This is a genomic window from Novosphingobium sp. NBM11 (assembly GCF_015390225.1).
GTDB lineage: Bacteria > Pseudomonadota > Alphaproteobacteria > Sphingomonadales > Sphingomonadaceae > Novosphingobium.
In genome coordinates this window covers 686,815-744,485 of sequence record NZ_VUOG01000003.1, presented here as the reverse complement: position 1 = coordinate 744,485, position 57,671 = coordinate 686,815, and the positions used below count along the sequence as shown (strand labels likewise).

The following is a 57,671-nucleotide window of genomic DNA, read 5'->3' as shown; positions in this document are numbered from 1 at the left end:
GCCAGCAGGACGGCGATCACCGCCGGCACGATCCGACGAACAAGACGCTTCATTGAACGGGCCTCCGGGGCGGCGAAACGACGGGAAATACGGACGGAACCATGTCAGGCCATCAGATGCTGGCCGCTGTCGACCGGAATGACGGTGCCGGTAATCCGTCGCGCCGCGTCGCTGGCAAGGAACGCCGCCAGCGCGCCCACGTCGGCTATGTCGACAAGCTGGCCTTCAGGCACTTCGGACGCGGCGCGGTCGAGCAGTTCGTCGAACCGGTCGATCCCGCTGGCGGCGCGCGTCGCGATCGGCCCCGGCGAGATGGCGTGCGCGCGAATGCCCTTCGGCCCCAGTTCGGCCGCGACATAGCGCGTGGCGCTTTCCAGCGCGGCCTTGACCGGCCCCATCAGGTTGTAATGCCGCACCACGCGCTCCGAACCGTAGAACGTCACGCACAGCAGGCAGCCGCCCTGCGGCATCAGCGGTTCGGCGAGCCGCGCCATCCGCAGGAAGCTGTGGCAGGAAACATCCATCGCCACCTCGAAGCCCTCGGCCGAACTGTCGATGACGCGCCCGTGCAGATCCTCCTTGGGCGCGAAGGCGATCGAATGGAGCAGGAAATCAAGCCCGCCCCATTCGGCCGCCACACGCGCGAACAGCGCTTCCAGTTCGCCCGGCACGCGCACGTCGCACGGCGCCAGCCATTCCACGCCCAGCGCATCCGCAACCGGCTGGACGAAAGGCTTTGCCTTCTCGTTGAGATAGGTTGCCGCCAGACGTGCCCCGCAATCGCGAAACGCCTGTGCGCAGCCAGCCGCGATGCTGTGTTCGTTGGCGATTCCCACCACCAGCCCGCGCTTACCGGAAAGATCGACCAGCGGCGCCATCATGCCTCCTTTGCCGAAGCCAGCAGTTCGAGCGTGTGGAGCGCGATCATGCGCTCCTCATCCGTCGGGATCACGCGGACCTTCACCGCGCTGTCGGCCGTGCTGATAAGCGGCGCATGGGCCGTGTTAGCCTGCGGATCGATCGTCACGCCGAGCCAGCCCAGCCGCGCACAGACCATCGCGCGTACATCCGCCGCGTTCTCTCCGATTCCGGCGGTGAACACGATCCCGTCCAGCCCTTCGAGCGAGCACGCCAGCGCCCCCGCCTCACGCGCCGCACGATAGGCGAACAGTGCGACCGCCTCCGCCGCGCGCGGATCATCGCTGGCGGCAAGGTCGCGCATATCGCTCGAAAGGCCGGAAACGCCGAGCAGCCCTGACTCGCTGTAGAGCAGGTGCTCCACCGCCTTCGCGTCGAGGCCCTTCTGCTGGAACAGATAGAGCACCACGCCCGGATCGATCGTGCCGCAGCGCGTGCCCATGACCAGTCCGTCAAGCGCGGTGAAGCCCATCGTCGTATCGATGCTGACCCCACCCTTCATCGCGCACAGGCTCGCCCCGTTGCCGAGATGCGCCGCGATCACGCGGCCCCCGGCCATCACCGGATCGATCTCGCGCAGGCGGCGCGCGATATATTCGTAGGAGATGCCGTGGAAGCCATAGCGGCGCACGCCTTCCCCGGTCAGCGCGCGCGGCAGCGCCAGCCACGTGGCGACGGACGGCTGGGTCTGGTGGAAGCCGGTATCGAAGCAGGCCACTTGCGGAAGCCGGGGCCGGGCCGCCTTCACCGCGCGGATCGCCGCAAGGTTGTGCGGCTGGTGCAGCGGCGCCAGCGGACACAGCGCGTCGAGCTTCTCCAGCAAGGCATCCGTTATTCGCGCCGGCTCCGCGAAATCGGCGCCGCCATGAACCACGCGATGCCCCACCGCCACCAGTTCCCGCCCGACATGCGCTTCGACGCTGTCGAGAAGGTCCGCAAGCAGCGTTTCATGCGTCGCGCCGTCCTCATGCGACCAGCGCCGTTCTGCGAGCGTGACGCCGGCGGCATCCCGCGCGATCAGGTGCGGCGCAAGACCGATGGCTTCGATCTTGCCATGGGCAAGCAACCGCACGTCCGTTCCTTCACGGGCATAGAGCGCGAACTTGAGGCTCGAAGACCCGGCGTTGAGGCACAGGAGGGTTGCGCTCATGCGCGCGCATCCCCTGCTCCCGGAGCGGCCTTGGTGCCAGCGCGCGCCAGCAGCACCGCCAGCGCACACGAGGCGATCCGCGTCCGCCGGCTGTCCGCGCGGCTGGTCAGGATGATCGGCACGCGCGCGCCCAGCACGACACCGGCGGCATCCGCCCCGGCCAGGAACGTGAGCTGCTTGGCCGCGATATTGCCGGCCTCCAGATCGGGCACGAGCAGCACGTCCGCCTGCCCCGCCACCGGCGAAACGATCCCCTTTTCCCGCGCCGCCGCCTCGCTGATGGCGTTGTCGAGCGCCAGCGGCCCGTCCAGCACGCCACCGGCGATCTGGCCCCGGTCCGCCATCTTGCACAGCGCGGCGGCATCCAGTGTCGCCTGCATCTTCGGGTTGACCGTCTCCACCGCCGCGATGATCGCCACGTTCGGTCGCTCGATCCCGATCACATGGGCCAGATCGATGGCGTTGCGCGCGATATCGGCCTTGTCCTCCAGCGTCGGGGTGATGTTGATCGCGGCATCGGTGATGACCAGCGGACGCGGATGGCCGGGCACGTCCATCACATAGGCATGGCTGATGCGCCGTTCGGTGCGCAGGCCCGTATCGGCATGGACCACTTCGGCCATCAGTTCGTCAGTATGGAGCGAGCCTTTCATCAGCAAGGCCGCCTCTCCCGCGCGCACCAGTTCCACCGCGCGGGCGGCGGCGGCATGGCTGTGCGGCGCATCGATCAGGCGGAAGGCCGAAATGTCGAAGCCCGCCGCTTCCGCAGCCGCCTGGATCTTCATCGCCGGACCAACCAGCACCGGCCGGATCAGCCCCGCCTCCGCCGCTTCGGCGACCGCTGCCACGGCATCGGCGCTGCACGGGTGCGCGACGGCGGTGACCGCAGGTTCGCCGGAAGCGGCGCCCTGAACCAGCGCATGGAAGCGGTCATGACGCGCGATGCGCACGTCGGGCACGGGCACGCGCGCGCGGCTGACCTTCTCCGTCGGCGCCTTGACCTCGGCCTCCCCCGAAATCACCGTTTCACCGATCTGGTTTATACAAGCGCAAGCGAGCGTGACAATATGGTGTTCAGGCTTCTTGGCGGTGACAGTGACCGTCGCGGTAACCGTGTCGCCTACCCCCACCGGACGGCTGAACCGCAGCGACTGGCCCAGATAGATCGCGCCGGGCCCCGGAAGTTCGGTCCCCAGCACCGCCGAAATCAGCCCCGCGCCCCACATGCCATGCGCGATCACGCGATGGAACATATCGGTCTCGGCATAGGCCGGGTCCATATGGGCCGGGTTCACGTCACCCGATACGGCCGCGAAAAGCTGGATGTCGTCGGCGGTAAGCTGGCGCGTCAGGCTGGCGCTGTCGCCGATGGCGATCTCGTCGAAGGTCCGGTTCTCGATAAGGGCGGGATCGGTCATAGTCATCGCTCCAGCACGTAGCGGCCCGGCGCGGGTTCCAGCGGCGGATAACCGGCGTCGGCCCGCCCCAGCGGCGGCGGTTCCGCCGGATCACCCGAATGCGCGGCCAGCCAGACGCCCCATTCCGGCCACCACGATCCTTCGTGCCGCTCCGCCGTGGCCAGCCAGTCGTCGGGCGCCGGCGCGGCCCCGTCGAGCGGGCGCGTCGCCACGCTGTAGTGCCGGTGGCGATGGCCGGGTTCGGACACGATCCCGGCGTTGTGCCCTCCACTGGTCAGCACGAAGCGCAGCTCCGCGCCGGTGAACATGTGCAGCTTATGCACGGAGCGCCAGGGCGCGACATGATCCTGCTCGGTGCCGACCATGAATAGCGGCATCCTGAGTCCCGACAAGGTGACCGGGCGGCCGCCCACACGATAGCGCCCCTCTGCCAGGTCGTTATCAAGGAACAGGTGGCGCAGGTATTCGGAATGCATCGCATAGGGCATCCGCGTGCCATCCGCGTTCCATGCCATCAGGTCGGTCATCGGCTCCCGCTCGCCCATCAGGTAGGTGGTCAGCAGGCGCGACCAGACGAGGTCGTTGGAACGCAGCATCTGGAACGCACCGCCCATCTGGCTGCTGTCGAGATAGCCCTTCGCCCACATCATGCTGTCGATCAGATCAAGCTGCGCCTCGTCGATGAACAGGCCCAGTTCCCCCGGCTCGGAGAATTCGGTCTGCGCGGCGAAGAACGTCGTGGTGGCCAGTCGTTCGTCCCCGTCGCGCGCCATGGTAGCGGCAGCGATCGCCAGGAGCGTTCCGCCCAGGCAGTATCCCGCCGCGTGAACCTTCTGCGCGCCGGTGATCGCGCCGATCGCATCCAGCGCCGCCATCGGCCCCAGCCTGCGATAATCGTCGAGATTGAGGTCGCGATCGGCGCTGACCGGATTGTGCCATGAGACCATGAATACCGTGAAGCCCTGATCGCGCAGCCAGCGCACCAGCGAATTTTCGGGCGACAGGTCGAGGATGTAGTATTTCATGATCCAGGCCGGGACGATCAGCACCGGTTCGGGGCGCACCGTCGCGGTCGTCGGCGCATACTGGATCAGTTCCATCAGTTCGTTGCGGAACACGACTTCGCCCGGCGTGACCGCGACCTTATCCCCCACCGGAAAGGCATCGACTCCGGCAGGCGGTTCGCCGCGCAACTGGCGCCGCATGTCGTCGATCAGGTAGTTCATGCCATCGGCCAGACAGTGCCCGCCGGTTTCGAGGATGCGCTGTTGCAGAACCGGATTGAGCGCGGCGAAATTGGTGGGCGCCACCATGTCCAGTATCTGCCGCACCGCGAATTCGACAACCGCCTCGTGATGCCGGGTGACGCCACCGACCCCCGTGGTGGCGGCGTGCCACCATTGCTGCTGCAGAAGGAAGCCCTGAGCCACGATGTCGAACGGCGGCTTGCGCCATGCCGGATCGGCGAAACGCCGGTCCTGCGGCAACGGTTCGATCGCCGGCTCCGGCTCCGTTCCGGCAGGCACTTGCTGCATGGCATAGTCGGCAAGGCGCAACGCCTTGCGCCCCGCCTTGGCCGCCAATTGCATCTGTTTGCCGGGCGAAGCCGCCAGATGCATCCACCAGTCCGTGAAGGACTGGGCGATGGAAACTGGCGACAATCCCCCGGAAACCTTCGCAACGATCGCCCTGGCGGCGCTATCGACGGTCGCAGCCACGCCATCGAGCGGATCGGGACCGGAATTTTCGCCTGCTATCACCTTGGTTGCTCCGTAGCGTCGCCATCACCGACCCATGCAAGGATCACGGCCGCGATACCTTGCATTCGGTCAATTCGACAGCCTCGCCCGGACCGGCAGCACTGAAAGCGGCTCATTTTTACGTTCTGCACGAATAACTTACATTTGTGTCAATTTCTTCTCAACCCCCTTTCATGCGCCCTAGCAGATCAATCAGGGGTTGCCGCGCCCATATGGCCATCACCGCGCCACCCGCGCTTCGTCAAGCCCGCTAAACGTCTTTGTTTTTGCTGATAAAAACATATGTTGCATTTATTCGAGAATCATGAAACGTTTGTTTCAATAAAGGAAGAGCGGAGACAGGTCGCAGCCAGCGAGGTTGCCGGCCTGCGGCATCAGGCGTCCCGGCACCGGACGCGATCGAACAGGGGGTATCGGGATGAAATCATTCAGTCTTTCAATGGCGTCGCTGCTGCTCGGCAGCACCATGCTGGCCACGCCCGTGCTGGCCCAGGATGCGGTGCCAGCCGCAGACGAGGCGGATAGCACCGCCATCGTCGTGACAGGTTCGCGCATTTCCCGGTCGGACCTCAAGACCTCAAGCCCGCTGAGCGTGATCAGTTCGGCCGAAATCGCCCTGCGGCAACCCAATTCGGCCGAAGAACTCATCCGCAACCTTCCGTCGGTGCGCCCTTCGCTGGGTTCCGGCGTCAACAACGGCGGCAACGGTTCTGCCACGATCGACCTGCGCGGCCTTGGCGACAATCGCACGCTTGTCATCCTCGACGGCCGGCGGATAACGCCGTTCGGCCTCGACGGCATCGTCAACCTCAACGTGATTCCCGTCGGGCTGGTCGAACGTGTGGATGTCGTGACCGGCGGCGCTTCATCGGTCTATGGCGCGGACGCCGTCGCCGGGGTCGTGAACTTCATCACCAAGCGCGATTTCTCGGGCGTCAAGCTGACGAGCAACTACCGCATATCCGAACGCGGCGACGCGCGTCGCCTGCGCACGGACCTGCTGGTCGGCGCCAACCTCGATGGCGGGCGCGGCAACGTGGTGCTCGGCATTTCCTACAGCAAGCGCGATGCCCTCAAGGCGGTCGATCGCGATTTCTCCGCCGTTCCGGTCAGTTCGGTGACCGGCCAGGCCAGCACCTCATCGCTGTCCGTCCCCGCCATCTTCCAGTCCTCGCTGGCATCCGCCACAAGGCCCGGCGGGCTGCCCACCATCGGATATGGCGCGATCATCGATCCGACGACCGGGGCATTCCGCGCCGCCACGCTGGAGGACGCCGCGACCAGCAATATCGGCAACTATCTCCAGACTCCGCTGGAAAGCATCAATGCCTATGCCGCCGCACGCTACGAGGTAACCAGCGGAATCGAACTCTATGCGACAGCGATGTTCTCGAAGAACCGCACGCAACTTGCGCTCAATTCGACGGGCACGTTCAGCAACGCCTATGCGCTGCCGCTCAACAACCCCTATCTCCCGGCGGCGGCCCGGGCGCAGTTGTGTGCCGCCAACAACATCAGCGTCTCGGCCTGCAACGCCGCGGCAAGCGTGATCGGCGGACCGGAGGCGGCGGGATACCGCACGGTCACCGTCACGCCCTCGCGCCGGTTCAGCGAATACGGCTTCCGCTACAATACCAACGATTCCACGATGTTCCAGCTTCAGGCCGGGCTGCGTGGCAACATCACCAGCACGCTGAAATTCGATGTCTCCGGCCAGTACGGCGAAACCACCCAGAACCAGTTGCGCGAAAACTGGGGATCGAACAGCCGGGTCACGCAAGCGCTGCTCGCCTATCGTGACGCGTCGGGCAATCCCGTGTGCCAGAACACCGCCAACGGCTGCGTGCCGCTGAACATCTTTGGCGGCCTTGGTTCGATCACGCCCGACATGCTGACCTTTGTCGGGCTGGATTCCATGGTCCGCCGGCTGGTCAAGCTGAGCGTCGTCACCGGCTCGGTGTCCGGCGATCTCTTCGGCGTGACCAGCCCGTTCGCGACCAACCCGATCGCCTTCGCGATCGGCGCGGAATATCGCAAGACATCGGCGCGGGCGACGCCCGATGCTTCCGCCCAGATCCAGGGCGAAGTGCTGGGATCGGGCGCGCGCACGCCGCCAGACTATGGCAGCTACAACGTGAAGGAAGCATTCGGCGAACTGATCGTACCGCTGATCGAGGATGGTTTCGTCAAGTCGGCCACGCTGGAAGCCGGCATCCGCCTGTCCGACTATTCGACCACCGGATCGAGCACCACCTGGAAGGCAGGCGGATCGGTGGAACCGGTGGGCGGCATCAAGCTGCGCGCCATGTACCAGATGGCGGTGCGCTCGCCCAACATCCAGGAACTCTATCAGTCGCCGGTGCGCGCGCTGGGCAACCTCACGGTCGATCCCTGCGCCGGGGCGAGCCCCAGCGTCCCGGAAAGCCTGTGCCTTGCCACCGGCGCGCCCGCAGGCAGCTACGGCAGCATCCCGCAGCCCGCGTCGGGGCAGATCAACATCAGCACCCAGGGCAATCCGAACCTCGACGTGGAGCGCGCCCGCACATGGACCGTGGGCGCGGTGTTCGCACCGTCCTTCCTCCCCGGCTTCAGCGCGACGGTGGACTGGTTCCGCATCCGCATCAGCGATCTGATTTCGGCGCCCTCGCAAAGCGACATCCTCAACGGCTGTTATTCCTCGTCACTCAACCCGTCGCTCACCCCGAACGCGTTTTGCGCGCTGATCGAGCGCAACCCGGTGACCGGCACGCTGAACACGGGCGTCGAAGCCGCCGGCGTCATCCTTTCAAGCTCCAACCTCGGACGGATGGGCACGGGCGGGATCGACTGGACGGTACAGTACAGGTTCGATCTGGCGCGCGTGTTCGGCGGAAACCCCGGCCAGTTCGATCTCGCCATGAACGGCACCTGGCTCGACTACTTCTGGACCCAGTCCACGCCGAACACGATCACGCGCGAATGTTCGGGCCGCTATTCCACGGGCTGCACCAACGCTCGGCCCAAATGGAAGTGGAACGTGCGCGGCACCTATTCGTCCGGCCCCTTCTCCGCGTCGTTGCTGTGGACCCATCTGAGCGGCGTGGAGTTTGAACCGATCGGGCCGGCCGCCGGCACCGTGCCGCTGACGACGCCGCAGGCCGGCAGTTCGTCAAGCGCCTACAACGGCGTGCTGGCGGCATTCCGCAACATTCCGGCCTACGATTACTTCGACCTCAATCTCGGCGTCGATGTCACCAAGGAGCTCAGCCTCTCCCTGCTTGTCGAGAACCTGTTCGACAAACAACCGCCCCAGCTCGGCTCGGGCGTCGCCGGGACGGCGTTCAACAACGGCAATACCATGCCCACCACCTACGATCCGATCGGTCGGTCGTTCACGGTGAGCGCAAGGGTGAAGTTCTGAAATCGCGGCAGCAGCGCAGCAGGCAGGACCGGCCGGCAAGGCCGGACCGAACGGCATTGAAGGCAAATGGCAGCGTGATAAAACATTTGTTTCGTTGGGCAGGATCATGCGATGCGGGTGTAGCGTCGGGCCGGAAGGCACGAACTGCAACGTTTCGTCCGGCATTCATGGTTCGCCATGGTGCCGGCCGTGCGGGAATGCGGGATAACGGTCGGCAATTCCGCATGTCGCACGGCTATGGGCCGGCCGGACGAATATCCGCTGTCCTGCCCGACCGCACGGTGCCGTTCACTCCTATGACCAAGCCAATCGCCAGCCGGCTGCGCGAAGCCGCCCTTCAATTGCCGCCGAAGCTCGCCTCGGCCGCGCGCTATGTGGCCGATCACCCCTTCGATGCCGCAAGCATGCCGATGCGCGCGCTGGCCCGGCAGACCGGCGAGCCGCCGACGACGTTCACGCGCCTTGCCCGCGCGCTGGGCTTTCAGGGGTGGGAAGCCCTGCGCACCGAACTCATCGACGATGCCCGCATCGATCTCGAAGCCGCGCGCGAGGCTCCGTTCTCGTCACGCCCGCTGCTCCCCTCGGGCGAAGGAACGCTGGCCGGCCGGATGTTCTCCACCGACATTCACAATCTGGCCGAGCTGGACGCCACGGTGCTCGATGCCGCGGCGGCGGTGATCGAACAGGCGGGCCGCGTGTTCGTTTCGGGATACCGCTCGTGCTACGCGCCGGCGGTCCACTTCCACTACCTTTACCGCCTGTTCCGCAACGAGGTTGCGCTTGTCGGCGCGGCCGGGGGGATGCTCGACCTCGAACTCGGCGCGATCGGCAAGGGCGACGTGGTCGTGCTGTTCGGCTTCGCGCCCTATTCACGCGACGGCTTCCTGACAGCGCAGACGGCGACGGCAGCGGGCGCCGCGCTGATCGCCATCGTCGACCGCGCGGATTCCCCGCTGGCACAGGGGGCGGCGGTCACGCTCATCTTCAATCCCGATTCTCCGGGCTATTTCCCATCCCTCTCCGCCTGCACCGCGCTGATCCAGGCGCTGGCCGTCACGCTCTACCTGCGCTCGGGCGCGGAAGGACGGGATCGCCTGCGCGCATCCGAAACGCGCATCGCCGCGCATACCGCCTATCTCGACACGGACACTTCGCGTTGACCAGCCACGTTCTTCACCGGCGCCTGACCGGTGCAGCCTTGCCCCGAGCGGTGTCCGCCACAGGCATGGTCATCACCGACCATGCCGGCCGGCAGTACATCGACGCATCGGGCGGCGCGGCGGTATCCTGCCTGGGGCATGGCCACCCGCGCGTGGTGGAAGCGATCCGGCAACAGGCCGAAACGCTGGCCTATGCGCACAACGGCTTCTTCACCTCGCAGGCGGCCGAGGAACTGGCGGACGTTCTGGTTGGCCATGCCCCCGGCGGGCTGGCTTCGGCCTGCTTCGTTTCGGGCGGCTCCGAAGCGACCGAAACGGCCCTGAAGCTGGCACGGCAATACTATCTCGAGATCGGCGAACCGGACCGCGTGCATTTCATCGCGCGAAGGCAGAGCTACCACGGCAATACCTTCGGCGCGCTGGCGCTCTCCGGCAATCCGGGACGGCGCGCGCCTTATGCGCCGATGCTGCCCACCGGCTTTTCCCATGTCTCCGCGGCAGACCCGGTGCATGGCCGGCTGGCCGGGGAAACCGACGACGGCATGGCCACAAGGCTTGCCGCCGAACTGGAAGCCGAGCTCGAACGCATCGGCCCCGACCGCGTCGCCGCGTTCTGCGCCGAGACGCTGGTCGGCGCGACGGCGGGCGCGCTCGCGCCACCGGCCGGATACTTCCGGGAAATCCGCAAAGTCTGCGATCGCCACGGCGTCCTGCTCCTTCTGGACGAGGTGATGTGCGGCATGGGCCGCACCGGCACGACCCATGCCTGGGAACAGGAAGGGGTATCGCCGGACATCCAGGTCGTGGCCAAGGGCCTTGGCGGGGGTTATCAGCCGATCGGCGCCGTGCTGGCCTCGGCGCGTGTCACGCAGGCACTGGCGCGGGGGTCCGGCGGCCTGCGGCACGGCTTCACCTACATGGGGCATCCGCTCGCCTGCGCCGCCGCGCTGGCGGTGCAGCGTGTAATCGCCGAGGACTGTCTGCTGGACAACGTGGCGGCGATGGGAAGCCTGTTGCTGTCCCGCCTGCGGGATCGGTTCGCGGACCATCGCCATGTGTTCGACATTCGCGGTCGCGGCCTGCTGGTGGCAATCGAATTGTCGGCCGACGGCAACACCGGCACGCCATTTCCAGAAGCCGCGCGGGTAGCCGATCGGATCAGGACGCAGGCGATGGACCTGGGCCTGGCCTGCTATCCCGGATCAGGCACGGTGGACGGCACGCTGGGGGATCATGTCCTGCTGGCCCCGCCCTATATCGCGACCGCGGAAGACATCGCGATGATCATCAGCAGGCTGGGCGATGCCGTCGACCGGGTCTGCCAGGACGTGATGCGCGCGGTGCCGTGATGCTGACGCGGCGTGCAGCCATGGCCGGCGGGGCCGCATCGCTGGGCGTCATGGCCATTCCAGGCTGCGCGCCGCCCGGCGATCGCCAAGTGCTGCGGTTCGTGCCGCAGGCCGATCTTGCCTCGCTCGACCCCGTGTGGACGACCGCCGCGGCCACGCGCGCGCATGGCTATCTCGTCTATGATACGCTGTTCGGGCTTGACCGGCATTTCCGGCCGCAACCGCAGATGGTCGATGCCTGCGAGCAGGCCGACGAAGGCCGTCGCTGGACGCTGCGATTGCGCGAGGGACTGCATTTCCACGATGGCGAGCCGGTCCGCGCGCGCGACTGCATCGCCAGCCTCCTGCGCTGGAGCCATCGCGACGCCATGGGGCAGGCCCTTTTCGCGGCGACCGACGAGGTTTCGGCCCCGGACGATCGCCACATCATCTTCCGCCTGCGCCATCCTTTTCCGTTGCTGCCCGATGCGCTGGGCAAGATCGGCGTGAACGTGCCTTTCATCATGCCCGAGCGCCATGCCCGGACCAGCCCGTTCGAGCAGGTGACCGACCCCGTGGGCAGCGGCCCCTACCGCTTCCTTGCCGATGAACGCATCGTCGGCGCGCGGGCGGCCTATGCGCGGTTCGATGGCTACCGCCCCCGCGCCGGCGGCCGGACCGAATGGACATCAGGCCCCAAGCACGCCCGGTTCAAACGTGTGGAATGGACGATCGTGCCCGATCCGGCCACCGCGTCGATCGCGCTGCGCAACGGCGAGATCGACTGGCTCGAAGCGCCTTCGATCGACCTTCTCCCGCTTCTCCGGACCGACAGCACGGTCGCCCTGCCCGATATCGATCCGACCGGCGCGGTCGCGGTCATGCGTCCCAACCACCTGTGGCCCCCGTTCGATAACGCCGAGATCCGCCGCGCCGTCCTGCGCGTGGTCCGGCAGGATACCTTCATGCAGGCCGCCGGCTTCACACCGGACGCACGGCGCGCCGGGGTCGGCATCTTTCCGCCGGGAACGCCCCTCGCCACCGATGCCGGGCTGGATATCTGGAATGGTCCACCCGATTACGACCGTGCCCGGCGCGAAATCCGGGCCGCAGGGTACGATGGCGCACCGGTCGTGGTCATGGGGACGACCGACCCGCCCATCCTGCGCGCACTGGCCGAAGTGGGTGCCGACCTGCTCACCCGTTGCGGCTTCAACGTCGACTATCAGGTCATGGACTGGAACGCCGTGATCCAGCGGCGCGCGCGCAGGACGCGCCCCTCGGAAGGGGGCTGGAACGTGTTCTTCACCCACTGGACGGGCCTCGACCTGCTGACCCCCGCCGGCCACATGTCGCTGCGCGGCAACGGCGAAAAGGCCTGGTTCGGCTGGCCCACCGCACCCCGGCTCGAAACGCTGCGCGAAGCCTGGATGCGCGAGGCCGACCCGGAAGGACAACGGCGCATCGCACGGGAAATCCAGCTTCAGGCGCTGCACGACGTGCCCTACGTTCCGCTGGGCCAGTTCCACATGCCCACCGCCTGTCGCCGCACGCTGACCGGCATGTTGCAGGGGTTGCCGCTGTTCTGGAACGTGGAGGCGCTGCCCCATGCCTAGGCTCGCAATCGCCATGTTCCTGCACGAAGGCAACAGCTTTTCCCCGGTCACGACCGACCGGTCCGCGTTCAAGGCCGCCGTCTGGTGCCAGGGCAACGCAGCGGCCGCTGCCTTTCAGGGCACGGCCAGCGAAATGGGCGGCGCCTGCGATTTTCTGGCCGCGCGACCGGACTGGAGCGGGCAATTCCTGCGCCTGGCCCACGCGATGCCGGCCGGCCCGATCGACGCGGCGTTGTTCGATGAAACCTGCGACGAGATCGTCGCCGGGCTGATGCGGGAGCGGTTCGACGCGGTATATCTCGCCTTGCACGGCGCAATGGTGGTCGAAGGGCGTGATCTGGCGGACCTCGAGATCATTCGCCGCGTGCGCGCGGCTATCGGCCCCGACGCGCTGCTGGGCGTCTCTTTCGACATGCACGCCAACCTCGAACCCGAAATCGCAGGGCTGGTGGATTTCGCCAGCGGGTACAAGACGCATCCGCATGTCGACCAGCGTGAAACCGCGCTGCGCGTGCTGGAAGGGCTCGAACGAACCCTGAGGGGGGAAATCCGCCCGATCGGATGCATCGCGCGAACGGGCGCGATCCTGCCTTCCATCAATATGCGGACGGATGCCGGGCCGATGGCCGTGCTGGAAGACGAAGCGCGGTCGATGCTGGGCAATGGCGTGCTTGAAGCCGTGCCGTTCGGCGGCTTTTCCTACGCCGATACGATCGCCGCGGGCGCGTCGGCCATGGTCTTCGCGGACGGCGATCCCGCCCTTGCGGCGCTGACCGCCGCACGCCTGCGCGATCGCATGGATACCTTGCGGGACGACTTCTTCGTCCCCCTGCCCGACGCGCGCACCGCGATCGCGCAAGCGGTCATGGCGGCCGGGGCTGGAGCCGGCCCGGTCGCGGTCGTCGACGCCGGCGACAATCCGCTCTCCGGCGGCATTCTCGATACGCCGGCGATGCTGCGGGCACTGGTGGATGCGAACCCCGATCTGGCCAGCCTTGTCGTGCTCCATTGCGATCCCGGCGTGGTCGCCCGGGCCGTAGCGGCGGGTGTCGGGGGCACGATCGATGGTACACTGGGCGCAAGGCTGAGCGCAAGATTCGGGCCGCCTGTGCCATTTACCGCGAAAGTGCGCGCATTGGCCGCTGGCTCCTTCGCCGCGCGCCCGCCCCTGCTCTGCGGCCCCACCATGAATTTCGGGCAGCTTGCCCTGCTCGGGCTGGAGGATACGCGAATCGGGGTGATCGTTTCCAGCCTGCCGGCGTCCCCGCACGATCCCGGCTTGCTGGAGGCGCTGGGAATCGACCTTGCTGCCATCGACCTGTTCTGCGTGAAGGCCAAAAACCACTTCCGGGCCGCCTATGCGGAACGGTTCGGCACCATCATCCCCTGCGATGCCCCCGGCCCCGCCGCGCTGGATATCGCCGCGTTCCCGTTCGTTCGCGCGCCGGCGCACCTCTATCCGCTGTGCGAGCGGGACGCCTGATGGCCGGCTATGCGATACGCCGGCTGCTCGCCGCGCTCCCGGTGGCGTTCTGCGTCGCCATTCTGGTGTTCGGCCTGCTCTATCTGGCCCCTGGCGATCCCGCCGCGATCATGGCGGGCGACGCCGCATCGCCTGCCGACATCGAGAAGCTGCGGGCCACGCTCGGACTGGACCGGCCGTTCGTCAGCCGTTTCGCCGCCTGGCTGATGGCGATCGCGCATGGCGATCTGGGGACGTCCCTGTTTACCGGACTGCCCGTCGCCACCCTGATCGGGCAGCGGCTGGTGCCCACCGGCTGCCTGATGCTCGCCGCCATGACCATCGCTGTCTGCATCGGCGTTCCGCTGGGCGCGGGCGCCGCCCACAAACCGGGAGCCATAGCCGACCGGGTCGTGATGGCGGGAGGTGTCCTGGGTTTTTCGCTCCCGGTCTTCGTGGTCGGCTACCTTCTGTCCTACATCTTCGCCTACCGGCTCGGCTGGTTCGCGGTGCAAGGCTTCGTTTCCCCGCGCGAGAGCGTGCCCGGCTTCCTGCGCACGATCCTGCTGCCGGCAACGTCGCTTGCGCTGGGCCAGAGCGCGCTGATCGCGCGGGTCACGCGCGCCGCCATGCTGGAAGTGCTGGGGCAGGACTACATCCGGACGGCACGCGCCAAGGGGCTGGGTGAATTGCGCGTGATCGCCGTCCATGGCCTGCGCAACGCGGCGGGACCGGTCGTCACGGTCGCAGGATCGAGCATCGCGGCGCTGCTGGGCGGCGCGGTGGTGACCGAAACGGTATTCTCGCTGCCCGGCCTGGGGCGGCTGACCGTCGATGCCGTGCTCCGGCGCGATTATCCGGTAATCCAGGGCATCACGCTGGTCTGCGCGCTGACCTTCGTGATCGTCAACCTCGCCACCGACATGGTCTGCGCGGCGCTCGATCCCAGGGTGCGGCGATGATCGCGGGCATCAGAAAGCCAGCCGCACCGATGCTGACCGCAGGGCTGGCGCTGCTCATCCTGATCGCGATCATCGCCATCGCCGCGCCCGTTCTCAGCGGCGGTCGCGATCCCGCGCTGGTCCTGCCCCACGAACGCGCCCTCGCTCCCGGGCTGGCCCATCCGTTCGGCACCGACCAGCTCGGCCGCGACCTGCTCGCGCGGACTCTCTACGGCACGCGCATATCGCTTGCCGTGGGGCTGGGCGTGGCGTTTGCCGCCACCATCGCGGGAACGGCCATAGGCATGATCGCCGGCTATGCGCGCATTCTCGACGGTGTCCTGATGCGCGGGATCGATGGCCTGATGGCGATTCCGCCCGTGCTGCTGGCCGTCACGCTGATGACCGTCATGCGCGGATCGCTGATCAACGTCATCGCGGCGATCGCGCTGGCGGAACTGCCGCGCGTTGCCCGGCTGGTGCGCGCCAGCGTGCAAGCGGTCCGCGCCAATCTCTACGTTCAGGCCGCGATCGTGGCCGGCGCGCGGACGCCCGCGATCCTGCTGCGCCACATCCTGCCCAACATCGCGGCGGTGATCGTGGTCCAGGCGACTTTCATCGGCGCTTCGGCCATCCTGCTCGAAGCGGTCCTGTCGTTTATCGGAGCGGGCATCCCGCCGACGACGCCGAGCTGGGGCAACATCATGGCCGAGGGGCGCAGCCTCTGGCAGGTGAAGCCGCATATCCTGGTCTTCCCGGCGATCTTCCTGTCGCTGACCGTGCTGGGCGTGAACCTTGTCGGCGATGGCCTGCGCAATCGGCTCGACCCGCGCGGAAAGGCATTCTGATGCCGCTGCTGGAAGTATCGGGCCTGCGCGTGGCGTTTCCCTCGCCCACCGGGCCGCTCGTGGCACTCGAAGGCCTCGATCTAACCGTCGAAGCGGGGGAAACCGTTGCGCTGGTGGGGGAATCGGGCAGCGGCAAGTCGGTCGCCTCGCTGGCGATCATGGGCCTGCTCCCTGCCGGCACCATGGTCACCGGTCGGGTCAGGCTGAAAGGCGCTGACGTTCTGACGCTGCCGGCACGGGAACGGCGTGCCCGGCGTAGTGGCGGGATCGCCATGGTCTTCCAGGAGCCGATGACGAGCCTGAACCCCGTGCTCCCGATCGGACGCCAGATCATCGAAGCGTTGCCCGATGACGAGCGGAGATCGCGCACCGTGGCAAGCGCGCGCGCCGTCGATCTGCTGGCTTCCGTGGGCCTCACCGCGCCCGAACGGCGCCTGTCGGAATATCCCCACCAGATCTCCGGAGGAATGCGCCAGCGCGTGATGATCGCGATCGCCCTGGCCAGCCGGCCCGCGCTGATCATCGCCGACGAGCCGACCACTGCGCTCGACGTGACGGTGCAGGCGCAGATCGTGGCCCTGCTCCGCCAGATCCAGGACGAATCCGGCACCGCACTGCTGCTGGTCAGCCACGACCTTGCGCTGGTGCGGCAGATGGCCCGCCGGGTGGCGGTCATGTATGCGGGACGGATTGTCGAGCAGGCATCTGTCGAAGCCCTGTTCGCACGCCCGCGCCACCCTTATTCGGCCGGGCTGGTCGGCGCGATCCCGCGCCTTGGCGGCGGGCGGGCGGAACGGCTGGTCGAAATTCCCGGCCTTGCGCCCGGGCTTGCCGAACGCGGGCCGGGATGCGCTTTCGCGCCCCGTTGCCCGCAAGCCGCCGCCATCTGCGCCAGCCCCCCGCCCGCGCACGGAATCGCCTGCCATTTCGCGGAAGCCGCGCGATGACCGCGCTGCTGGAAATCAGCGGACTGGAGAAACGTTTCCGGCTGCGGGGCGGGCGCGTGCTGCAGGCAGTCGCCGGCGTGTCGCTGTCGATCGCGCCGGGCGAGGTGCTGGCGCTCGTCGGCGAATCGGGTTGCGGCAAATCCACGCTCGGCCGCTGCCTTCTGCGGCTGGAGGAAATCGACGGCGGCGAAATCCGCTTCGACGGCCAACGCATCGACGCGTTGCGAGCCCCGGCCTTCCGCCCCTTGCGGCAGCGCATCCAGATGGTCTTCCAGGACCCCTACGGCAGCCTCGACCCGCGCATGACGGTGGCCGAGATTCTCGCCGAGCCGCTGACCAGCCTCGGCCTCGTCCGGAACAGACATGACGCCGCGCCGCGCGTTCTCGAACTGCTCGATATGGTGAGGATGCCCCGGTCCTGCGTCACGAAGAAACCGCACGAGTTTTCCGGCGGGCAGCGGCAGCGGATCGGCATTGCCCGCGCACTCGCCACGCGGCCGGACCTGCTGGTCTGCGACGAAGCCGTTTCGGCGCTCGATGTCTCGGTCAAGGCGCAGATCGTCAACCTCCTCAGCGATCTGCGCGCGGAACTGGGGCTGGCGATGCTGTTCATCAGCCATGACCTCGCCATCGTCGAACGGATCGCGAACCGCGTGGCGGTGATGTACCTGGGGCGCATCGTCGAAACAGGCGATACGGAAGCGATCTTCTCGTCGCCCGGCCATCCTTATACGCGCGGCCTGCTCGCCGCCGCGCCCAGGATCGACGCTCCTTTCACCACCGACGGGCTGCTGTGTGGCGAACCGCCCGATCCGGCGGCTCCGCCGCAGGGTTGTCGTTTCCACACGCGCTGTCCGCAAGCCGTAGCACGCTGCGAGACCGACGACCCGTCGCCCGTTCCGCTGGCACCCGGCTGGAGCGTCGCCTGCCACTTTGCCGCCAATCCCGTTCCCGAGCCGATGGAGAACCCATGATGTCCCGTTTCCGACCGATCCTGCTCGCGCTGTCGATGGTGCCTGCATTGGCGGCACCGGTTCTCGCGCAGGAAGCGCAGCCGGCAACGCCCTCCGGAATGACGGCTCGCCTGCTGGTGTCGATGGATCGCCTCGGCGATGCCGCGATATCTCCCGACGGACGCTGGATCGCCTACGTGGTGCGGACGATGGCTCCCGATCTGTCGAAAAGCGCCACGCACATCCTGCTCGCCGATCAGGATCACCCGAAACAGCCGCATGCCGCGTTGCAGGGCGGGCCAGGACGACAGGACATGCCCACCTGGTCCGCCGACGGGCATACGCTTTATTTCCGCGGGCCGGATGCGAAGGGCGTGGCGCAAATCTGGCGGGCCGGCAGCGATGGCGCGGCGCCCGTTCAACTGACGCATGCGCCGCTCGATGTCGGTGCCTTTCAGATCGCGGCGGACGGCGGATTCGCGGTAGCTTCGTTCCGGGTCTTTCCCGATTGCCCCACGCTGGAATGCACCGTTGCGCGCGCGGCGCAGCCTTCGGTGGGGACGCTCTATACGAGCCTGAACGTGCGGTTCTTCGACAGCTATGGCGACGGGCGCTATAATGCACTGTTCCGGCTGGACCTTGGCGACGGGAAGGCGCCAGCCCCGCTGATGCCCGGCTTCGCCAGCGACGTTCCATCGCGGCCGGCGGGTTCCGCCAGCGCGTTCGCCCTGTCTCCGGACGGGAAGACGCTGGTGTTTTCGGCGCGCCCCTCCGGCGTTTCGGCCAACCTCAGCACGCTGCACCGGCTGTTCGAGGTATCGCTTGCCGCGCCCGCCGCCCCGCGCGAAATCGGCGCGGGAGACCCCGGATCGAAGCTCAACCCGGTGTTCTCGCCCGATGGCCGGCAGCTCGCCTACATGGACAAGGACGGCGTCGGTTCGGATGGCGACCGGGCGGCGGTGCGCGTGCGCGACCTTGCCAGCGGAACCGTCCGCGAAATCGGCGCCAGCATCGACCGCTGGCCCAATGCGATCGCTTGGGCGGCGGACGGGCGGACGATCTATGCGCGCAGCGACGATGACGGGCGCGAGCGGCTCTACGCCTATCGCCTTTCCGGAAAGGTCGAACGCCTGCCGGTGGACGGCGTTTCCGCGATCGATGTATCCCGACGCGGGCTGATGCTCGTGACCAGCAGCTTCTCCAGCCCGCCGCAGGTCTACACCGCCGACGCCGCCGGGCGTTCACTGCACCGGGTCAGCGACGTCGGAGCCGGCCAGATCGCCGGCATGGCCATGGCGCGGACGCATTCGCTGACGTTCAGCGGCTGGAACGGCGAACCGGTGCAGGCCTTCGTCACGGAACCGCTCAACCCCCAGCCCGGCCGCCGCTATCCCGTGCTGTTCGTGATCCATGGCGGGCCGCACGGCGTCTATCAGGACGAATGGAGCTTCGGCCGCAATCCGCAGGTCTGGGCGGCGCGCGGCTATGCCACGGTCATGGTCAATTTCCATGGCTCGACCGGGTTCGGCAAGGGCTTCGCGCAGGCGGTGCTGGAACATCGCGGCGATCGCGTGCTGGAAGACCTGCAAAAGGGATGGGCCGCCGTGCTCGCCGCCTACCCGTCTCTTGATGGCGACCGGGCCTGCGCCATGGGCAGTTCGTTCGGCGGCTACATGGTGGACTGGATCGCCGGCGTCTGGAACGAGCCGTGGCGCTGCTTCATCACCCATGCCGGCACGTTCGATACCCGCGCCTACAGCAGCGACCTGCAATGGCACGGCGACAGGCAGACCGGTGGCGCGCCCTGGGAAGTGCCCGAGGCGATCGAGCGGTTCAATCCGGTCCGCTATGCGGCGCAATGGAAAAAGCCGATCCTTGTCACCCATGGCGGTCGCGATTTCCGCGTGCCATTCGACCAGGGGCTTTCCGCCTTCACGCTGGCGCAGCGGCGCGGCATTCCCAGCGAACTCCTGTACCTGCCCGGCGAGAACCATATCGTCAGCGGCGCGGCCGCTTCGGTGCTGTGGTACGACACGGTCGACGCGTGGCTCGACCGCTGGACCGCGAAATGAGCCTGGCACTGCGGCGCTGGGCTGCTATCCCCCTGTGGCGACGTATTCTCGGCGCTTTGGTTGCCGGCGTCCTGCTCGGACAACTGGTCGGCGAGCACGTTTCCGCAGTCGCGTGGATTGGCGAACTCTGGATCCGGTTCATCCGCATGATGGTGCTGCCACTCGTCCTCGCGCTGGTGGTAAGCGGGGTGGCGGCGCTGGGCGACCCCGCACGTCTCGGACGGCTGGGCGCGCACACGATCCTGTTGCTCGTGGCCATGACCACTTTCGCGATCTGCATCGGCCTCGCGCTCGGCACGTGGCTGCAACCGGGCGCGGGCATGGCGGTGACGGTGGCCGCGGGCGCACCTGCCGCGCCCGTCGCCAGTCTTGGCGCGCAGCTCATGGCGATCGTTCCGGTCAACCCGTTCCAGGCACTCGCAGGGGGCGAGACGCTTTCGGTGATCGTCTTCGCGCTGATGCTGGGAACCGGGGTGCTGCTTGCCGGCGAGGCAGCGCAACCAGTTGCCGTTTTCGCCCACGCGGCAGGGCAGGCCATCCTGCGCGCGGTGCGGCTGGTGATGGAACTGGCGCCGCTCGGCGTGCTGGCATTGGTGGCCAATGCCGTCGGCCAGCACGGGCTGTCGGTGTTCGCCAATCTCTCGCTGCTGGCGATCGGGCTGTCCTGCGGCGTGCTCTTCCAGATCATCGTGGTGCAGGGCCTGCTCGTCCGGCTGGGCGGCCGCATGGCGCCAGCCTTCTACTTCCGCGCGATCGTGGAGGCGGTGCTTGTCGCGTTCTCGACCACGTCCAGCGCGGCGACGCTGCCGGTCAGCCTGCGCGTAGCCCACGAACGTCTGCGGCTGCCCCCGGCACTGTCGAATGCGGTGATCCCGCTGGGCGCCAGCATCGCCCGCGACGGGACCGGCATCTACGTCGGACTGCTCTGCACTTTCGCGGCGCAGGCCTTCGGCATCGCTCTCACGCCTGCCGACTACCTCGTCCTTGTCGTGGGAGCGGTGCTACTCTCGCTCGGCGCGGCAGGAGTGCCATCGGCGGCGCTGTTCATGCTCTCGGGCGTACTCTCGCTCATCGGCGTGACCGAACAGCAGACCGCCGCCATCGTCGCCCTGATCCTTCCGTTCGATCGCCTGCTGGACATGATCAGGACAGTGCCTAACGTAACCGCCAATCTCGCCGTAGCGACCGTCGTGACCCGCCACGACGCCCCCCATCAAGGAGACCCGCTGTGAAATCCGCACCGTTCAGCCCGTTCATGGCCGCCCTTTCACTGACGGGCCTTTCACTGACTGGGCTTTCGCTGGCTTCAACACCGGTCATGGCCCAGCAGGCCTCGCAGGATCATGCCGCCATCCTGACCGGGGTCGAGGAACAGACGCAGCAGATCACCCGCATGTCGCGTTCGATCTGGGACTATGCGGAAGTCGGCTACCGTGAAACGCGCAGCAGCGCGCTGCTGCAACAGGAACTGCGCAAGGCCGGCTTCACCATCGAGGCTGGCGTGGCGGGCATCCCGACCGCTTTTGTCGCGCGCTATCGCAAGGGTGCAGGACCGGTAATCGGCATTCTCGCCGAGTTCGACGCCCTGCCGGGGCTGGCGCAGGCCGCCAGCGCGGAACATGCGCCAATCGCCGGCAAGGCAGCCGGGCACGGCTGCGGTCATAACCTGTTCGGCGCGGCTTCGGTGGGCGCGGCGCTGGCGCTCAAGGCATGGATGGACAAGAGCGGCACGCAGGGCGAAATCCGGCTTTATGGCACGCCCGCGGAAGAAGGCGGCGGCGGCAAGGTCTACATGGTCCGCGCCGGGCTGTTCGACGGCGTCGATGCGGTCCTGCACTGGCACCCTGCCGATGCCAACAGCGCCGCGCAGGATCTCGCGATGGCGAACATCAGCGGCAAGTTCCGTTTCCGCGGCATTGCCGCCCACGCGGCGAGCAACCCCCATCTCGGCCGTTCCGCGGTTGATGGCGTGGAAGTGATGGACGTGGCCGTCAACGCGATGCGCGAACACGTGCCGGAAACGGTCCGCATCCACAATATCATCACGTCGGGCGGCAGCGCGCCCAATGTCGTGCCAGACTTCGCGGAAAGTTACTACTACGTGCGCGACTGGGACCCGGCGGTAGTGCGCCAGGTGCTGGGCCGGGTCCGCAAGGCCGCCGATGGTGCGGCCATGGCAACCGAGACGCAGGTCGAATTTGAACTCGTCAACGGCGTCTACGGACTGCTGCCCAACGATGCGCTGGGCCGCCTGCTGGATGCTGACCTGCGCGAAGTCGGCCCGCCGCGCTGGGACGCCGCCGACCGCGCCTTCGGCGAACGGCTGGCGACGCAGCTCGCCAAGCCGCGCCCGCTTGAGGAAGGACAGCGCATCCATCCCTATTCCGTGGGCGAGCGCGGCGCGGGTTCTACGGATGTCGGCGATGTAAGCTGGGTCGTGCCCACCGTCGGCCTGCGCGTCGCGACCTATCCACCGGGCACGTCGGCCCATAGCTGGCAGGCCGTGGCGGCGGCGGGATCGCCGTTCGGAGAAAAGGGCGCCATGGTCGCCGCCAAGACGCTGGCCCTGACCGCCGCCGACCTGATGCGCCAGCCCGAGCTGCTCAAGCAGGCGCGCGCGGAATTTGACCAGCGGCGCGGCGCCGGCTTCAAGTATGAATCGCTGGCCGGGGACCGCGCACCGCCACTCGATTACCGCAGCCGGCCGGGAGAATGACGCCCTCAGCCGGCGCCGCCGGATCGTTGCGCGCCCGGAACCCTGGCCCGATTCAGGCCAGACCCCGCACGCAACGATCGACACCGTTGCTGAGGTGCCGGGCCAGCATCTCCTCGTCCTGGAAGAAGATGTGGTTCTTCGCGCCGGACTTGAGCTGCGCGCAGATCAGTTCGTGCGTGAAGCAGTCTTCCATCATCGGATCGCGCAGGCCGATCTTGGAATATTCGCGGGCGAAGAGTTCCCCGGCGGTGCGCACCGGCGGATAGTATCCCTTGATCTCCCACACGCTGCGATCGACCGCGACGGGCCAGATGTTGAACGTGAAGAACAGGCCATTGAGCAGCCCGACGAAGAAGTTCGGGAAGATGTGCCAGAAATCGAACGAGCCCCGGAAGCGATAGCCTTCGCCCGCGTTTTCCACCTTGGTCCCGAAGGCCTGCACCGTGCCCGTGCCGAAACGGCTGGCGAGCAGCGCGGTGGGCGGGGGCGTGAAGGCATCGGGCGGCGGGGAACCGAGCACGCCGTGCAGGCCATGCAGTTCGATGGCGGTATGGCGATACTGGTTGCCATCGATCTTGACCGCGCGGGCCAGCGTCTTTTCGTGCAGGTACGGCAGATGCCAGCCTTCGAGCTGGGCTTCCTGCAAGGTCTTCCAGTTCACCTGCTCGTCGATGCGATAGGAGAATGCAGGCGTATAGCCGTCGAAGTCGAACCGGCCGATCTCGTCCGCCACCGGCCCCAGGTATTCGAGCAGCGTCTGTTCGGGCCGGTCCGCCAGATTGACGAAGATAAAGCCCTTCCAGATGGCGCAATGAACCGGCGTGAGGCCATTTTCCGCCGGGTTCACGCCGGGGAAATTCTCCGCATCGGTGATCTGCACCAGCTTGCCGGTGGTGTCATAGACCCAGCCATGGAAGCGGCACGCCAGATAGCCACGGCACGATCCTTCCGCATCCCACGCCACCGGCGCGCCACGGTGCGAACACATGTTGTGGAACGCACGATATTCGCCATCCTTGCCGCGGATCACCAGCAGCGAGGTGTCGAGAATCTTGAGGTCGGCGACGAAATAGTCCCCCGGATTGGGCGCCTGCTCCACCCGGCCCACGTTGAGCCACTTGCGGCGGAACACCCGCTCGCGCTCGAGGTCGAAGTATTCCTGCGAGGTATAGCGCTCGACCGGGATCGGGCCGCGGCCCTCTTCGGGATAGCGATCCATGAAACGGCACGGTGCGGTGCTCATGCGGCGGCTCCCTTGCCGGCCAGCGGCCAGGCATCATGCGTGGGGACGAAGCGGGAGATCGGGAAGACGTATTTCGGCGTGGGATCGCCGTACATCTCGATCGTGGCGGAACATTCCGCGAGGGCAAGGCACATGTCGAGGAGAGTGCGATCCGCCCCGTCGATTTCCGGCAGAGGCCGCTGCCCGAAATATTCAAACGCGGCCGGGCTGCGCTCCAGCATGATGTCGTAGAACGCCTGGCTCTCTTCGAGCGAGGACGACCAGCGCTTGTTGTTGCGTTCCAGTTCGCTCGGCCTGGCCCATTCCAGGAACGGCAGGAGATCTTCAAACCCGTCCGGCAATTCTCGTTCCACAAAGCCCTCCCTGTCGCACGCCACGGCATGAAAAGACTGCGGGAACGCCGCGCCGGAACGCTATCCCGCCCCTGCAACGGGTGACCGCTGAGTGCGGAATTGCGACGCGATCCGCACCGGCGACGGACAGGCGGCGTGACCCCGTCATTCCGATGGCATATAATACCTGCAAGGTATGGAGTTACGCAGATTCAGTATTGGACGCGGCAAACCGCAGGCATCACCCTTCTGCCGGAATCAGGGGAATTTTGCCGCCGGGCGCCACAGGGAGCGCTTGCGCAAGGCGATACCCGGAGAACCGTTCATGACCCATCGCATCAAGATGATCGTTCCCGTACCGGTGCCCCGGCAAGCCCTTGCCGCATTCGCCGGCCAGATCCCCGCCGGACTGGTCCGGCCGGACATCGCCGTCGAGTTCGCCTGCGCGGCGCGCGGCGGAGGAACGCTCGATTCCCTCTATGAAGGCACGATCGCCGATGCCTTCTGCCTGGAGGCGGGATGCCGCGCGGAAGAGGAGGGCTTCAGCGCGGTCTGCATCAATTCGATGAGCGATTCCGGTGTGGCGGCGCTGCGTTCGCGGCTGTCGATCCCCGTCGTCGGCACAGCACAGGCGACCTATCACCTCGCTTGCCAACTGGGCAAGAAATTCGCGATCCTTTCGATGTGGGACAACTGGCGCTGGCTCTACGACAAGGTCCTGACCGAACAGGGACTGCACCACCGCCTCGCCTCGATCCGGTCGATCGGGGTGCGCCCCGATACCGCCGAACTGCTGGCGGGCAAGGAAGACAGCGTCTTCCCGCTGCTGATGGACGCCGCGCACCGCGCGATAGAGGAAGACGGCGCCGATGTGCTGGTGCTGGGATCGACCACCATGCACCAGTCGCACGCCTATCTGGCGGCGCACCTGCCCGTGCCGGTGCTCAATCCGGGCCTTGTCGCGTTCAAGGCTTGCGAAACTTTGATCGACCTTGGCCTGTCTCATAGTAGAAAGGGCTTTGCGCCGCCGGAGAGGATAATCGACACCGTGTTTGAAGCAGCCTGAATCGGGAGTGGAATCGACCAGCTCAAGCGGAGGTCCAACGATAATGATCCCAGCCATGACTTCTGTCCGCTCGTGGGATGGCAGCGATCTTCCGCTGCCAAGCCTGACGCGTCTGGCCACACGCGACATCAACGAGGTCCACGACCACATGAGCCGCATGTTCTGCCCGCACGACCTGCGGGTGGAAGGCGGCAACCCGCCCATCGCCTTCCGGCACCATCAGGCCTCGCTCAAGTCGGTCACGTTCAACGCCACCGACTATGGCAACCCCTATGGCCGGGTGGTGGTGAACATCCCGCCGATGGACGCGCTCTATCTCGTCCAGTTCTCGCTGCGTGGCGTGGCACAGATCACGCAGGACAACGCGACCATAGAACTGCATCCCGGCCAGATGTGCGTGCTGGGCCCCGACGCCAAGGTCCGGCAGATGTTCGGAGACGGCTACAAGCACTTCACCGTCAAGATGGACAAGAACGGGCTGGAAGCCATTCTGGCGCAGGAACTGGGGTTTCGGCCGGGCGACCTCCATTTCTCGCCGCAACCGGTGCAACTCGAAGGCGCGGCCGCCGCGTTCGCGCAGCTTGTCCGGACCGTCTGCGACAATCTCGACACCGGGCTCGAAACGGGCCTGAGCGGCTTCAACCATGCGCGGGCGAGCGGTGCGGTAGAGGAGACGCTCCAGCGCCTGCTGCTGGCCGCCGTGCCCCACAACCATTCCGACCTGTTCGACGCGCCGGCTTCGTGCCCGGCCCCCTATTACGTGCGCCGGGTCGAGGAGTTCATCCACGAACACGCGCAATCGCCGATCACGCTGGAAGAAATGATCGTCGTTTCGAGCGTCAGCGCGCGGTCGCTCCATGCGGGCTTCCGGCGCTTCCGCAACACCACGCCGATGCTCTATCTCAAGAACCACCGGCTCGATCTGGCGCGGCGGCAATTGCGCGAAGGTGCCGATACCGGCGTTTCGGTGACCGAAGTCGCGCTGGCCTGCGGCTTCACCCACCTGTCGAAATTCGCGCGCGATTACCTCGAACGGTTCGGCGAGCGTCCGTCGATGACACTCAAGCGCATGTCCGGACGCTGATCGCGAAAGCGCCCCCTCAATCAAGCCCGAACTGGGCGGCAGTGAAGACGAAGCGCTCCTCCCCCGGAAAAGCCGCCAGAGCGAGCAGCCGGCCGCCTTCATGGCGCAAGTGCCATGTCCGGCGGATCACCGGTTGCTTGCGCTCAAAAGCAGTCGGATCGAACAGCACCAGATTGCAGCCGCCGCCCGGATCGCGCGCGGAACGGGTACGGATCAGCGCGATCCGGGCCTCGCGCGCCTGCGCGGCAAGGTCCTGGCAGGCCGCATAGTCCCGCGGATCGGTCCAGCGCGCCGTATCACTGTCGAAAGGCGGAAGTGTCAGATCCAGCGCCGCAGCCGTCGCCAGCGCGGCGGTGAAACTGGTATGTTCGCTTGTCGTCGAAGGCGGCGCGAAACCGGGCGACCGCTGGAAGAAACGCAGGCGCCAATAGGCCGTTTCGGCAATGGCCGTGGCCTCGCTCTCGGCCGCGTAGAAGATGCCGGGGCGCTCGTTCGCGCGACGAAAGCGGCTTTCGCTGCGATGGCCATAGCGGAAGGGCGAGGCCAGCAGGTAATGCAGCCCGCGCGTTTCCGGCGGCAGATCGGGCTTGACCGCGTCCGCCAACACTTCGAGCCGCGCCTGATCCGCCAGCCCATCGGCCAGCCGGTTGGTGGAGATGCGGTGCTGGGCTTCCACCACCCGCCAGGCGTCGCCCCGCCACAGGCGGGCTTCAGACGCGAGCGCGGTAGGCGTCCACATAGTCGCACACGGAAATCAGCCCCCGGAAACTGTCGATCAGGTCGAGCGGGCGGGCATTGAGATCGAGATTGGCGGTTTCCAGCCAGCGCCGCGCGGCGGCATCGTCACTGCCGAGCAAGGCATCGAGGCTGCGGAACAGCCGCAGCAGGAACTGGCCCGCCTCATAGGACTTGGAAGCCGGATCGAGCACCGACCGGCCGCTGCGCAGGCGCGAGACGGTGGCGGCGGACACGCCCAGCACGGTGCCCAGCTTGGTGTTGCTGAAATTCCAGAAATCGGCGATCCGCCCCAGTGCCGAGGTCAGGATTTCAGCGTCGCCGCGCGGCTGGCCATCGATCCGGGTCGCCATGACTTCTCCTTTCACATGGATGATATAGGAGAAATTCATTCATTTGAACAGATGCGTCCGCAAAAATTACCGTCAGGCATCGATCACCACGTCATCGCCCGCTACCGAGACGCAATAGGTCCTGACCGCGATCGAGCAGGGCGCACCAATCGCTTCCCCGGTGCGGATGTCGAAACTGCCCATGTGGAACGGGCAGAGGATCTTGCCGCCATCCACTTCGCCTTCGGCCAGCGAGGCATCGCCATGCGTGCACAGATCGTCGGTGGCGAAGAATTCGCCATCGAGGTTGTAAACGGCCAGCGCGCGTCCGTCGTCGAGATCGACGCGGATGACTTCGCCGGCGGGTATGTCACGGGTTGCGCAGAGTCTGATCGTCACAAGGTCACCGGTTTCTTGAATTGCCATGAAGGCACGGCCTCGCCCTGAAGGCGGACGTCGAGCTTCACTCTTGAAAAGCGCCAGCCTTCGGGTGTGAGCACAACGTCGCTGTCATACCAGCCGCCGAACCAGGTGTCGGTCGGGCTGGCGTGCGCCGGATCGCCGCCTGCGGGAGCCATCGTGCACAGCTCCCACAAGTACCAGTGGCAACGCCCGGAGCGCAGGTCCGCCGCCAGTTCGATCAGCGGCGAGACCATGTAGTGGATCGACCACAGCACCCTGTCGGCCGCCAGACCGGCCAGGCCCGCCGCGATTACATCGCGGCCGACGAGATCGGAGAACCCCTCGGCCGACCACACCGCATCGGCGGCGAAGAGCGGCCCGAGAATCGCGGGATCGTTCTTGCGGTCCGCCCCCAGCGCATAACGCGCCACGAGATCCCCGATCTCCGCGCGCGCCTCCAGCCGCGCCAGCCTGTGTTCTCCGGAAGCGCCGGGTTCCGGCATCTCAGGGATGCGCCATCGGCTGCAGACCCTGCCAGGTCGGTTGCGCGCCATGCACCGCCACGAAGCGCGCTTCCTCGAAGGCATAGGGCACGCCGACCGCACCGCCATAGAGTTCCAGGTGCGGCGCGACTTCGGCCAGCGACAGCGCGATGTTGTAGAGCGGCTGCAGCGCCTCGGGCAGGCCACCGAGCGGATACTTGTCGACTTCGGCAAGGATCGCCTCAAGGCGCGGCAGGGTCGCGTCGTAGAACGCCTTGAGCGCCTGCGGCGTTGCGGTGCGACGATGCGTCTGGCGTTCGTCGGCCGTGGGCAGCGCCCATTCGAGCCAGGGCGAAAGGTCTGCGAAATCCGCAGGCAGCGAAAGCTGGGTCATGATCTGCGTCCTGTTCAGGCGTTGACGTACTGGTCGACGACCGCGGCGCTGTGGCGGATGAGGATTTCATCGTCCTGCAGGTGCTGCTGCGTCTTCGCCCGCGATTCCATCGCCCGCTGGGTGTCTTCCATGGTGGCGGTGTCTTCGAGCCAGGCATTACGCTGGAGCGTCATCGCATGCTCGATCGCCCAGCGTTCCGCATTGGTCCTGGGCGCGCGCACGTAATAGCGGCCTTCCCAGACGGTGCGGTTATGCGCGGTCGGCCAGAACTGGTGGGTAAACCAGATCCCTTCCGACACATGCAGCAGCGTGTTCGGGAAAATGACGCTCAGCTCGAAGGCGAAATCGCCGCGATGATCGGGATTGATCGTCTTCGGCAGCATCGATTCGCCGCGGCGCGAAACAAGGCTCGCACCGGATATCGCGTTGGCCACGGCGGAAACCGGCGTCGGCTTGGCGTCCAGCGTCAGGCACACCGCGCAAGTCCGGTGAGGCCCCATCAGCTTCACGTTCTGCAGGCCGGTGGAAAACACGTTCGGGAACGAGCCCGCGTGGATCGTATCGACGTGATAGGCTTCGGCAAAGGCATCGTGCGCCACCTTCCAGTTGCACGCCAGCTCAGTGCGATAGGTGAAGCCGAAGTCCATCTCGTCGAACGGATAGCCGCGGAAGTGCTCGGCATAGTCGCCCAGGTATTCTTCCAGCGTCTGTTCGGGCTGCGGGGCAACGTTGATGAAGAGGAACCCCTCCCACACCCCCAGCGCGATTTCGGTGAGGCCGTTGTGCGCCTTGTCGAAGCACGAATAGAACCGTTCCTCGCTCGGCACACTCTTGAGCGCGCCGTCCGCGCCATAGACCCAGCCGTGAAAACGGCAGGTAACGACGGCGGCCTTGCTCTTGCCGTAGGTTTCCTCGCCGATCTCGGTCACCACCGTATTGCCGCGATGCGCGCACATGTTGTGAAACGCGCGAACCACGCCGTCCTTGCCCCGGATGATGATCGCCGACGTACCGGCAGCCTCGATCCGCTTGACCTTGTAGTCCCCGGCCTTGGGAATTTCGCTGGCGCGGCCGACGCAGAGCCAGACCTTGCTGAAAATCTTTTCCTTCTCCTGCTCGTACCAGGCGGGGGAGATGTAAGGCTCGGTCGGGATCGGACCGGAGCCGAGTTCGGGGTACTTTTCCAGCCAGCGATGTTGGATGTTCATGGCCATTCTCTCCAATGGATGCGCGTGTCCCGCCTCACTCGACGAAGATGTCGAGCGGCAGGACCGCCGAAACGATAACGTTGGGAACGTCGACAAGCTGGCCGATGCGCAGGTCCACGGCGGCGGCGCAGATCGCATAGGCCTGTTCGCGGGTGTATCCCTTGTTGGTCGCGATCCAGTCGATCATCCGCAGCAGCGCGTCGCGCGCGGCGAGCGAGAGGTCTTCGGACAGGTTGGTCAGCGCGGCAACCTTCGGGCTGTCGAGATAGGCAAGGTGCGGCGGCACTTCGCCCGCCTTCTTGACCGGCATCCCGACGATGGCGTGGAAGCGGCCGGGTTCGGTGTTGCGAAGCTGGCTGCCGCCGGTGACGTGCGGGAACACGATGTCCTTGCCGCCACCCTTGATGACTTCGCATTTCAGCGTCACGCGCGCGGCCATTTCCACGGCCGTGCCGCAGACCTCGCCATCGCCCTGCGCGAAGTGGATGTCGCCGGTCCACAGGCCCGCCCCGTCGACGAGAACCGGGAACAGGATCGTGGTGCCGACCTGCATCGCCTTGATGTCCATGTTGCCGCCGTTCTCGCGCGGGGCCACGGTGCGCAGGCCTTCGGCGGCATAGGGAGCGCCTTCGCCGAACAGCTTTTCCGGCACGGCGCGGCCCGGATCGGGCATCAGCACGAAGCCGCCCGCTGCCGCCAGGGCGCCTTCACGCTCCAGCGCGGCGGCGACTTCGGGCTTGCCGGGCAGCACACCGATCGAACCGGGGAAGGCGCACATCGGAATGCGCACGCCGGGGATCTGCTCGGAAACGGCGCAGAGCCTATCCAGCTTCCAGTTCGCGATGAACGGGCCGGAGATGACATCGCGCAGATAGCCGAAGCCCGGCACAATCGCGGTATAGCCATAGTCCGACGGCGCGATGTCGACGATCGTGACCGCCAGCGCATCGCCCCGTTCCGCGCCCTCGATATGGACCGGGCCGGTCATCGGATGGACACGGTTGAGATCGCAGGCGGCGACCTGTTCAGGCGTGGTGTCGAAATCGAACTGGCTGTCGAACGCGTCACGCGTCTCATAGACGACATAGTCCCCCGGATTGGCGCGGGCGACGGGCTCAAGCGCCCAGTGCAGGCGGTTGAAGCAGTTCGGATCGTCCTTGGCAGTGGCTCCGCTGCGCTTGATTTCGACGGTCTTCGACATGGCGCTCCCTCGTTCTGTCCGGGCATGGCCGGACCGTGGTCTGTGCGGCCATGATGGGGGTGTCCGCCGCTTGCGGGCTATCCCCGTGCCGTGCCGAATAGCCAGCTACCGCATCAAACCACGCCCCGGTCGATCACGGCGAAACCCGCAATTCCTTCATTCCCCGCCACCATTCGATCGCGCTGAGGTGTTTCTTCCAGCGCCCTGAGGCTAGCGCGCCTGCGCCCCGATGATGTTGCATGAAAGGGTCACGAAGACGCTTGCCGGCGTCCCGTGGGCAGGCGGAGCTTCCGGCAATATCGCGTAGAGCTATCCAACAGAGCGCGAAGGCCGGATCGGGGAAATCACATCGGGAGGAATCCAATCATGACACAGCACAACACGCCGGCCAGTCCTGCCGGCCTGACGGCCCATCACACCACGCGAACCTTCCGGCTGCTTGTAGGCGCATCGCTGCTGGGCCTCGCCCTGCCCGCCGTTGCCGCCCACGCCCAGTCCGCATCCGCCGAAACGTCGGCCGGCGCGGCCGAGGAAGCGAACACCGGCGTCGAGACGATTACCGTAACCGCACGCCGGCGCGCGGAATCGCTGCAGGATACGCCGATCTCGATCTCGGCAATGACCGGCGAAGGCATTGCCGCGCGCGGCATCGAGAACGTCACGCAGATCGGCGATTTCACGCCCAACGTGAAGTTCAACAGCTCCGTCCCGGTTTCGGCCAGCAACGCCACGGCCGCCATCTTCATCCGCGGCATCGGCCAGAATGACTACCAGCTTTCCGCCGATCCCGGCGTCGGCCTCTATCTCGATGGCGTCTATATCTCGCGCGGGGTGGGCAACGTGCTCGATGTGCTCAATATCGAGCGCGTCGAAGTGCTGCGCGGTCCGCAGGGCACCTTGTTCGGCCGCAACACCATCGGCGGCGCGGTCAGCGTGGTGACCAAGAAGCCGTCCGAGACGCTGAACGGCAATATCGAAGCCACGACCGGCAGCTTCAACCGCTTCCAGATCAAGGGCAGCATCGACGTTCCTCTGGCGCAGGGGGTCTATTCGAGCTTCGCCGGCTTCTACCACCGCCGCGACGGCTATGTGAAAGGCATCGTTCCCGGCGCGCCGGACCTGGGTGATACCGACAACCTTGCCGGCCGCTTCGCGCTTCGCCTCGAACCGTCCAGCAACGTGACCATCGACCTCGCCGTCGACGGATCGCGCACCCGCGAGAACTCGGCGCCCAACGTCGCGCTCAAGATCAACGAGAACGCACCCGCCGCGCAAGTGTGGAACGCGCTCTATTCCGGCGCGGCGGCGATCTGCACCAATCTTTCCAACCCCGCCCGGCTCAGCGACCAGCGCTGCTTCAACAGCCAGTGGGCGGTCGGCCCCTACCGCCACGGCGGCACCTTCACGTCGATTTCCAGCGTTTTCACCAACGGAAACCCCAGAAAGTACCAATCCGGTTCCGACGTGAACATCTGGGGCGCATCGGGCACAGTAGAGTGGAAAATCTCGCCCGAAATCGCGGTGAAGTCGATCACCGCCTACCGCAAGGTGACGGGCTTCTGGACACGCGATTCCGATCACAGCCCGGCCACGATCGTCGAAACCAACAGCGACTGGAAGCAGGACCAGTTCTCGCAGGAACTTCAGCTTCAGGGCAAGATGCTGAACGGCAAGTTCAACTGGGTGCTGGGCGGCTACTATTCGAGCGAGCACGGCAACCACAGGGACCTCGTCAACATCGTCGATGCCGTGTTCCTGAGCGGCGCGGTGCTTGACGGGGAGAGCCTCGCCTTCTTCGGCCAGGGCACCTACGAGATCGTGCACGATCTGAACCTGACCGCCGGCGTGCGCTGGACGCAGGACAAGAAGACGTTCGGCAACGCCAACCAGTACGTCGTCGAAGCCGGCTTCCTGACCGGCGCGCCCTACAACCCCGACGGGTCCGGGCTCAAGAACGGCGATCCGCTGATGGGGCCGCTCGGCCAGCGCGCGACGATCAAGGACAAGGCGTGGACGCCGATGGTCAGCCTTTCCTATCGCTGGAGCCCGGAGCTGCTGACTTATGCCTCCTACTCCGAAGGGTTCAAGGGTGGCGGCTTTACCCAGCGCGTGTTCCCGCCGTTCGCCTTCATCCCCTCGTTCAAGCCGGAAACCAGCAGGACCTACGAACTGGGCTTCAAGAGCGATCTCGCCGGCCGGCGCCTGCGCCTGAACGGCGCGGTCTTCCTCAACGACTACAACAACCTGCAGATCACCGTGAACGACCCCACGCTGGGCTTCGCGCCGATCATCCAGAACGCCGCCAAGGCCCGCATCAAGGGCTTCGAGCTGGAAATGCTGGCGCGCCCGGTGCCGGCGCTGTCGATCGAGGCGGGCATCGGCTATCTCGACGCCAAGTACCGTCAGGTGGACCTGCGCGCGCTGAGCGCGGGCGTGACGACCGCGACCAGGCTGCAGAACGCGCCCAAGTGGACGCTGAGCGCCGGCGCATCCTATGCGATCGAGGCCGCGGGCATCGGTACCTTCACGCCGCGCATCGACTGGTCCTATCGCTCGACGGTCTACAACGACGCGGTCAACACGCCGGAACTGGTCCAGCCGGGCTATCACCTCGTCAACGCCTCGATCGGCTTCAGTGACGAGGACAAGCGCTGGGGCGTGACGCTGGGCGTCAAGAACCTGACCAAGGCGCTCTACCTCGGCTCCGGCTATGCGGACTCGTTCGGCGGTATCATCGAGGGCGTCTACGGCCGTCCGCGCGAATGGTACCTCAGCGCGCGCACGTCGTTCTGATCCCGTGGCGGAAGCGGCCCGGCACAATCCCGTCCGCTTCCGCCACCCCGGCTCGTTCATCAAAGGCCTGGCATCATGACCGAACCATCGTCGCTTGAGGACCGGATCGCCCGGCTCGAAGCGCTGCGCGCGATAGATGACCTGATTGTTGCGCTGGGCCGGGCGTTCGATGGCGGCCCTTCCGCCGATGCGCTGCGTCCGCTGTTCACCGTAGATGCCACCTTCCGCATCGACCGCTACGGCGATCTGCAGGGCCGCGATGCCATTGCCGATGGCGTGGCCGGCAATGCCGATGCGGGTTTCCGCTGGACGCTGCACTACCTCGTCTCTCCCAAGGTGGAACTGGCCGCCGACCGCACGGTGGCCGACGTGGAATTCTATCTCTGGGAGGTCGCAACCGCGGCCAGCGGACGCGCCTACTGGATCGGCGGCCGTTATCTCGCCACCACGCGGTCCGATCGGGGCCAATGGCGCTTCAGCTATCTCGAACTGATCGCCGATCTCATTTCCCACTATCCCGCGGGCTGGTCGCCAAAGCCCGGGGCACTCGCCGACGCCTGAAACCGACCACAGAGAGGACACCTCGACGATGACTGACCCCGCCAGCACCACGCTGAAGCCGGGCGCGGAGACGTTCGCCCACCTCGGCCGCAGCGTGGCTGCGATCCGCGCCGAACTCGGCACCGAACCCGTATCGGTGGACGCCATCCGCGATCCGGCGATCTACGAACTGGAGCGGGAGAAGATCTTCCGCCGCACCTGGCTGAAGGTGGCAACCACGTCGGAGCTGCCCGCCATCGGTGACTACAAGGTCAAGGACCTGCCGGTCATCGACGCCTCGGTGCTGATCGTGCGCGGCAAGGACGGCGTGGTCCGCGCGTTCCACAACGTCTGCACCCATCGCGGCAACAAGGTGGTGCCGACCTCGGACGCCGAAACCTTCGGCCGCGCGCGCGCCGGCGTCGTCACCTGCCGGTTCCACGGCTGGGTCTTCGGCACCGACGGCCCGCTGCGCTCGGTGCCGCTGGAGGACCATTTCGGCACGCTCGACAAGGCCTGCCTCGGCCTGCGCGAGATCGCCTGCGATACCTGGGAAGGCTTCGTGTTCATCAACATGGCCGATCCGCCCGAACAGACGCTGGCGGAATATCTCGGCGATTTCGGCACGCTGTTCGGCGGCTATCCCTATGCCGAAGCGACGACGGCCTATCGCTATTCCACCGTGCTCGAATGCAACTGGAAAGTCGCGCTCTATGCCTTTTCCGAAGGCTATCACGTTCCCACGATCCATGCCGGATCGCTGCCGGGCTTTCGCGGGATCGAACATTCCGATTTCAAGCTGATCGGCCCGCACGCCTCGTCCACGATCTACGGCCTTGGCATGGAAGCCGCCGCTTCCACCGCCGAATGCGCGCGCGTGCTCCACGGTAGCGCGGCCCATGCCCCGCATCCCGAGCAGGTTCCGCCCGGGATCAACCCGACGCGGCGCGCGGATTTCCAGTTCGAGCTGCCGAACGTCTTTCCCAACCTGCTGATCCATCTCGCCGCCGGCTGCGGCTATCCGGGCATGGCCTTCTTCACCCACCAGTTCTGGCCGCTCGACCACGGGCGGACCCTGTGGGAGGGCATCAACTACTTCCGCCCGGCGCGCAACGCGGCCGAACGGGTGGCGCAACTGCATGTGAACGCGCTGCATCGCAACGCCTGGCTGGAAGACACGGCAACGATGGAAGACACCTTCACCGGCATCCGTTCGGGCGCAATCGATACCATGCAGCTCATGGATCAGGAGTTCCTGATCCGGCACGCGGCGCGCACGCTGGACCGCTATCTCGCCGCCTGAACGGAAAGGATCCTCCGATGACCGATACCATCACCCTGCCCGCCGGCTTCGAAGACCTGACCGAGCTTGCGGCACACTGGGCACGCGCCACGGAAAATGCGCGGAGCGCCATCCGCTGGGCCGCTTCGGCGCAGGATTTCGCGGCGTTCTACACCGCCTTCATGCCACGCCTGCGCGCCGCGCTTGATCTGCTCGAACAGGTCCCGCTCGACGCGATGGACGAAGCACAGACCAACCTGTTCGAACTGGCCTGCGCCTTTGCCGAGGCCGCGCCCCACCACGAGCTTTATGGTGGCAGCGCGGACGTGCCGCACAGCTTTTCCGCACGCCGGTTCGTCCCCGGCCACGGCGACACGGCTTCGCGGCTGTAGGCGGCTCAGCCGGGCGCGAAGACCTGCTCCAGCAGGCCGGCCGCGCCCGGCGCCACGCATTGCGCCACGTTGAAGCGCATGAAATCGGGCGCGGTCCGCGTCAGGCTGAAAACATCGCCGGGGGCCAGAACTACCCCCTGCGCCAGCGCGGCGCGCGCGCATTCGGCGGCGTCCATCCCGCCAGGCAATTGGCACCACAGGAACATGCCCGCGCGCGGTTCGATCCACGGCACGATGCCCAGCGCGCCCAGCCGTTCGATCGTGGCGCGCCGGGCCTTGCGTAGCCGGGCGCGCAGCGTCTGCACATGGCGGCGGTAACTGCCGTCCTGGATCACGCGCAACACCAGTTCGCTCGACAACCGCCCCGCCCCGAAGGCCGTCGCGATCGACAGGTCCACCAGCCGGTCCATCCAGTCGGCGCGGATCGCGACGTAGCCGCAGCGCACCGCCGCCGACAGCGTCTTGGAAAAGCTGCCGATCTGGATCACCCGCTCCAGCCCGTCGAGCGCGGCCAGGCGCGGAGCGGGTTCCTCGTCGAAATCGGCGAAGATGTCGTCCTCGATGATGGTCAGGTCGTGGGCGTCCGCCAGCCGCAGCAACCGGTGCGCGGTGGTCAGCGAAAGGGTGGCCCCGGTGGGATTGTGGACGCCCGAATTGGTGATGTAGAGCCGCGGACGGTGCGTGACGAGCGCGTGTTCGAACGCGGCAAGGTCCGGCCCTTCCGCCGTCATCGGCACGCTGACCACGGTGACGCGGTGCGCGCGCAGCAGCGCGAGGAAATTGAAGTAGCAGGGATCGTCCACCAGCACGACATCGCCGGGCGCGATCAGCAGCCGGCAGAGAAGATCGATCGCCTGCGTGCCGCTTTCGGTCAGCATGATCTGGCCGGGGCCGCAATGCACCCCGCGTTCGCCGAGGCGCCGGGCGAGGATCTGCCGCAGCGCGGGAAGGCCCAGCGGCGTGCCGTAGTCGGCCAGGGCGCCACCACCGTCACGCGCCAGCGAACGCAGCGCCCGGCGCACCTCCTCCTCCGGCAGCCATGCGGGCGGCAGCCAGCCGCAGCCGGGCTTGGGCAGTTCGCCGGGGCTTTCGAGCGACTGGCGCGAGACCCACAGCGGATCGATCGCCCGGTCCAACCGGGGCGCGATGTCGGCCAGCGACAGCGGCTCGCCCTGCCGCGCGACATAGAACCCCGATCCGCGCCGCGCCGAAACGGTGCCTTCGCTCGCCAGCCGGTCATAGGCTTCAACGACGGTCGACTTGGACACGCCCGCCGCTTCCGCCGCGCTACGGATCGAAGGCAGCTTCGCCCCGGGCGGCAGCGCACGCGAGGCGATCTGGCGGCGCACCTGCCCCATGACCTGTTCGACGAGCGTGCCTTGCGATGAGGCCATGATCCGAAACCTTATTGCCGATTGAACCAGTACAGTTTGTTTCAACCTTACTGGATTGTCCCTGTCGCCCATCGCCGCTTCCGAGGCAAGGAGGTTGCCGGAGGACTTATGGAGAAATCGCTCGAAGGATGGTTCAGCGGCCTGATCGGCGTGGTGATCTTCAGCGGATCGCTGCCGGCGACACGCGCGGCGGTGATCGATCTCGATCCGCTGTTCCTGACGCTCGCCCGCGCCGCCATCGCCGGGCTGATCGCGCTGGCGCTGCTGGTCGTCCTGCGCCAGCCCCGCCCGGAACGGCGCGATCTGGTGCCGCTCGTTGTCGTGGCGCTGGGCGTGGTCGTGGGTTTTCCCCTGCTTACCGCCGTGGAGCTGCGCCACATGAACGCGTCCGCATCGATCATCTTCACCGGCCTGCTGCCGCTGTCGACCGCGACGTTCGCGGTGCTGCGGGCGCGCGAACGGCCGGACCGGCGGTTCTGGCTGTTCGCCGCGCTCGGCGCGATGTGCGTGGGGAGCTACGCCTGGTCGCCGTCGCTGCGCGCCGACCCCACCGGGATTGCGTTGATGATCGCGGCGGTAATCGTCTGCGGGCTGGGCTATGCCGAAGGTGCCGTGCTCTCGCGCCGGCTGGGCGGCTGGCAAGTGATCTGCTGGGCGCTCGCGCTGACGCTGCCGGTCTCGCTCGGCGCGCTAGGGCTGGCCACGGCGCCGGTGTGGAGCGCGGTCGGTGCGCCGGCCTGGCTCGGCCTTGGCTATGTCTCGCTCGGCAGCATGTTGATCGGCTTCATGTTCTGGTATCGCGGCCTTGCGCTGGGCGGGATCGCGGCCGTGGGGCAACTCCAGCTCGTCCAGCCGCTGCTGGCGCTTGGCCTGGCCGCGCTGCTGCTGCACGAGCCGGTCGGCATGGACATGGTTGTGGTACTCGTTCTGGTGATCGGCTGCGTGGCCGGCGCCCGTCATTTCTCGCTGCGAAAGGCTTGATGCATGACCCGCTATTCCTTCCAGATCGTCGACGTCTTCGGCACCGGCGCGTTCAGCGGCAATCCGCTGGCGGTCGTCACCACGCCCGAGGAAATGGATCCTGACACGATGCTGCGCATCACGCGCTGGCTGAACTTCTCGGAAACGACCTTCCTGCTGCCACCGACCGACACGGGCGCGGACTATCGCGTGCGCATCTTTACCCCGGCGCGCGAACTGCCATTCGCCGGGCATCCCACGCTCGGCACCTGCCACGCCTGGCTGGCGGCGGGAGGAACGCCGCGCGAGGCCAACGAGGTCGTGCAGCAATGCGGCGCGGGGCTGGTGCGCGTGCGCCGCGCCGGGTCCGCGCTGGCCTTCGCCGCCCCGCCGACGATCCGGTCCGGCGCGGTCGAGGAGGACAAGCTCGACGAGATCGCCGCCGTGCTGCGCATTCCGCGCGACGCGATCGTCGCGTCGCGCTGGGTGGACAACGGCCCGGGCTGGGTCGCCGTGCGGCTGGCCTCGGCGGAAGCGGTGCTGGCGCTCGATCCGGTGCGCTGGCACGGGGCGACGATCGACCTCGGCGTGGTCGGGTCCTATCCCGCGGGTCATCCCGCCGCTTACGAGATCCGCGCGTTCTTCAGCGATCCGTTCGGCGGCCTGATCGAAGACCCGGTATGCGGCAGCCTCAACGCTTCGGTCGCGCAATGGCTGATCGGCGAAGGGCAGGTCAAGGCGCCCTACCACGTTACGCAAGGCGCGTGCCTGGGCCGGGACGGGCGGATCACGGTCGAGGCCGATAGCGAAGGCCAGGTCTGGATCGGCGGCCATACCGCAAGCCTGTTTGCCGGGACGGCGGACATCTGAACAACGCTTGGCTAATTTCCTACCAGGTAGTACCACCATGGCATCACAGCCTGGTGGTACACCCCGCATATGCAGCTTTCCCCGACTGACGGACATTTCGGCAGACTGGTGGAGCGTATCGTTGCCGGCGGGCCGGTCGTGGCGCTGTGCGCCCCTCCGGGCTTCTACAAGGGCCGGCTGGCGCAGGCGGCGGCGCGGCGCCTGCACGGCGCGGGCACGGACGGGATCGCGGTGTTCGGCCTGTGGGAACATGGCCGCGATCCGCAGGCGGCGGCCGAAGGGTTGCTGGCCGGAACGGCGCCGGTCACCGTGATCGAGGAAGCCGGCGCGGCCGACGGCAGGTTGCTGGCGCAAGTGCTGGACCGGATCGACCTTGAACGCGCCGACCGCCGGGTGATCTTCACGATCCACCAGCCCGGCGATCTGCCGCTGGCGCGCATGGCCCTGCGGACGCCGATCGACGTGCTGGACGCCGATGCCTTGCGCCTGCGCCCGCAGGATATCGCCAGCACACTGAAAGGCTCGCTGCGCCCGGCGATCCGCGCCCGCATCCAGGCCCTGGCCGGCGCCTGGCCGGTGGCGCTGGACGTGCTGACCCGCTGGGCCGCCTCTGCGCGCGAGGTGTCTGCAAGCTGGAGCGATCTCGACATCGTGCGCGAAAGTGGACTCGGCACGTTCATCGCGCAGGAAGTGCTGGCGTCGCTCACACCGGCCGAATGCGCCGCGCTGACGCACGCCAGCTGGCTGGACGCGCCCGATCTGGCGACTTTGCGAGCGATCGACAGCCAGCGGCGGGAAGACACGGTCGTCGCCGATCTCGCCTATCGCCTGAAAGGGCTGGTCGACCGGCAGGGCCAGCGCATCCATCTCCATCCCGCCTTGCGCGTCCTGCTGCGCGACGGACCACAGACCGCAGGCGCGGGGGAGGACCGCGAGAGCCTTCTGCTGGCCATGGCCGACCACTATTCCGGCACGGGCCAGCTTGCCGAAGCTGCCACGCTGGCCCGGATGGCAGGCAATTCCGGCCGTATCCGCGAATATGCCGATGCGCATGGCGCGCTGCGCATCTGGATCGTCCACGGCTTTCCCGTTCTGCGCGAACTCGTCGAGAAATCCAGCGTGGAGGACGTGGCTGCCTCGCTCGTGCTGCGGATGATGGACTGCATCGTCCACCTCAAGGGCGGCCGCATCCGCGTGGCGCAGCACCTGTACGAAACGCTGGCGGCGGAAATGGCGCAGGCCGGGATCGGCCCGCCCGATCCGCTGGCGCGCGATCTGGAAATCGTGCGCGTAACGCTGCTGGTCTATGGCTGCTCGCTGGAACGGACGAACGACCTTGAACTGCTGCGCGGCCTGACCGCCGAGCAGGCCGAAGACGCCGCCCTGCGCAGTTTCCTCTCGACGCTTTCGTGCATCCTCAATTCGCAGCGCGCCCGGTTCGATGTGGCGAGGGCCAGCCTGATCGACGCGCGCGCACAGGCCAAACTGGCCGCTTCGCATTACAACGTCATGTTTCTGTTCATGCACGAAGCCGCGATCCACCTGGCCGAAGCAAGGCTCAAGCAGGCGCGTACCTGCATGTCGGAGGCGCGCCGTCACTGGCAGCAGGGCTTCGCGCATGATGTGGGCGTGGAAACGGTGATCGCCGCGCTCACCGGATCGATCGAGTACGAAGCCGGCCAATTGACGAGCGCGCGCAATTCGGTCCGCAAGTCCGCGCACAGGATGCCCGACGCCGAAGCCTGGTTCGACATCTACTTCCTGGCCTATGAAACGATGGTGCGGCTCAACCGCATCGACCATGGCCTCGGGACCACCCTGCGCGCCATCGAGGACGAAGTCGGCAAGCTGCGCGCGCAAGGCCTGCCGCGCGTGGCCGATCTGGTGACGGGGATTGGCCTGTGCATCGTCGGCGAGGAAGCGATGCAGGGCAACGAAAGTCCCGTTCCCCCGGGCTGGATCGCGCCGGAGCCCGGGCCGACGGCCAGCTGGCAGGAGCACGAGGTGTATACGCTGGCCCGCTTCTATGAACTGCGCGCCGATGGTGCGCGCGACCTGGCCGACGCGCTTCTCGAAACCGCGCTGGAGCGTGCGGCCGCGCGCGGGCTCGAACGATCGCGGCTGCGCTTCCTGCTCGCCCGCTTCAGCGCCGCCTGCATCGATGGCGAGGACGACCGCGCGCGCGATCTGCTGGGCGCGGCCATCGCGATCGGCGCGCGCACCGGGACCAGGCAGATATTCCGCGACATGGCAGGCCCTCTCCTCGCCACTCCGCTGGCGCGCTTGCGCGAGGAGGCCCGCCTCGACGAGGTCGGACTCGCGTTTGCGGAAACGCTTGGCAACCGGCTGCGCGACCGGGGCGGTGCCGGCGCGAGCGCCCTGTCCGAGCGCGAGCGCGAAGTGTTGCGGCTGCTGGAAGGCGGCGGTTCGGACAAGCGGATCGCACGCCAGCTGGCCATTTCCGAACACGGTGTCCGCTATCACCTCAAAAGCATCTACAAGAAGCTGGGCGTCCACGACCGGGTCTCGGCGATTGCCGCTGGCAGGCGGTTCGCATCCGCCTGACTACTAATCCGAGTAGTGCCGTAATCCGATGCACTATCTCATGACTACCATGTAGAACCCTTCCCCTCCCAGCCGGGCGCGTTGCGCACCGGCCACGGCGCAGGAAAGCTGTCCTCCACCAGCGGAGGGCTTCAATGCGGATTGGCGTGGATGTGGGCGGCACGAATACCGATGCCGTTCTTCTATCAGGCAAGAACGTGCTGGGGGCAGTGAAACGCCCGACCAGCAAGGACGTCAGTTCGGGCATTGCCGAAGCGATCACCGCGCTGATTTCCGAATGCGCGATCACGCCGGACGCGATCGACGCCGTCATGATCGGCACGACCCATTTCACCAACGCCTTCATCCAGCGCCGCGAACTGGTGCCGGTGTTCGCCATCCGCATCGGCTTCCCCGCCGGGCGCGGCATTCCTCCGTTCACCGCGTGGCCCGACGATCTCAAGGCGGTGGTGCGCGGCGGATCGGCGATGGTGCGCGGCGGCTTCGAATTTGACGGGCGCGAAATCTCCCCGCTGGATGAAGCCGCCATCCTCGCCGCTGTCGAGCAAGCGCGCGCGGCGGGCATCGGCCAGATCGCCGTCTCCTGCATCTTCAGCCAGCTGAACCCGGCGCACGAGACGCGCGCCGCCGAACTGATCGCGCAGCACGCCCCGGGGATGGAAGTCTCGCTCTCGTCCGAAGTCGGCCGCGTGGGCCTGCTGGAGCGCGAGAACGCCGCGATCATGAACGCCAGCCTGCGCCCGCTCGCCGCCACCATCACGTCGGCGTTCCGGCGCGCGCTGGCCGAACTCGGCATCGCCGCGCCGTTCTACATCAGCCAGAACGACGGCACGCTGATGAGCGCCGACCACATGCAGCGCTATCCGGTGCTGACCTTCGCCGCCGGTCCCACCAACAGCCTGCGCGGCGCGGCGTGGCTGACCGGCGCGAGCGATGCGATCGTGGTCGACATCGGCGGCACCACGTCGGACGTGGGCGTGCTGGTCGCGCGTTTCCCGCGCCAATCGACCGTCCATGTCGACGTCGGCGGCGTGCGCACCAACTTCCGCATGCCCGATATTCTCTCGATCGGCCTCGGCGGCGGCAGCCTTGTCCGCGAGACGCCGGACGGCGTCACCGTCGGGCCGGATTCGGTGGGTTTCCGCCTGCGCAGCGAGGGGCTGATCTTCGGCGGCGAAACGCTCACCACCAGCGACATCGCGGTGGCGAGCGGACAGGCGACGTTCGGCGATCCCGCCCGGGTGGCCCACCTGCCCACCGCGCTGGTGGAGCAAGCGCGCGGCGCGATCGACCGGTTGATCGACGATGCCATCGACCGCATGAAAACCGCGCCGGGCGATATCCCGATGATCCTTGTCGGCGGCGGATCGGTGCTGGTTTCGGCCACGCCGCAGGGCGTTTCCGACATGATGCGCCCCGAACACGCCGGCGTCGCCAACGCGATCGGCGCAGCCATCGGCCAGGTCAGCGGCGAGATCGACCGCATCTACAACGCGCCCGACGCTGCGAGCCGCGAAGCGGCGCTTGCCGATGCCCGCGCGCAGGCGACCGAACAGGCCATCGCCGCCGGGGCCAACGCCGTCACGGTGGAGATCGTCAACATCGAGGCGGTCCCGCTGCAATACCTGCCGGGCGGGGCAACCCGCGTTGTCTGCCGCGCGGTCGGCGATCTGGCGCTTGCGGAGGTACGGTGATGGTTCGCGAAATCACGCTCGACAATATCGAACACCTGGCGATCGGATCGGCCTTCCTGGGCACCGGCGGCGGCGGGGATCCCTATCTCGGCTCGCTCCTGTGCCGCGAGGCGATCGCGCAATACGGCCCCGTCCCGATCGTTCGGCCGGAGGATCTCAAGGACGAGGACAACGTGTTCGTCGCCGCTGCGATGGGCGCGCCGACGGTGATGATCGAGAAGCTGTTCTCGATCGAGGACCAGCACCGCGCCGTGGAAGTGCTGGAACGCTTCCTGGGCCGCACCGCCACCGCGATCATTTCCGCCGAAATCGGCGGCTGCAATTCGATGATGCCGGTCGCCTACGCGGCGATGCGCGGGCTGCCGATCGTTGATGCCGACGGCATGGGCCGCGCCTTCCCCGCGCTCCAGATGACCAGCTTCAACATCGAGGGCGTGGCCTGCGCCCCGATGACGATCGCGGACGAGCACGGCAACAGCGTACTCTACCAGACGGTCACAGGTCTGAAAGCCGAGGAACTGGCGCGCCCCGTCGCCGCGGTGATGGGCGCCAGCGTGTGCATGTCGTGCTATCCGATGACCGGGGCGCAGGCGCGCCGCGCCGCCGTGCCGCTGACGCTGAGCGGCGCGATCGGGATCGGCGAGGCGATCGCGCGCGGCGGCGATCCGCGCCCGCCGCTCGACCGGCTGATCGACGCCTTGCGCGCCCACGCCTACTATGCGGACGCGGCGGTGGTGTTCCGGGGCAAGATCACCAGCCTCGAACGCGATACCACGCGCGGCTGGGTGTTCGGCAGTTGCACGATCTCCGCCATGGGCGGGGCGGATGCGGCGACTGGTGTGGCTGAAGTCCGATTCCAGAACGAGAACCTCGTCGTGCACGTCAACGGCGAACTGCGTGGCATCGTCCCCGATCTCGTCACCATCGTCGATGCCGAAACCGCGCATGCCATTCCCACCGAACGCCTCGCCTACGGCCAGCGCGTCGCCGTGGTGGCGTGCAGCGCACCACCGATCCTCACCACCCCGCACGCGCTGGACGTGGTCGGCCCGCGATGCTTCGGGCTGGACGAGGACTATGTGCCTGTCCGCGACCTGATCGGGGAGTGCGCGTGATGCGGATGCACCTGATCACCCCCGTCATCACCGAAGGGATCCGCACGCTGGACGACGTGGCACCGCTGATGCGCGACGATCTGGTGATCACCCAGTCGCTGCTCGCGCCACGGTCTGCATGGCGGACGGCCTGGTCCGCGCCGGGCTGGCGCACAGCAAGCGCACGTACGGCACGCCACGCGACAAGGAACTGAGGGGATACCCGGAGATAGGCATCGCTCGACACGGGGCATAAAAGGGGAAAGACGATGGGAACGAACAACATGAGGGGCGCTGGCCGGCTGGCCATCGCAATTGCCGGACTGACCGCCGGAACGCACGCAATGGCGCAGGAAGCGCCGCAGAACCAGGGCTTTGGCGATATCGTGGTGACCGCGCAGCGGCGCCAGGAGAACCTCCAGAACGTGCCGATCCAGGTGGCCGCGTTCTCCGAGCAGAAGATCACCGACGCCGGCATCAAATCCACCCGCGAATTCGTCAATCTGGTGCCCAACGTCTCGTTCGACGAAAGCTTCACCTATCTCAATTCGTTCGTGGTGGTGCGCGGCGTCACGCAGATCAACAATGCGGATTCGCCCGTGGCGGTGATCGTCGACGGCGTTCCCCAGAACAGCCAGAAGCAGTTGCGGATGAACCTGTTCGATATCCAGCGGATCGAGGTGTTGAAGGGACCGCAGGGCGGCCTTTACGGGCGCAACGCCATCGGCGGGGCGATGAACATCATCACCAAGGACCCGTCCGACCACATGGAAGGCGCGCTCGACGCCAGCTATGGCCGGGGCGACGCCATCGACGTGACCGGTTCGCTCTCCACCCCGATCGGCGATGACGCGGGCCTGCGCGTCGCCGGATCGTACAAGACCGACAACGGGCGCATCCGCAACACCTACAGCAACAAGAACGTCGATTTCATCGACCACGACTGGGAACTGCGCGGCAAGTTCAAGGCCTCGCTCAGCGACAACCTGAAGATCGACCTGCGCGCCTCCTACCGCGATTTCCGCGCCGGCGCGATCTATGACAGCCGCGTCCCTTCCGGGCTGGCCAGGGGCAGGACCTGCGCGTCAAGCTGACCAGCCAGGAATTGCGCCTCGTCTCCAACGGCAAGGGGCCGTTCCGCTGGATTCTCGGCGGCTATTACCTGCACACCAAGCGCAGCCTGCTGACCCGCGCCTTCATCGACCTGAACGGATCGCGCGATCAGATCGACAATCCCGCGCTGGCCCTGATCCGGCTGAGCGAGGACAACAGCAACAACGCCTATGCCGTCTATGGCAACGTCGACTACGACCTGAGCGATCACCTCACCCTGTCGGGCGCGCTGCGCTACGATCGGGACGAACGACGGCAGACCGACCTGGCATCGGGCGCGGTGCGCAAGACCAGCTTCGACAACGTCCAGCCCAAGGCGACGCTGACCTACAAGTTCAACGACCGGCAGCTCGTCTATGCGACGTACAGCACCGGCTTCCGTTCGGGCGGATTCAATGCACCCACGGTGAGCATCCCGGTGTTCCGCGCGGAAAAGCTGGCGAACTACGAGGCCGGCTTCAAGACGAGCTGGTTCGATCGCCGCCTGATCCTGAACGGGGCGGTCTACAAGGCCGTCAGCAAGGATTTCCAGTATTTCTACATCGATGTCGCCACGGCCTCGCAGATCATCGGCAATATCGACAAGGTGCATATCTGGGGCGTGGAACTGGAAATGCAGGCGCTGCCCACCAAGGGCCTGCAATTGTTCGGCGCCATTGGCACGACCGATACCAACATCCGCAAGAACGTGGTCGATCCCGCCTCCGTGGGCAACCACACGCCCAAGACCACGACCTGGTCGATGAACGCCGGCTTCCAGTACAACCGCCCGCTGACCGACGATTTCGGGCTGCTGCTGCGGCTCGACTATGCGCACAAGGGGCGCAAGTACTGGCAGGTGGACAACCGCCAGGTGCAGAACCCGATCAACCTCGTCGATGTGCGCGTGGGCGTCGAGAACGAGCGCTGGGGCCTCTATTTCAGCGGCCGTAACATCTTCAACGAGAAATATTACAGCGACTACAACCCGAAGGCCTATTCCGGGTCCGATACCGATATCGGGTTCCGCGCGCAGCCGGCGACCTGGGCCGTGGAAGCCAAGGTCAAGTTCTGACGCGGTCGGGCCATCGCGGCATCAGCCCGCCGCGATGGCCCGAATGTCTAGGCGGCCAGCAAGGCATCGATCCAGCGAGCGACTTCGCCGTTCTCCCAGGTATCGGACGCCGCCCCGATCACCACTTCGGCGATCGAACGTCCCTCGATCGGGGATTCGGTGAAGGCGTTGAACAGCCAGACGCCATGCTGCCGCGCGAACGCCGCGTGTCTTTGGTGCAGATCGGCGGACGTTCCCGGCAGCAGGAGCTGGAAGCTGTTCGCGTGGGGAATGACCGGGTGAACGATGATCCGCCCGTCGGAGGCCAGCACCTCGGCCAGATCGCGTGCGCGGCGGACATATTCGGGCATGCGGGCCAGATGCTGATCGATGCCCGCCAGCGCCGAAAGCGCCTGCGGAAAAGCCGTCGCGAGGTTGCCCGCGAAGCGCGTTTTCCATGGCGCGAGACGCCGGACGAAGGCGTCATCGCCAACCAGCGCCGCGCCGCCCAGGCCGCCGAGCCCCTTGTAATAGGACACATAGACCGTATCCGCGAGGTCGGCGAGGTCGGTCAGCGCGACGTCATACCCCGCCGCCCCTTCCCACAGCCGCGCACCATCGAAATGCAGCGGGATACCCTCTTCACGACACCACGTGGACATCGCCCGCAATTGGTCCAGCGGAGGCAGCAAATAGCCTGACCGGCGCAGCGGCAGTTCGACGACCACCGCCGCCAGCTTCTCCTCCACGGCTTGCAGCGCGGCAAGGTCGAACGGCTGATAGCGGCCGAGGCGGACAGCCTTCAGGCCGGCCACGCGTTCCAGCCCGTCCCCTTCGTCCGACGCGATATGCCCCTGCGGATGGATCGCGACCGTGTCAGTCCCGCGCGCTTCGGCGTGGACGCGGAGCGCGCAGTATTGCGCGGTCATGCCCTTGATGAAGAACCGTGCAGCCGGCTTGCCCAGCAATGCGGCCGTGCACTCCTCGAGCCGCGCCACGGCGCCACCGGCGCCATAGACATCCGCGGCCTCATCCTCGGGCGCATAGTCGGCCAGCGCGAGAAGCTGTTCGCGCGGTCCGGAAAAGCCATGGTACGATAGCGAGCGGGTGCAGGATTTCCTGATATCGGGATCGTTCATGCCGCAATCGTAAGGACTTGAGCCTATGCCGCAAGGCACGGCCGCCCCGTCAGGCGAACGGTTCGTCGATTGCCCGCGAAGGCTCGGTAAACCAGCGCGCGCCGTGATCGGTGACGTGGAAATGATCCTCCAGCCGCACCCCGAACCGGCCCGGCACCACGATCATCGGCTCGTTGGAAAAGCACATGCCGGGTTGCAGCGGCGTCTCGTCCCCGCGCACCAGATACGGCGCTTCGTGGACCGACAGGCCGATGCCGTGCCCGGTGCGATGGGGCAGGCCCGGCAGGCGGTAGTCCGGACCCAGTCCGTGCCGTTCCAGCACCGCCCGCGCCGCCGCATCGATCGCGGCGCAGGGCACGCCGGGCCGGACGGCATCGAACGCCGCGCGCTGCGCCTCGGCCTCGATCTCCCAGATCCGGCGCTGTTCGTCATCCGCCTTGCCGAAGACGTAGCTGCGGGTGATGTCGGAATTGTAGCCTTCCACCGCGCAGCCGGTGTCGATCAGCACCATGTCGCCCTCGCGCAGTTCGTCGTCCTGCGGCAAGCCGTGCGGGAAGGCGGTGGAAGCGCCGAACTGGACGATGCAGAACGTGCTGCCCCCGCTGCCGATCGCCTTGTGCGCGGCATCGATGAAGCCGCGCACGGCGCTGGCGCGGATACCGGGGGCGAGAACGCGGGCGGCGCGGCGCTGGACTTCCAGCGTCATCCGCTTGGCTTGCCGCATCAGCGCCAGTTCCGGCTCGGACTTAATCGCCCGGCACCCGTCGATGATCGGGGTGGCATCGAGGACCGAGGCAGAGGGCGCCGCCAGCCGGACCCGCTCCGCCATGCCGAACGGCAGCGCCGGATCGATCGCCAGCCGCGTGGCGCCGGCTTCGCGCAGGATCGCGGCGACCAGCGCGGAAGGACTTTCGTGCTCCTCCCACAACCGCAGATCGACATCCAGGGTCAGGATCGCCTCGAGCGACCCCTGCTCGAACGCCGGACAGACGATGTAGGGCTTGCCGCGCGGCGTCAGCACCATTGCCACCAGCCGTTCGATCATGCCCCAGCCGATCCCGGTGAAGTACGAGAGGCTGAGCCCCGCCCCCACCAGCAGCGCATCCGCCCCGGCATCGACCATGGCCGCGCGGGCACGCTCGATCCGGGCCTGCCGCTCCGCCAGCGTGATCGCGGGCGCGCGATCCGCCCACGGCTGGATGGTGGCCAGTTCGGCCGCGATGGTCGATCCGCCGATCATGCCGCCGGATCGAACCCGTAATCGCGCCGCGCCTGCTCCGGCGTGACATAGCCATCGCGCAGGTCGGCCAGCAGGCGGGATCGTTCGCGTTTCATCGGATCACCATAGCCGCCGCCCGTCGCGCTGACGAGCCGGAAGGTCTCCCCTTCCACCGCCCGCGCGCCGGTGACCATCGAATAGGTCTCCACCGAGCCATCGCGGCGCAGGATCTCGGCGCGGTTGGTGGAGCCTTCGCCACCGCCGGCCAGCCCCCACGGGCGCGAGGTGGTGCGCGTGGCGGAATAGGTGAGGAAGGCTTCCTTCGCCGTCACGCGATAATCCAGCACCACGCCCTTGCCGCCACGGTATTCGCCCGCGCCGCCGTCCTCGTCGTGCAAGGCATACCGGTCGATCTCGAAGCCGTAGCGGCTTTCGGCCAGTTCGATGGGGATGTTGAACGTCTCGCCATTGGCGGCGCAGAACTGGCCGGCATCGCCGTCGTGATCGATGCCCGCGCCCCAGCCGCCCACCAGCGGCTCGCCCATCACGAACAGGTCTTCCGTCCCCGGCAGCAGTCCGGAAATGAACGTGGCGCCCACGGTGCGCTGGTGGCCCACCGGCAGCTTGTGCGGCATCAGCGGGGCCAGCGCCTTCCACATGACCTCGATCGCGCCCAGCAGCGATTCATAGTAGATCGATACCGGCGCCGGGCTTTTCGCCGACAGGATCGTGCCTTCCGGGCAGATCACCTCCAGCGCGCGGAAGCAGCCGCCGTTGGCCGGAATCTCGGTATTGGTCACCGCCTTGAACGTGCAGCGCACGCCGGTGATCAGGCCGGCATAGGACAGGTTGATCGGCCCGGGCGCCTGGCCGCTGGTGCCGGTGAAATCGGCAACCATCCGGTCGTCGGTGATCGTCACCTTCACCTTGATCACGAACGGGCCGTTGCCGTGCCCGTCCTCTTCCACCACGTCCTCGGCGGTGAACACGCCCTTGGGCAGCTTCTTCAGCTCCTCGCGCGTCATGCGCTCGCCATAGTCGAGCAGCGAATCCATCGCCGCCAGCAGATTGTCGACCCCGTATTTCGCGGCGAGTTCGACGATCCGCCGCCCGCCCACGCGGCAAGCGGCCACGCCCGCGTGCATGTCGCCGATGGTGCTGTCGGGCAGACGGACGTTGGTGCGGATCATCTCGACCAGCGCCTCGTTCATGCGGCCTTCGTCGAACAGCTTGAGGAAGCGCAGGTGCAGCCCTTCCTGGAAGATGTCGGTCGATGCGGTGGTCGCGCTGCCGGGATAAGTGCCGCCCACTTCGGTCCAGTGCGCCTTGTTGACGGTCCAGGCGATCAGCCGGCCGTCGACGAAGACCGGATAGAGGATCACCACGTCCGACAGGTGCGTGCCGCCGCCTTCGTAGGGCGAATTGGTGACGAAGATGTCGCCCGGCCTGATCCGGTCGAGCGGCCAGTGCTCCAGCGTGCTCTGCACGGCGGTATCGAGCGTGGCGAGGAAGCCGGTCACGCCGTTGCCCTGCGCCAGCAGGTTGCCGCGCGCATCGGTCGCGCCCACGGCGAAGTCGGTCGTCTCGTAGATGATCGGGCTCATCGAGGTGCGGATCATCGCGTTGAACATCTCGTCGCCCAGGGCCACGAGCGCGTCCTTGATGATTTCCTGGGTGAAGGGATCGGTGCTCACGGGCGCGCTCCTTCGGGCTGGGGAAGGTGGACATGGTAGTTGCCAAGGCGATCGACTTCGGCGCGCGCGCCCGGCGGCAGCGGCAGGGTAACGGCCGGCTCCTGGATCACCGCCGGGCCGGACAGCGCCATCCCCGGCTCCAGCCGCAACCCGTCGTAGATCGTCGCGTCATGCACGCCGTGCGTGTCGAAATCGACGCGCCGGGTGCCCTTGACCGCATCCGCCAGCGTCAGGCCGGTCACCGCCCGCTCGGCAAGGTCGGGCTTGTCGACCGGCAGGGTGGCGACAAGGTGGAAGTTGACGAGCTGCACCGCCGCGTCGAGCCGGTAGGTGAAGCGCTTCTCGTGCGCCTCGTGAAACGCGGCGATCGCGGCGTCCACCGGCGCATCGCCATCAAGCGGGAAGGCGATGCCCACGGTATGTTCCTGCCCCACATAGCGCAGGTCCGCCCGGTATTCGAACAGCGGCGCGCGATCGCCCGCTTCGCCGGCGAAATCGCGCAGCGCCTCCGCCTCGATTTCGGCGAAGATGGCGCGCACGGCGTCGATGCTGCCGGGCGCGAGCGGAGTCAGCCGGGTGCGGATATAGTCGCGCCGCAAGTCGGTCAGCAGCATCCCCCAGGCCGAGAACACGGAGGAGTTCACCGGGATGATCACGCGCGGCACCTTGAGCTCCTCGGCCAGCGCCACCGCGTGCATCGCCCCGCCGCCACCGAAGGCCATCAGCGCGAAATCCCGCGGATCGTAGCCCTTGTTGGTGGACACCAGCCGCAGCGCGGTGGTCATGTTGGCGTTGGCGATGCGGATCACCCCCCGCGCCAGTTCCGCGCGGCTGAGCCCGAGCTGGTCGCACAGCGGCGCGAAGGCGGCATCCACCGCCTGCCAGTCCGGTTCGACCTCCCCGCCGACGAAGCTGGCCGGATCGATGCGGCCCAGCAGGAGATTGGCGTCAGTCGTGGTCGGACGGGTGCCGCCGCGCCCATAGGCTGCCGGCCCCGGCCGCGCGCCGGCCGATTGCGGCCCGACATGGAGCTTGCCGCCGGCATCGACCCACGCGATGGACCCACCGCCGTTGCCGATCTCGACGATTTCGGAAACGGGCGTCTGCACCGGATAGCCGGGCGACTTGCCGTCGCGCTCGATGTAGTAGTCGGTCGAGACCTTGATCTGACCGCCCTCGATCAGCGTGCATTTGGCCGTGGTGCCGCCGATGTCGAGCACGATCAGGTTCGGCTCGCCGATCGCCCGGCCGACATGGGCGGCGGCGTAAATGCCGCTGGCAGGGCCGGATTCGACCATGGTGATCGGGTTGGCCTTGGCCGCGGCGGCGGTGGCGATGCCGCCGTTGGACTGCATCATGTAAGGCTTCTGGGCAAAGCCGCCGTCGGCCAGTCGCTGTTCCAGCCGCTCGATATAGCGCCGCGCGATCGGCGAGACGTAGGCGGAAAGAACCGTGGTGTTGGTCCTTTCATATTCGCGCCATTCGCGACTCACTTCGTGGCTCGCCAGTACGGCCACGCCGGGCCAGGCCGCGCGGATCGCCTCCACTGTGCGGCGTTCGTTTTCGGGATTCACATAGGCGTGAAGAAAGACCACCGCGATCGCCTCGACGCCTTCCGCCCGAAAGAAATCGAGCAGCGCGGGCAACGGCGCGAGGTCGACCGGCTTCACCAGATCGCCCCGGAAATTGCTGCGTTCCACCAGTTCGGCGCGCAAGTAGCGGTCCACGAACGGCCGGGGCTTGCGGAAGTTGAAGTTGAACAGGTCCGGCCGGTTGCCCCGCGCGATCTCGATCACGTCGCGGAAGCCCGCCGTGGTGATCAGCGCGGTCTTCACGCCCTTGCGCTCGGTCAGCGCATTGATCACGACGGTGGAGCCGTGCGCGAAGAAATCGAGCGCGGCCGGCGAAAGGCCGGCCTTGACCATGGCGTTCATCACGCCCTGTTCGAATTCGGGCGGGGTGGTATCCGCCTTGGCCACCTGCACCGCGCCGGGGCGGCCGGTCTCGGGATCGACGGGATAATAGACCAGGTCGGTGAAGGTGCCGCCGACGTCGCTTGCTGCACGCACGGGAATTCTCCGGTTGGGCCTGTCGCCAGGCCCCGGTGGGAAGGGATCAGGGAAAGTGCGGCGCGGTCAGGCGCGGGGCACGATCACGGTGTTGCCGATCGGCGGCGGCGCGGCGAACAGGCCGCTGGCCGCCAGCCGGTCCTCGCCGGGCGGGGCCATGCTGTAGAGTCGGCTGGGCTTCCATCCGAACTGCACCTTGGCCAGCGCCGCCGCCTCGGTCGCCTTGTAACAGGCATAGACGGCATCGACGATCGGGACGCCGAACTCCCGCTGCAACTGCGCGTAGAAGCCGAATTCGATCGTGCAGCCCAGGATCACCGCCTCGGCCTTGTCGATCTCCACCGCCTCGCGCACCGCGCGGCGGATGGCGTCCTCGGTGGCGGCGGTATCCTGCTGGAATTCATCGACGTGGCGGCCGATGGTGCGGAACGAGGCCAGCCGGTCATGATAGCCATAGTGGCGGATGCGATCTTCCATCTGCACCTTCCACTTCTCGACGCCGATCACGACCGAGAAGCGGTTGGCGAGGTTGGACACGATCTGGAGCGCCGACTGGCACGGCGCGCAGACCACGGCATCGCCGGAAATCTCGCGCGCCTCGTCCAGCGCGGTGTCGTAGAAGCAACCGATGGCATAGCCATCGAAGCCATGGGTCGCGGCATAGCGCGCGATCGCCGTCACCGGAAACCAGATGCTGCTTTCGAACACCCGCCATTCCAGGTTGGTCAGCGCGACCGGCTCTGGAATGGCAAGCGAAACGACATGGACTTCGGCATTGGGCAGTTTGACGCGGCCGATCAGGTCGGCGATGGGCGCGTCATAGCCCGGCTGGTTGATCGGGTTGACCCAGAGGATCCTGAGCGGCGCCGTGGCCGGCGCCTCGCGGTGATGGGCGATCGCGGTCATGTCCTTTCCCTCAGAAGCTCGTCCGCAGCTCGAAGCCCCAGGTGCGCGGCGAAGCCGGCTGGACGAAGCCCCCGCTGACGAACTCGGCGTTGTACTTCTTGTCGCCAAGGTTGCGGACGAACCCGGTCAGGCTCCACTTGCCGCTGGCGTCCTCCAGCCCGGCATGAAGGTTGACGAGCTGGAAGGAAGACCGCGCCGTGGCGTTTTCCGGGTCCCAGTACTGCTTGCCGTGGTGTTCCATCTCGCCGCGCGCGAAGACGTTGAGGCCATCGGACACCGGGAAGCGGTATTGCGCGCCGATCGATCCGCTGTCGCGCGGGATATAGGGTGCCCAGTTGCCGACATCGGCGGGATTGAACGTGAACTTCTTGATCCGGCTGTGGGTGTATCCGTAGTTGGCGTAGAGGTCCAAGCCCTTGACCGGGGTGAAGGCCACCTCGATTTCCCCGCCGTAGAGATCGACCTTGTCGACGTTGACAAGGATCTGCGCGCCCACCGCGCCGACGAACACGAAGTAGAACGGGTTCTTGTCGGCGGTGTAGAACGCGGTGCCGTTGATCCGCAGGCGGCCACCGAGCAGCGTCGCCTTGAAGCCGGCCTCGGTCGTTTCCGCGCTTTCCTGCCGGGCCAGGTCGAAAGCGCCGGGCAGGTTGGCGGCGGACGCCGCGCCGGCCTGGTTGAACTGGCCAGACCGGAAACCGATGCCCCAGTCGGCGAACAGCGTGAGGTTCGGGCTGGCCTTATAGTTCAGCGTGACCTTGGGCTGCGCCTTGCTGAAATTGGCGACGCGCGAACAGGCGGTGGTGGCCGCCGCCGTGCAGCCGGCGGGAACGCCCGCGCTGCTCAGCGGATCGATCATCTGATGGCGGTGATCGTGGTCGTAGCGGAACGCGACCGCGGCTTCGAGCTTATCGGTCAGGTCATAGGCAACGTTGCCGTAAAAGGCATAGGCGGTGTTGCGGTTGTTATCAGCCAGGAACGACAGCGTGGGGTTGATCGGATTGCTGTACTGCGGCGCCTTGTAGATGCTGACGATGCCCTGCCCGTTGTCCTGCCCCGTCGTGGTCGAGATGAACCGGCGGGTGCCGAGGATGTAGGCACCGATCATCCAGCGGAAGCGGCCGTCATCGGGCGATGCGATGCGCAGGTCGTTCTGCCAGGCCTTGACGGTTTCGTACTGCGTCTGCGTGCCATCCGTGCCGAACACGTTGCGGCTGGCGGTGTAGGGGAATTGATCGCCTTCGAGGTATTCCTTGATGCGGATATAGGACAGGACGTTGGTAATCGTGCCCCAGTCCGCCTTGTTTTCCAGCTTCAGCGAAACATCGGTCAGCTCGCGGAAATTGCGGCCCCGGTTGGTGGCGCAGAACCGGCGGCTGACGCGGTCGGCATCGGGCGCCGGGCCGCCGAACGGATTGGCCGGATCGAGGAAACACGATGTGTCCGAGGCGAACTTGGCGCCCTGATACTGGAACTGATCGCCGATCGCGTTGGTGTGGCTGTAGCTCGCGCGCAGATCCGCGGTCAGCGTATCGGTCAGGAACGCTTTCAACTGGCCGCGCACGTTGCGGTCGTGCACCCAGTCGACCGTCTGGTTCAGATAATCGTTGCGCAGCAGGCCGCCGAAGTTGCGCGCGCTGCCGGCCAGGCGGAACAGCAGCTTGTCCTTGACGATCGGCCCGCTGACCGAAACCTCGCCGCGATAGTCGTTGCCGTTGCCGGCGGAAATCTGCGCGTCGAGATGAAAGTCGTTGGTCGGCTGCTTGGTGGTGACGATGATCGCGCCACCGATCGCGTTGCGCCCGTAAAGCGCCCCTTGCGGGCCGCGCAGCACTTCGATCTGCTTCACGTCGAACAGGTCGCTGGTGAACTGGCGCGCGGAAATCTGCTGGATACCGTCGGTCACCACCGCGATCGGGCTTTCGCCGTTGCGGACCTGCGAGATGCCGCGAATGGTGACGAACGAATTGCCCGCGCTCTGCGACTGGACGATCGAGATATTGGGCGTGATGCCGATAAAATCCGCCACGCCCTTTACCCGCGCATCCTCCAGCGCCTGGCTGGAAAAGGCGGTGACCGACAGCGGCGCCTGCTGCAGCGCTTCCAGGCGGCCACGCCCGATCACGACGATCTGGCTGGGGTCGGCGGGCGCGGCAGCGGCCTCTTCCGCCGGCGCTTGCTGCGCGTGCGCCACGCCAGCGGCGGACAGGACGAGCGCCGAGGCGCAGGCGGACAGGCGTATCGTGCTACGAACGGACATTGGACCCCCCTTGGTCGGATTTGTGTCTCTTCCGGCAAGGTCCGTCATCGGGCGGTCACGAACAAGCTGCCCCGGAGAGTAGCTACCCATCGGTGGAGGCGGCGGCGGACCTACCCGAACGGGGAGGTCCGGCGGCGGGCGGAGAGTCAGGCGCGGGAGGACCAGCCGGTGTCGCGCAAGGCAGACAGCGCGTGGGCGCGACGGTCCACGCCCAGCTTGGCGAAGATGTTTTTGAGGTGGAATTTGACGGTGTGCTCGGTCATGTCGAGCGCGCGGGCAATTTCCTTGTTGGTCAGTCCGCGCGAAAGCTCGGCGACGACCTCCTGCTCGCGCGTGCTGAGCACCGCGATCGGGCTGTCGTCCGCCGGGCCGGTCTCCGCCATGCGCTCGTCGATGGAGGACAGGAACGAGGCCTCGACGGGATTGCCGCCGCCGTCCCACAGCGCGCGCTTGAGCCGGCGGATCAGCGGCGCGAGTTCGGGCTGCTCGAAGAACGGCAACGCGATCCCTTCACCGGCAGCGCGCTCCACCGCCTCGCGCAAATGGCCCATGGCGTCGTCCGGCCGCCGGCCCAGCGCGGCGATGCGCGCCAGCAGCAGATGCGCGCGCACTTCATAGGGACGCGCGCCGATCGCCCGGGCACAGGCCAGCATGTCGCCCGCCCGTTCGCGCGCCTGCGCCGGATCGCGGATCGCCAGCCACGTTCCCAGTGCGAACGCCACGTCCACACCGGCGCGCCAGTGGACGGGATTGTCGCGCCAGATGCCGAGGGGGAAACGGGCGGCGAGGTGTTCCGCCAGCGGCTGCGCCTGCGCTGTCTCGCCCGCCGCACTATGGCGCAGCAGGCGCTGCGCCTGGACGATGCTCGCCAGCCGCTCCAGCCCGCGAGCGCGGGTCAGCGCATCGCCATCGGCAATCACGCGGTCCATGGCCGCGCTATCCTGTGCCAGCCAGGCAAGGCGGAAGCGGCTATCCAGCCCGGCGGCATAGATTTCGAACCAGCCATCGTAATCACAGACATGGCGGAACGCCTCGTCAAGCTCCTGCGCGGTCATCGTCAACCGCCCGTCGCCCCACAGCTCGACCAGCGCCAGCAGCGTCTCCGCCAGTGCCTTCAGGCCGCTGTCCGCGCCGAAGTTCTCGACCGCCATCGCCTTCGCGCGCTGGAGATAGGCGGTGGCGCTACGCAGTTCGCCGCGATAGCCGCACGACAGGCCCGCGTGCAGGAAGCAGTAGTTGAGGCCCAGCACCGAATTGACCGAGCGCATCGCGCCCATCGCCTGCCGCGCGAAATCCTCCGCCCTTGCCAGCTGGCCCGCGCACAGGCTGGCGACCGCCCCCGCGCAATCGAGCACGCCGCGCGTCAGTCCGTCGGCATCCGGCATCCGCTGCCGCATCGTCTCGAAGAACGACAGGAACGGCACGTCGACGGTATTGTCCTCGTACGTGCGGATCAGGACGTTGATGTTGAGGGTATCGCGCTCGT

The 57,671-nt window shown here is 67.0% G+C and carries 48 protein-coding genes (2 of these 48 only partly in view); 26 read left to right on the top strand and 22 right to left on the bottom strand.

Going from position 1 to position 57,671, the window contains the following annotated elements; all coding sequences use genetic code 11:
* The 5 genes in view from F1640_RS23495 to F1640_RS23475 are tightly spaced (at most 51 nt apart) and all read right to left on the bottom strand, a layout consistent with a single transcriptional unit that may run on beyond the window.
* Window positions 1-53, bottom strand: partial view of an HlyD family secretion protein gene (locus F1640_RS23495; protein ID WP_124808556.1) — the start only. Its footprint begins 925 nt before the window's first position; the window shows 53 of its 978 coding nt (coding positions 1-53); its start codon is at window positions 51-53; its stop codon lies beyond the left edge, outside the window.
* A gap of 51 nt (window positions 54-104) precedes the next feature.
* The gene (gene fabI / locus F1640_RS23490; RefSeq protein WP_124808620.1) at window positions 105-878 is read right to left on the bottom strand and encodes an enoyl-ACP reductase FabI; all 774 of its coding nucleotides are present in this window, start codon (window positions 876-878) and stop codon (window positions 105-107) included.
* Entirely contained in the window at window positions 878-2,068 is a 1,191-nt protein-coding gene (locus F1640_RS23485) for an acetate/propionate family kinase (protein WP_124808555.1), read from the bottom strand. The genes fabI and F1640_RS23485 overlap by 1 nt, the downstream gene beginning before the upstream one ends.
* Window positions 2,065-3,486: a bifunctional enoyl-CoA hydratase/phosphate acetyltransferase gene (locus tag F1640_RS23480; RefSeq protein WP_124808554.1), complete on the bottom strand. Its 1,422-nt coding sequence runs from the start codon at window positions 3,484-3,486 to the stop codon at window positions 2,065-2,067. Before F1640_RS23480 ends, F1640_RS23485 begins: the two co-directional genes overlap by 4 nt.
* A gap of 2 nt (window positions 3,487-3,488) precedes the next feature.
* Window positions 3,489-5,243 carry an alpha/beta hydrolase gene (locus F1640_RS23475; protein WP_124808619.1) on the bottom strand — a complete coding sequence of 585 codons (1,755 nt, stop codon included), beginning with the start codon at window positions 5,241-5,243 and terminating at the stop codon, window positions 3,489-3,491.
* 421 nt (window positions 5,244-5,664) lie between these two features.
* Here F1640_RS23475 and F1640_RS23470 point away from each other — a divergent pair, with 421 nt between their 5' ends.
* From F1640_RS23470 to F1640_RS23415, 12 genes are all read left to right on the top strand, one after another.
* The gene (locus tag F1640_RS23470; protein WP_255530696.1) at window positions 5,665-8,646 is read left to right on the top strand and encodes a TonB-dependent receptor domain-containing protein; all 2,982 of its coding nucleotides are present in this window, start codon (window positions 5,665-5,667) and stop codon (window positions 8,644-8,646) included.
* A gap of 224 nt (window positions 8,647-8,870) precedes the next feature.
* A complete protein-coding gene (locus tag F1640_RS23465) occupies window positions 8,871-9,806 on the top strand; it encodes a MurR/RpiR family transcriptional regulator (protein WP_190287174.1) in 936 nt (311 codons plus the stop codon).
* Window positions 9,803-11,155 (top strand): aspartate aminotransferase family protein, encoded by a 1,353-nt coding sequence (locus F1640_RS23460; RefSeq protein WP_124808552.1) that lies wholly within the window; start codon window positions 9,803-9,805, stop codon window positions 11,153-11,155. The genes F1640_RS23465 and F1640_RS23460 overlap by 4 nt, the downstream gene beginning before the upstream one ends.
* Window positions 11,155-12,750: an ABC transporter substrate-binding protein gene (locus F1640_RS23455; protein WP_124808551.1), complete on the top strand. Its 1,596-nt coding sequence runs from the start codon at window positions 11,155-11,157 to the stop codon at window positions 12,748-12,750. The genes F1640_RS23460 and F1640_RS23455 overlap by 1 nt, the downstream gene beginning before the upstream one ends.
* Window positions 12,743-14,233, top strand: coding sequence for a M81 family metallopeptidase (locus F1640_RS23450; RefSeq protein WP_124808550.1), 1,491 nt, complete (start codon window positions 12,743-12,745; stop codon window positions 14,231-14,233). Before F1640_RS23455 ends, F1640_RS23450 begins: the two co-directional genes overlap by 8 nt.
* Window positions 14,233-15,174, top strand: a complete 942-nt coding sequence (locus F1640_RS23445; protein ID WP_124808549.1) for an ABC transporter permease — start codon at window positions 14,233-14,235, stop codon at window positions 15,172-15,174. The genes F1640_RS23450 and F1640_RS23445 overlap by 1 nt, the downstream gene beginning before the upstream one ends.
* Window positions 15,171-16,001, top strand: a complete 831-nt coding sequence (locus F1640_RS23440) for an ABC transporter permease (protein ID WP_124808548.1) — start codon at window positions 15,171-15,173, stop codon at window positions 15,999-16,001. The genes F1640_RS23445 and F1640_RS23440 overlap by 4 nt, the downstream gene beginning before the upstream one ends.
* Entirely contained in the window at window positions 16,001-16,948 is a 948-nt protein-coding gene (locus tag F1640_RS23435) for an ABC transporter ATP-binding protein (RefSeq protein ID WP_124808547.1), read from the top strand. The genes F1640_RS23440 and F1640_RS23435 overlap by 1 nt, the downstream gene beginning before the upstream one ends.
* On the top strand, window positions 16,945-17,922 hold the full coding sequence (locus F1640_RS23430; protein WP_124808546.1) for an ABC transporter ATP-binding protein: 978 nt from the start codon (window positions 16,945-16,947) through the stop codon (window positions 17,920-17,922). Before F1640_RS23435 ends, F1640_RS23430 begins: the two co-directional genes overlap by 4 nt.
* Window positions 17,919-19,973, top strand: coding sequence for a S9 family peptidase (locus F1640_RS23425; protein ID WP_124808545.1), 2,055 nt, complete (start codon window positions 17,919-17,921; stop codon window positions 19,971-19,973). Before F1640_RS23430 ends, F1640_RS23425 begins: the two co-directional genes overlap by 4 nt.
* A complete protein-coding gene (locus F1640_RS23420; RefSeq protein ID WP_124808544.1) occupies window positions 19,970-21,205 on the top strand; it encodes a dicarboxylate/amino acid:cation symporter in 1,236 nt (411 codons plus the stop codon). The genes F1640_RS23425 and F1640_RS23420 overlap by 4 nt, the downstream gene beginning before the upstream one ends.
* Before the next feature lie 23 nt (window positions 21,206-21,228).
* Window positions 21,229-22,689 carry an amidohydrolase gene (locus F1640_RS23415; protein ID WP_124808617.1) on the top strand — a complete coding sequence of 487 codons (1,461 nt, stop codon included), beginning with the start codon at window positions 21,229-21,231 and terminating at the stop codon, window positions 22,687-22,689.
* Window positions 22,690-22,741: 52 nt separating this feature from the next.
* Here the strand turns inward: F1640_RS23415 and F1640_RS23410 are convergent, their stop codons facing one another.
* Window positions 22,742-23,932: an SRPBCC family protein gene (locus F1640_RS23410; protein ID WP_124808543.1), complete on the bottom strand. Its 1,191-nt coding sequence runs from the start codon at window positions 23,930-23,932 to the stop codon at window positions 22,742-22,744.
* Entirely contained in the window at window positions 23,929-24,285 is a 357-nt protein-coding gene (locus F1640_RS23405) for a hypothetical protein (protein ID WP_124808542.1), read from the bottom strand. Before F1640_RS23405 ends, F1640_RS23410 begins: the two co-directional genes overlap by 4 nt.
* A gap of 304 nt (window positions 24,286-24,589) precedes the next feature.
* On the opposite strand from F1640_RS23405, the gene F1640_RS23400 reads away from it, so the two are divergent.
* Entirely contained in the window at window positions 24,590-25,330 is a 741-nt protein-coding gene (locus tag F1640_RS23400; protein WP_124808541.1) for an aspartate/glutamate racemase family protein, read from the top strand.
* 55 nt (window positions 25,331-25,385) lie between these two features.
* On the top strand, window positions 25,386-26,414 hold the full coding sequence (locus F1640_RS23395) for an AraC family transcriptional regulator (RefSeq protein ID WP_223806514.1): 1,029 nt from the start codon (window positions 25,386-25,388) through the stop codon (window positions 26,412-26,414).
* Window positions 26,415-26,430: 16 nt separating this feature from the next.
* On the opposite strand, the gene F1640_RS23390 is transcribed toward F1640_RS23395, so the two are convergent.
* From F1640_RS23390 to F1640_RS23360, 7 genes are all read right to left on the bottom strand, one after another.
* On the bottom strand, window positions 26,431-27,153 hold the full coding sequence (locus F1640_RS23390) for an RES family NAD+ phosphorylase (protein ID WP_124808540.1): 723 nt from the start codon (window positions 27,151-27,153) through the stop codon (window positions 26,431-26,433).
* Window positions 27,125-27,502 carry an antitoxin Xre/MbcA/ParS toxin-binding domain-containing protein gene (locus F1640_RS23385; protein ID WP_124808539.1) on the bottom strand — a complete coding sequence of 126 codons (378 nt, stop codon included), beginning with the start codon at window positions 27,500-27,502 and terminating at the stop codon, window positions 27,125-27,127. Before F1640_RS23385 ends, F1640_RS23390 begins: the two co-directional genes overlap by 29 nt.
* A gap of 72 nt (window positions 27,503-27,574) precedes the next feature.
* Entirely contained in the window at window positions 27,575-27,880 is a 306-nt protein-coding gene (locus F1640_RS23380) for a non-heme iron oxygenase ferredoxin subunit (RefSeq protein ID WP_124808615.1), read from the bottom strand.
* Window positions 27,877-28,386, bottom strand: coding sequence for a nuclear transport factor 2 family protein (locus tag F1640_RS23375; RefSeq protein WP_190287172.1), 510 nt, complete (start codon window positions 28,384-28,386; stop codon window positions 27,877-27,879). Before F1640_RS23375 ends, F1640_RS23380 begins: the two co-directional genes overlap by 4 nt.
* 1 nt (window position 28,387) lies before the next feature.
* Complete coding sequence (locus tag F1640_RS23370; protein ID WP_124808537.1) at window positions 28,388-28,759, bottom strand: hypothetical protein; 372 nt, start codon at window positions 28,757-28,759, stop codon at window positions 28,388-28,390.
* A 14-nt stretch (window positions 28,760-28,773) separates the two neighbouring features.
* Complete coding sequence (locus tag F1640_RS23365; RefSeq protein WP_124808536.1) at window positions 28,774-29,967, bottom strand: aromatic ring-hydroxylating dioxygenase subunit alpha; 1,194 nt, start codon at window positions 29,965-29,967, stop codon at window positions 28,774-28,776.
* Window positions 29,968-30,001: 34 nt separating this feature from the next.
* Window positions 30,002-31,168: an acetamidase/formamidase family protein gene (locus tag F1640_RS23360; RefSeq protein WP_124808535.1), complete on the bottom strand. Its 1,167-nt coding sequence runs from the start codon at window positions 31,166-31,168 to the stop codon at window positions 30,002-30,004.
* A gap of 366 nt (window positions 31,169-31,534) precedes the next feature.
* Here F1640_RS23360 and F1640_RS23355 point away from each other — a divergent pair, with 366 nt between their 5' ends.
* The 4 genes from F1640_RS23355 (at window position 31,535) to F1640_RS23340 (ending at window position 36,175) form a co-directional block, all read left to right on the top strand.
* Window positions 31,535-33,961 carry a TonB-dependent receptor gene (locus F1640_RS23355; protein WP_124808534.1) on the top strand — a complete coding sequence of 809 codons (2,427 nt, stop codon included), beginning with the start codon at window positions 31,535-31,537 and terminating at the stop codon, window positions 33,959-33,961.
* Between the two features lie 75 nt (window positions 33,962-34,036).
* Window positions 34,037-34,522 carry a nuclear transport factor 2 family protein gene (locus tag F1640_RS23350; RefSeq protein WP_124808533.1) on the top strand — a complete coding sequence of 162 codons (486 nt, stop codon included), beginning with the start codon at window positions 34,037-34,039 and terminating at the stop codon, window positions 34,520-34,522.
* A 28-nt stretch (window positions 34,523-34,550) separates the two neighbouring features.
* The gene (locus F1640_RS23345) at window positions 34,551-35,804 is read left to right on the top strand and encodes an SRPBCC family protein (RefSeq protein WP_124808532.1); all 1,254 of its coding nucleotides are present in this window, start codon (window positions 34,551-34,553) and stop codon (window positions 35,802-35,804) included.
* Between the two features lie 17 nt (window positions 35,805-35,821).
* The gene (locus F1640_RS23340; protein WP_124808531.1) at window positions 35,822-36,175 is read left to right on the top strand and encodes a hypothetical protein; all 354 of its coding nucleotides are present in this window, start codon (window positions 35,822-35,824) and stop codon (window positions 36,173-36,175) included.
* Between the two features lie 5 nt (window positions 36,176-36,180).
* Here F1640_RS23340 and F1640_RS23335 read toward each other — a convergent pair whose 3' ends face one another.
* Window positions 36,181-37,569: a PLP-dependent aminotransferase family protein gene (locus F1640_RS23335; protein ID WP_190287171.1), complete on the bottom strand. Its 1,389-nt coding sequence runs from the start codon at window positions 37,567-37,569 to the stop codon at window positions 36,181-36,183.
* Window positions 37,570-37,677: 108 nt separating this feature from the next.
* On the opposite strand from F1640_RS23335, the gene F1640_RS23330 reads away from it, so the two are divergent.
* The 8 genes from F1640_RS23330 to F1640_RS23295 all read left to right on the top strand — a co-directional run bounded on the left by F1640_RS23330 (window position 37,678) and on the right by F1640_RS23295 (window position 46,919).
* Window positions 37,678-38,550: a DMT family transporter gene (locus F1640_RS23330; RefSeq protein WP_194921957.1), complete on the top strand. Its 873-nt coding sequence runs from the start codon at window positions 37,678-37,680 to the stop codon at window positions 38,548-38,550.
* Window positions 38,551-38,553: 3 nt separating this feature from the next.
* Window positions 38,554-39,399, top strand: coding sequence for a PhzF family phenazine biosynthesis protein (locus F1640_RS23325; protein WP_124808529.1), 846 nt, complete (start codon window positions 38,554-38,556; stop codon window positions 39,397-39,399).
* A 108-nt stretch (window positions 39,400-39,507) separates the two neighbouring features.
* A complete protein-coding gene (locus tag F1640_RS25925) occupies window positions 39,508-41,964 on the top strand; it encodes a LuxR C-terminal-related transcriptional regulator (RefSeq protein WP_190287170.1) in 2,457 nt (818 codons plus the stop codon).
* A gap of 134 nt (window positions 41,965-42,098) precedes the next feature.
* A complete protein-coding gene (locus F1640_RS23315; protein WP_124808527.1) occupies window positions 42,099-43,658 on the top strand; it encodes a hydantoinase/oxoprolinase family protein in 1,560 nt (519 codons plus the stop codon).
* Window positions 43,658-44,773 (top strand): DUF917 domain-containing protein, encoded by a 1,116-nt coding sequence (locus tag F1640_RS23310; RefSeq protein ID WP_124808526.1) that lies wholly within the window; start codon window positions 43,658-43,660, stop codon window positions 44,771-44,773. Before F1640_RS23315 ends, F1640_RS23310 begins: the two co-directional genes overlap by 1 nt.
* Window positions 44,773-44,967, top strand: a complete 195-nt coding sequence (locus F1640_RS23305; RefSeq protein ID WP_194921954.1) for a hypothetical protein — start codon at window positions 44,773-44,775, stop codon at window positions 44,965-44,967. Before F1640_RS23310 ends, F1640_RS23305 begins: the two co-directional genes overlap by 1 nt.
* A 69-nt stretch (window positions 44,968-45,036) precedes the next feature.
* Window positions 45,037-45,846, top strand: coding sequence for a TonB-dependent receptor (locus F1640_RS23300; RefSeq protein ID WP_194921953.1), 810 nt, complete (start codon window positions 45,037-45,039; stop codon window positions 45,844-45,846).
* Between the two features lie 11 nt (window positions 45,847-45,857).
* On the top strand, window positions 45,858-46,919 hold the full coding sequence (locus F1640_RS23295) for a TonB-dependent receptor (RefSeq protein WP_194921951.1): 1,062 nt from the start codon (window positions 45,858-45,860) through the stop codon (window positions 46,917-46,919).
* Window positions 46,920-46,966: 47 nt separating this feature from the next.
* Here the strand turns inward: F1640_RS23295 and F1640_RS23290 are convergent, their stop codons facing one another.
* The 7 genes from F1640_RS23290 to F1640_RS23260 form a co-directional block, all read right to left on the bottom strand.
* On the bottom strand, window positions 46,967-48,037 hold the full coding sequence (locus F1640_RS23290; protein ID WP_124808523.1) for a low specificity L-threonine aldolase: 1,071 nt from the start codon (window positions 48,035-48,037) through the stop codon (window positions 46,967-46,969).
* 49 nt (window positions 48,038-48,086) lie between these two features.
* Complete coding sequence (locus F1640_RS23285; RefSeq protein WP_124808522.1) at window positions 48,087-49,277, bottom strand: Xaa-Pro peptidase family protein; 1,191 nt, start codon at window positions 49,275-49,277, stop codon at window positions 48,087-48,089.
* Window positions 49,274-50,950, bottom strand: coding sequence for a hydantoinase B/oxoprolinase family protein (locus tag F1640_RS23280; RefSeq protein ID WP_124808521.1), 1,677 nt, complete (start codon window positions 50,948-50,950; stop codon window positions 49,274-49,276). The genes F1640_RS23285 and F1640_RS23280 overlap by 4 nt, the downstream gene beginning before the upstream one ends.
* On the bottom strand, window positions 50,947-53,019 hold the full coding sequence (locus tag F1640_RS23275) for a hydantoinase/oxoprolinase family protein (protein WP_124808520.1): 2,073 nt from the start codon (window positions 53,017-53,019) through the stop codon (window positions 50,947-50,949). The genes F1640_RS23280 and F1640_RS23275 overlap by 4 nt, the downstream gene beginning before the upstream one ends.
* 66 nt (window positions 53,020-53,085) lie before the next feature.
* The gene (locus F1640_RS23270; RefSeq protein ID WP_124808519.1) at window positions 53,086-53,925 is read right to left on the bottom strand and encodes an aspartate/glutamate racemase family protein; all 840 of its coding nucleotides are present in this window, start codon (window positions 53,923-53,925) and stop codon (window positions 53,086-53,088) included.
* Window positions 53,926-53,935: 10 nt separating this feature from the next.
* Window positions 53,936-56,185 (bottom strand): TonB-dependent receptor, encoded by a 2,250-nt coding sequence (locus F1640_RS23265; RefSeq protein WP_255530695.1) that lies wholly within the window; start codon window positions 56,183-56,185, stop codon window positions 53,936-53,938.
* 146 nt (window positions 56,186-56,331) lie between these two features.
* On the bottom strand, window positions 56,332-57,671 hold the final stretch of the coding sequence (locus F1640_RS23260; protein WP_124808518.1) for a LuxR C-terminal-related transcriptional regulator. The gene runs 1,408 nt beyond the window's last position; only the last 1,340 of its 2,748 coding nucleotides appear in the window; the start codon falls outside the window, past its right edge; the stop codon is at window positions 56,332-56,334.

Excerpts from the sequence above, each read along its gene's own strand:
- F1640_RS23450 (WP_124808550.1), top strand. The coding sequence starts at position 12,743 with ATGCCTAGGCTCGCAATCGCCATGTTCCTGCACGAAGGCAACAGCTTT.
- F1640_RS23330 (WP_194921957.1), top strand. The coding sequence starts at position 37,678 with ATGGAGAAATCGCTCGAAGGATGGTTCAGCGGCCTGATCGGCGTGGTG.
- F1640_RS23440 (WP_124808548.1), top strand. The coding sequence starts at position 15,171 with ATGATCGCGGGCATCAGAAAGCCAGCCGCACCGATGCTGACCGCAGGG.
- F1640_RS23365 (WP_124808536.1), bottom strand. The coding sequence starts at position 29,967 with ATGAACATCCAACATCGCTGGCTGGAAAAGTACCCCGAACTCGGCTCC.
- F1640_RS23305 (WP_194921954.1), top strand. The coding sequence starts at position 44,773 with ATGCGGATGCACCTGATCACCCCCGTCATCACCGAAGGGATCCGCACG.
- F1640_RS23355 (WP_124808534.1), top strand. The coding sequence starts at position 31,535 with ATGACACAGCACAACACGCCGGCCAGTCCTGCCGGCCTGACGGCCCAT.
- F1640_RS23455 (WP_124808551.1), top strand. The coding sequence starts at position 11,155 with ATGCTGACGCGGCGTGCAGCCATGGCCGGCGGGGCCGCATCGCTGGGC.
- F1640_RS23465 (WP_190287174.1), top strand. The coding sequence starts at position 8,871 with ATGTCGCACGGCTATGGGCCGGCCGGACGAATATCCGCTGTCCTGCCC.
- F1640_RS23345 (WP_124808532.1), top strand. The coding sequence starts at position 34,551 with ATGACTGACCCCGCCAGCACCACGCTGAAGCCGGGCGCGGAGACGTTC.
- F1640_RS23420 (WP_124808544.1), top strand. The coding sequence starts at position 19,970 with ATGAGCCTGGCACTGCGGCGCTGGGCTGCTATCCCCCTGTGGCGACGT.
- F1640_RS23410 (WP_124808543.1), bottom strand. The coding sequence starts at position 23,932 with ATGAGCACCGCACCGTGCCGTTTCATGGATCGCTATCCCGAAGAGGGC.
- F1640_RS23315 (WP_124808527.1), top strand. The coding sequence starts at position 42,099 with ATGCGGATTGGCGTGGATGTGGGCGGCACGAATACCGATGCCGTTCTT.
- F1640_RS23385 (WP_124808539.1), bottom strand. The coding sequence starts at position 27,502 with ATGGCGACCCGGATCGATGGCCAGCCGCGCGGCGACGCTGAAATCCTG.
- F1640_RS23340 (WP_124808531.1), top strand. The coding sequence starts at position 35,822 with ATGACCGATACCATCACCCTGCCCGCCGGCTTCGAAGACCTGACCGAG.
- F1640_RS23325 (WP_124808529.1), top strand. The coding sequence starts at position 38,554 with ATGACCCGCTATTCCTTCCAGATCGTCGACGTCTTCGGCACCGGCGCG.
- F1640_RS23430 (WP_124808546.1), top strand. The coding sequence starts at position 16,945 with ATGACCGCGCTGCTGGAAATCAGCGGACTGGAGAAACGTTTCCGGCTG.
- F1640_RS23375 (WP_190287172.1), bottom strand. The coding sequence starts at position 28,386 with ATGCCGGAACCCGGCGCTTCCGGAGAACACAGGCTGGCGCGGCTGGAG.
- F1640_RS23485 (WP_124808555.1), bottom strand. The coding sequence starts at position 2,068 with ATGAGCGCAACCCTCCTGTGCCTCAACGCCGGGTCTTCGAGCCTCAAG.
- F1640_RS23350 (WP_124808533.1), top strand. The coding sequence starts at position 34,037 with ATGACCGAACCATCGTCGCTTGAGGACCGGATCGCCCGGCTCGAAGCG.
- F1640_RS23270 (WP_124808519.1), bottom strand. The coding sequence starts at position 53,925 with ATGACCGCGATCGCCCATCACCGCGAGGCGCCGGCCACGGCGCCGCTC.
- F1640_RS23470 (WP_255530696.1), top strand. The coding sequence starts at position 5,665 with ATGAAATCATTCAGTCTTTCAATGGCGTCGCTGCTGCTCGGCAGCACC.
- F1640_RS23480 (WP_124808554.1), bottom strand. The coding sequence starts at position 3,486 with ATGACCGATCCCGCCCTTATCGAGAACCGGACCTTCGACGAGATCGCC.
- F1640_RS23445 (WP_124808549.1), top strand. The coding sequence starts at position 14,233 with ATGGCCGGCTATGCGATACGCCGGCTGCTCGCCGCGCTCCCGGTGGCG.
- F1640_RS23310 (WP_124808526.1), top strand. The coding sequence starts at position 43,658 with ATGGTTCGCGAAATCACGCTCGACAATATCGAACACCTGGCGATCGGA.
- F1640_RS23265 (WP_255530695.1), bottom strand. The coding sequence starts at position 56,185 with ATGTCCGTTCGTAGCACGATACGCCTGTCCGCCTGCGCCTCGGCGCTC.
- fabI (WP_124808620.1), bottom strand. The coding sequence starts at position 878 with ATGGCGCCGCTGGTCGATCTTTCCGGTAAGCGCGGGCTGGTGGTGGGA.
- F1640_RS23335 (WP_190287171.1), bottom strand. The coding sequence starts at position 37,569 with ATGGCCTCATCGCAAGGCACGCTCGTCGAACAGGTCATGGGGCAGGTG.
- F1640_RS23300 (WP_194921953.1), top strand. The coding sequence starts at position 45,037 with ATGAGGGGCGCTGGCCGGCTGGCCATCGCAATTGCCGGACTGACCGCC.
- F1640_RS23390 (WP_124808540.1), bottom strand. The coding sequence starts at position 27,153 with ATGTGGACGCCTACCGCGCTCGCGTCTGAAGCCCGCCTGTGGCGGGGC.
- F1640_RS23360 (WP_124808535.1), bottom strand. The coding sequence starts at position 31,168 with ATGTCGAAGACCGTCGAAATCAAGCGCAGCGGAGCCACTGCCAAGGAC.
- F1640_RS23435 (WP_124808547.1), top strand. The coding sequence starts at position 16,001 with ATGCCGCTGCTGGAAGTATCGGGCCTGCGCGTGGCGTTTCCCTCGCCC.
- F1640_RS23400 (WP_124808541.1), top strand. The coding sequence starts at position 24,590 with ATGACCCATCGCATCAAGATGATCGTTCCCGTACCGGTGCCCCGGCAA.
- F1640_RS23425 (WP_124808545.1), top strand. The coding sequence starts at position 17,919 with ATGATGTCCCGTTTCCGACCGATCCTGCTCGCGCTGTCGATGGTGCCT.
- F1640_RS23370 (WP_124808537.1), bottom strand. The coding sequence starts at position 28,759 with ATGACCCAGCTTTCGCTGCCTGCGGATTTCGCAGACCTTTCGCCCTGG.
- F1640_RS23395 (WP_223806514.1), top strand. The coding sequence starts at position 25,386 with ATGACTTCTGTCCGCTCGTGGGATGGCAGCGATCTTCCGCTGCCAAGC.
- F1640_RS23285 (WP_124808522.1), bottom strand. The coding sequence starts at position 49,277 with ATGATCGGCGGATCGACCATCGCGGCCGAACTGGCCACCATCCAGCCG.
- F1640_RS23415 (WP_124808617.1), top strand. The coding sequence starts at position 21,229 with ATGGCCGCCCTTTCACTGACGGGCCTTTCACTGACTGGGCTTTCGCTG.
- F1640_RS23290 (WP_124808523.1), bottom strand. The coding sequence starts at position 48,037 with ATGAACGATCCCGATATCAGGAAATCCTGCACCCGCTCGCTATCGTAC.